Origin of the sequence: Amycolatopsis sp. MtRt-6 (genome assembly GCF_017308975.1) — a bacterium.
Taxonomy (GTDB): Bacteria; Actinomycetota; Actinomycetes; order Mycobacteriales; family Pseudonocardiaceae; genus Amycolatopsis.
Genome location: NZ_JADWPD010000048.1, coordinates 25,896 through 77,711, shown reverse-complemented (window position 1 = coordinate 77,711; position 51,816 = coordinate 25,896). Strand labels below are relative to the sequence as shown.

Below are 51,816 nucleotides of genomic sequence, written 5' to 3'. Positions count from 1 at the left end.
GCGACTGGATCACCACCACCGCAGACGTCCCACCGGCAATTTGCCGTGGACGGCAAATCCCTGCGCGGCACCTTCGCCCGCACCGGCGGAGCCGGAGTGCACCTGCTCTCGGCGCTGACCCACCAGGACGGGACCGTCCTGGCCCAGCAACAGGTCACCACCGGGACCAGCGAGACCGCCTGGATTCAGCCCCTGCTGGAGACCATCGACCTGGCCGGGACCGTGGTCACCGCCGACGCCCTGCACACCACCCGCAGCCTCGCCCGCTACCTGGATCAGCACGGCGCGGACTATGTGTTCACCGTCAAAGCAAATCAGCACCGGCTCCACACCCGGCTGCAGACACTGCCCTGGCCACAAGGGACCCACCACACCAGCACCGGCATCGGGCACGGACGACTCGAACAACGCACCACCTACCGCGAAGACGCCTCCCGCATCCGCACCGGCACCGCACCCCGCGCCATGGCCACCCTCCGCAACCTCGCCATCAGCGCCCTACGCACCACCGGCCACACCAACATCGCCGCAGGACTACGACACATGGCCCGAGACACCACCCGACCACTCACCCTCTACGGAATCACCCCATGACCAGCACAAACGACTTTGCCGGAACCCTGCCAGAGGAGGGCGGGGGAGTTCGCTCTCTCAGCCGCGGCGCCGCAGCTGCGCCAAGGCTTCGGTGTCCAGCGGTCCACCTCGCTCGGCCAGCCGGGCCCCGATCCGCTCCCGGTCCTCGGCACTCCGGTTCCCGCCGAACTTGAACTTCGCCCGCACCCCGGTGACCGTGAACTCGATCCCGCGAATTCCCGGCAGCAACCGCCGGTCCGGCGCGTCCTGAGCCGCGCTCACCGGTGCCCGGGCCCCGTCCCGCTCGAAGTGGCGCAGCTGCTTCTCCAGCAGCGCCGCCTTCGCCGCCGGGTCGTCCACCAGCCGCACGTCACCTTCGAGCTGCACCGTCGCGTAGTACGACGTCGGGACGCCGTACGCCGGGTCCGCCGTCGCGTTCCAGTCCGCGCGGATGTAGGTGTAGTCGCCGATCACCGTCAGCAGGGCTCGCGGGTGCTCCTCCAGCAGCGGCCAGATCGGGTTCGGGCGGGCCAGATGCGTGACGATCGTGCGGTCGCCGTCGAACGCGAAGTGCGCCGGCGTCACCACCGGCAGGTCGCGGCCGGCCCCGCCGGCGACGAGCTGGCCGAAGTCGTGGCCGGACAGCCACTCCCGCCACTCCGCGTCGGAAGCGGCCGAGTCCCAGGGGTGGATCAACATGGCCCGAGTATTCCCGAGGCAAGTGGCCTCGTCAGAGGGCCATTTCCGGCCTACTTCTGATGGCCACTTTCCGCGAGTTCGTCCTCGGCGAGGATCTCCGCGACGGACTTCCGGCGTGCCGGAGGAGTGGCGGAACCGTCCAGCGCGCCGCCCGGCTTCAGCTCGCGGACCGTGAAGTACAGCCAGCCGAGCAGCGCCATCGCCCCGAACGCGATCCACTGCAGCGCGTACGACAGGAACGGCCCCGAGTCCGTCTGCGGCAGCGGCAACGCGCCGAGCACGCCGGGCTGGCCGACGTCGAGCTGGAAGTACCCCGGCCGGATGTCGAGGTTCCCCGCCCGCGCCACCACCCGCGAGTCGACGACGTAACTCTGCAGCCGCCCGCCGGTCGAAGCGTCGGCGAACGCGTCACGGTTCTTCGGGTCGGTCTCGTCCGCGCGCACCCGGGCCGTCACCGACACGGTCCCGGCCGGCGGCGGCGCGAACGGCAGCACGCCGGACTTGCTGTCCAGCCGGACGTAGCCACGGTCGATCAGCACGATCGTGCCGTCGGTGGTCCGCATCGGCGTCAGGACTTCGAAGGCGCCTTCGCCCTGGACCGTCCGCAGCCGCGCGATGACCTCCTTGTCCGGCAGGTACTGGCCGGTGATCGAGACGAGGTGCCACTCGGTGCGCTGGTCGGGCACGCTCCCCGGCGGCAGCAGCTGCGGCAGCGGCACCGGCGCCGCGGTGAACGACGTCTCCAGCGCGGAGTTCTGCTGCTCGCGTTCGGTGTTGCGGCTGAACTGCCAGGGCGAGAGCAGGGTGAAGCAGCAGACGGCGAAGGTGAACACCACCGCCGTCAGAGCCAGCCACCCGGGCCGGAGCAGGAACCGCAACCGCACCCCACCACGGTAGCCCGTGCCGCCCGGCGGCCTGCGCGGGCTGTGACCACTACCGCGGCGAACGCACCCAATCCAGCAAACCGGGCACCGCGCGTTCGATCATGCCGAGGACGTCTTCGAAGCCGTCGTCACCGCCGTAGTACGGGTCCGGGACCTCGGCCCCCTCGGGCGCCGCCGGGTCGAACGACCGCAGCAGCCGCACCTTCGCCGGGTCGCCGACCCGCGACCGCAGGAACTCGAGGTGCCCTTCGTCGGCGGCCAGCAGCAGGTCGGCGTCGAGGTCCTCGTCCGACACCTCGGACGCGACGTGCGAGGTCGGGTAGCCGTGCGCTTTCAGCGTCGCCCGGGCGCGCTTGTCGGCATCGGGCACGGACGACTCGAACAACGCACCACCTACCGCGAAGACGCCTCCCGCATCCGCACCGGCACCGCACCCCGCGCCATGGCCACCCTCCGCAACCTCGCCATCAGCGCCCTACGCACCACCGGCCACACCAACATCGCCGCAGGACTACGACACATGGCCCGAGACACCACCCGACCACTCACCCTCTACGGAATCACCCCATGACCAGCACAAACGACTTTGCCGGAACCCTGCCAGAGGAGGGCGGGGGAGTTCGCTCTCTCAGCCGCGGCGCCGCAGCTGCGCCAAGGCTTCGGTGTCCAGCGGTCCACCTCGCTCGGCCAGCCGGGCCCCGATCCGCTCCCGGTCCTCGGCACTCCGGTTCCCGCCGAACTTGAACTTCGCCCGCACCCCGGTGACCGTGAACTCGATCCCGCGAATTCCCGGCAGCAACCGCCGGTCCGGCGCGTCCTGAGCCGCGCTCACCGGTGCCCGGGCCCCGTCCCGCTCGAAGTGGCGCAGCTGCTTCTCCAGCAGCGCCGCCTTCGCCGCCGGGTCGTCCACCAGCCGCACGTCACCTTCGAGCTGCACCGTCGCGTAGTACGACGTCGGGACGCCGTACGCCGGGTCCGCCGTCGCGTTCCAGTCCGCGCGGATGTAGGTGTAGTCGCCGATCACCGTCAGCAGGGCTCGCGGGTGCTCCTCCAGCAGCGGCCAGATCGGGTTCGGGCGGGCCAGATGCGTGACGATCGTGCGGTCGCCGTCGAACGCGAAGTGCGCCGGCGTCACCACCGGCAGGTCGCGGCCGGCCCCGCCGGCGACGAGCTGGCCGAAGTCGTGGCCGGACAGCCACTCCCGCCACTCCGCGTCGGAAGCGGCCGAGTCCCAGGGGTGGATCAACATGGCCCGAGTATTCCCGAGGCAAGTGGCCTCGTCAGAGGGCCATTTCCGGCCTACTTCTGATGGCCACTTTCCGCGAGTTCGTCCTCGGCGAGGATCTCCGCGACGGACTTCCGGCGTGCCGGAGGAGTGGCGGAACCGTCCAGCGCGCCGCCCGGCTTCAGCTCGCGGACCGTGAAGTACAGCCAGCCGAGCAGCGCCATCGCCCCGAACGCGATCCACTGCAGCGCGTACGACAGGAACGGCCCCGAGTCCGTCTGCGGCAGCGGCAACGCGCCGAGCACGCCGGGCTGGCCGACGTCGAGCTGGAAGTACCCCGGCCGGATGTCGAGGTTCCCCGCCCGCGCCACCACCCGCGAGTCGACGACGTAACTCTGCAGCCGCCCGCCGGTCGAAGCGTCGGCGAACGCGTCACGGTTCTTCGGGTCGGTCTCGTCCGCGCGCACCCGGGCCGTCACCGACACGGTCCCGGCCGGCGGCGGCGCGAACGGCAGCACGCCGGACTTGCTGTCCAGCCGGACGTAGCCACGGTCGATCAGCACGATCGTGCCGTCGGTGGTCCGCATCGGCGTCAGGACTTCGAAGGCGCCTTCGCCCTGGACCGTCCGCAGCCGCGCGATGACCTCCTTGTCCGGCAGGTACTGGCCGGTGATCGAGACGAGGTGCCACTCGGTGCGCTGGTCGGGCACGCTCCCCGGCGGCAGCAGCTGCGGCAGCGGCACCGGCGCCGCGGTGAACGACGTCTCCAGCGCGGAGTTCTGCTGCTCGCGTTCGGTGTTGCGGCTGAACTGCCAGGGCGAGAGCAGGGTGAAGCAGCAGACGGCGAAGGTGAACACCACCGCCGTCAGAGCCAGCCACCCGGGCCGGAGCAGGAACCGCAACCGCACCCCACCACGGTAGCCCGTGCCGCCCGGCGGCCTGCGCGGGCTGTGACCACTACCGCGGCGAACGCACCCAATCCAGCAAACCGGGCACCGCGCGTTCGATCATGCCGAGGACGTCTTCGAAGCCGTCGTCACCGCCGTAGTACGGGTCCGGGACCTCGGCCCCCTCGGGCGCCGCCGGGTCGAACGACCGCAGCAGCCGCACCTTCGCCGGGTCGCCGACCCGCGACCGCAGGAACTCGAGGTGCCCTTCGTCGGCGGCCAGCAGCAGGTCGGCGTCGAGGTCCTCGTCCGACACCTCGGACGCGACGTGCGAGGTCGGGTAGCCGTGCGCTTTCAGCGTCGCCCGGGCGCGCTTGTCGGCGGGCTCGCCGACGTGCCACGGCCCGGTGCCGGCGCTGGTGACGCGGACGGCGTGATCGAGACCGGCGTCGGCGAGCTTGGCCCGGAACACCAGCTCGGCCATCGGGGAGCGGCAGATGTTGCCGGAGCAGACGAAGACGATGTGCGGCACGCCCCGAGCGTAACGACCGGCCCGCCTCGGCCGGACGCGAGCACCGCGGCCACCGGTGATCGGAGAGGCATCACACGTGACTGAGCGGGCATCAAGCGTGATTCAGCGGGCATCACACGTGATTGGGCGGGCATTGGCGTGATGCCCCCGCAAACACGGGTGATGCCCCTCCAGCCACGGGTGATGCCCCTCCGGGCACGCGGCGGGCTCTGCGCGCGGCCCGAGCGTAACCAGCGGGTTCACCCGGTCACCCGCCCGCTCGGCGGTATCCGCGCCCCGCGGCCCGCGCTTAGCGTCGATCGGGCGAGGACGCGAACCGGAAGGAGAGCGATCATGCACGGGTGCTGCTCGAAGTGCACCGGCCAGGGCTGCGGCTGCTGCGGCAACTGCAACTGAACCCGGCCCATCCGGCGCCCGCGGCGGCCTGACGCCGCCGGGGCGCCCCTAGCCCGCCGTGCAGGTCGCCGACGTCGCTTCGCCCAACGCCCGCGCGTGCAGGGCGTCGAACCGGTGGCGGAGATCCACCACGTCCGCCGTCACCAGCTGCCGGACCGGGCACGACCGCGCCGCCCGCACCGACGTCGTCGCCGCCAGCTCCGTCAGCAGGCTCGTGTTGAGCCCGTCGATCACCGGGCGGATCTGCCCGAGGTCCGGGCGGGTCGTCGGCGCCTGGTCCGGGTGCGCGTCCCAGCGGGCGTAGAGGCCGCGCTGCACCAGCTTGTTCGCCTCGATCTGGGCGCGGAAGAACCGCACCGCGTCCGCCGGGTCCAGGCCGAGGCCCGGGGCGCGCGCCGCCACCGAGTCGTAGATCTGCTGCTCCCGCGCCGGGTCGTCGATCGGCGACGGCGTTCCGTACTTCGCCGCGGCCACCTGGTCGGCGATCGCGACGCGCTGGGCCGCCAGGTCGGTGAGCCGCCACAACGTGGGACTCGAAGCCGAAGCGGGAACCGAACCCACGAGAGACGCGGCGAGGACAGCTGTCACCGTGACGAGGAAGGACCGAAGGCGCATGGTCCCGGACCGTACATGCGAAAATCACCGCGTGCCCGCGCCTTCCGCCATTTCCGAAATCATCGCCGTGCTGGAACGGGCATATCCGCCCGAACTGGCCGAATCCTGGGACGCCGTCGGCCTCGTCTGCGGCGACCCCGCCGAACCGGTGAGCCGCGTGCTGTTCTGCGTCGACCCCGTCGCCGAGACCGTCGAGGAAGCCGTCGAGCTCGGCGCGCAGCTGATCGTCGCCCACCACCCGCTGCTGCTGCGCGGCGTGCACGGCGTGCCCGCCGACACCGCCAAGGGCTCGCTCGTCCACCGGATGATCCGCGAAGGCATCGCCCTCTACTGCGCGCACACCAACGCCGACTCCGCCGACCCCGGCGTGTCCGACGCGCTCGCCCACGCCATCGGCCTCCGGGTGACCGGGCCGCTCGCGGCCAACGCCGACGGCGTCACCGGCATCGGCCGCCTCGGCGAGCTGCCCGAGCCCGAGCCGTTCGCGGCGTTCGTCCAGCGCGTCGCCGACGCCCTGCCCGCGACCGTGCCCGGCGTGCTCGGCGCGGGCGACGCGGACCGCCCGATCCGCACCGTCGCCGTGTCCGGCGGCGCCGGGGACTCCTACCTCAAGCAGGCCACCGAAGCCGGCGTCGACGCCTTCGTCACCGCCGACCTGCGGCATCACCCGGCCGGCGAGCACCTCGCCGGCCGGGGTCCGGTGCCCGCGCTGGTCGGGCTGACCCACTGGGCCAGCGAGTGGCCCTGGTGCGGGCAAGCCTCGGCGCTCGTGACGCAGGCCTTTGCGGGTAACGTCGACGTTCACGTCTCCACGCGGTGCACCGACCCGTGGAACGTCCGCGCCGAGCGCACATCGATCTAAGAGGAGCACCGTGAAGGCCGAACCCGCCGTGCAGCGCCAGTTGCTCGAGCTCGCCAAGGTGGACGCCGAGCTCTCGCGCACCGCGCACCGCCGCCGCACCCTGCCCGAGCTGGCCGAGATCGAGGCGGGGGAGAAGACCGTCCGAGCGCGCCGCGACGCGCTCGTCTCGGTGGAGACCGCCGCCTCCGACCTCGACCGCGAGATCGCCCGGCAGGAGAAGGAGATCGAGTCGGTGCGCGCCCGCGAGGACCGCGACCGCAAGCTCCTGGCGTCCGGCACGGTCAACTCCAAGCAGATGACCGACATCGAGCACGAGCTGCAGTCGCTCGAACGCCGCCAGACGGCGTTGGAGGACGACCTGCTGGAGCTGATGGAGCAGCGCGAGGCCCTCGGCCTGGACGCGCAGCGCACCGGCGCCGAGGTCGACAAGGCCGAAGCCGAGGTCGCCGCCGCGGTCGCCCGCCGCGACGAGGCGTTCAAGGACCTCGACACCACCCGCGCGCGCCGCGCCGAAGACCGCGAGAAGCTGGTGCCGCGCTTCCCGGAGCCGCTGCTCAAGCTGTACGAGCGGGTCCGCGAGCACAAGGGCATCGGGGCCGCGCTGCTGCGGGCCCGCCGCTGCGGCGCCTGCCAGCTGGAGCTGGACCGCAACACGGTCAACGAGATCAAGGCCGCGCCGGAGGACGACGTCATCCAGTGCGAGAACTGCGGCGCGATCCTGGTCCGGACCCTGGAGTCGGGTCTGTGACGTCGCATGTGGTGGTCGAAGCCGACGGCGGCTCCCGGGGCAACCCGGGGCCGGCCGGCTACGGCGCGGTGGTTCGCGACAGCGACGGCCAGGTCCTCGCCGAGCGCAAGGAAAGCCTCGGCGTCGTCACCAACAACGTCGCCGAGTACCGCGGGCTGATCGCCGGCCTGGCCGCGGCCGCCGAGCTGGGCGCGTCCACTGTGGACGTCCGGATGGACTCGAAGCTCGTCGTGGAGCAGATGTCCGGGCGCTGGAAGATCAAGCACCCGGACATGCAGCCGCTGGCAGAGGAGGCCAAGGGGCTGGCCGCGGGGTTCTCCCGCGTCAAGTACGAGTGGATCCCGCGCGCGCAGAACTCCCACGCCGACCGGCTGGCCAACGAAGCCATGGACGCGGCGACCGGCAAGCCCGCGGCCGGCCGGCCCGGCAAGCCGAATCAATCCGGGGCTTCGCCCCGGGCCGGGGGCTCCGCCACCCGGACCCCCGAAGGGCGGCCCAGCCTGCCCACCCGCAAGCCCGACCGCGCGGCGGTGGCCTGGACCGGCGCCCAGGGCACCCCGACCCGGCTGCTCCTGCTGCGCCACGGCCAGACGGAGATGTCGGCGCTGCGCCGCTACTCCGGCCGCGGCGACGTCCCGCTGACCGAGCTGGGCCGGACGCAGGCCGCCGCGGCGGCGAAGCGGCTGGCCGCGACCGAAGGGCTGGTCGTCGACGGCGAGGCCGTCCCGATCATCTCCTCGCCGCTCACCCGCACCAAGCAGACCGCGCAGGCCGTCGCCGACGCGCTCGGCGGCCGCGTCGAGACCCACCCGGGCCTCATCGAGACCGACTTCGGCGAGTGGGAAGGCCTGACGTTCGCCGAAGCCGCCGACCGCGACCCCGAGCTGCACCGGTCCTGGCTGGGCGACAGCTCGGTGCCGCCGCCGGGCGGGGAGAGCTTCGACGTCGTGCACCGGCGCGTCCGCAAGGCCCGCGACGAGCTGCTCGCCGAGCACGGCGGCCGGACGTTGGTGCTGGTCAGCCACGTGACGCCGATCAAGACGCTGCTCCGGATGGGCCTCGACGCCGGCCCGCAGCTGCTGTTCCGGCTGCACCTGGACCTGGCGTCGCTGTCGATCGTCGAGTTCTACCCGGACGGGAACGCTTCGGTCCGGCTCGTCAACGACACCTCGCACCTGTCCTGACCAGTGAAAATGTGGGGTGGATCACGCTCAACCCCGACGCGTGGCGGACCTCGGATGGGGTATTGGCTACAGTGTCTCGACCGCGTCGCCGCGGTGTCGGGTCCGGCCTCCGGGTCCAGCAAGGGGGCGCCGGCTCGCGCGTATCCCACCGGCAGAAGCCTGCGGGCGGAACAGTGACGAGGACATGACGGCTAGCGCACTCACCGAGACTTCTCCGAGCGACGTCCCCGAGGACCCGGCTGTCGCCACGACCACCCGCGGCTGGGGTGCGCGGCTGGCGCCGGTCCTGGCGGTGCTCGCCGGCGTCGCGGCGGTCGCCGTCCACGCCGTCCGCTACGGGCACTGGATCGTCGACGACGCCGCCATCACCTTCTCCTACGCCCGCAGCTTCGCCGACGGCCTCGGCCCGGTGCTGCAGCCGGGCGCCCCGCCGGTCGAGGGCTTCTCCGACCCGACGTGGATGGTGCTGCTCGGCCTCGGCAAGCTCGTCGGCCTCTTCGACCACGGCGCGATCTTCGGCATCCCCGACTACGTGCTGTACCCGAAGGCGCTGGGCCTGCTGTTCACCGGCGGCGTCCTGACGGCCTGCTACATCGCCGCGAAGCAGGTCTTCACCCGCTTCGCGTGGCTGGTCACGCTGATCGCCGGCCTGACGCTGGCGACGATCCCGTCGTACGTCATCTGGGTCGTGTCCGGCCTGGAGAACTCGCTGTTCGCGTTCGCGGTCGTCACCCTCGGCGTGACGTTGTTCGTCGCGGTGAAGCGCGACGTGCTGCTGACGCCGAAGGTCGCGCTCTGGTCCGGGGTCATGGTCGCGTTCGCCGCGCTGACCCGCCCGGAAGGCCTGATCTACGCGGGCGCGTACCCGCTCGCGGCGCTGTTCCTGCTGCGGTCCGGGCTGTTCTGGAAGAGCTTCCGGCTGGCGCTGCTGTCGGTGGCGGCGTTCGCCGTGCCGTTCGGCGCGTACGTCGTCTGGCGGTACACGGAGTTCGGGCGGCTGCTGGCCAACCCGTCGGTGGCGAAGCAGCAGGGCCTGCCCGGCCTCGACGCGGTGAAGCGGCCGTTCGAGCTGGTCGGCTACGCGGGCTGGGCCGGCGTGGTCGTGCTGGCGCTGGTGATCGCGTTCGCGCTGGTCAAGGCGCCGTGGCGGCGTCCGCTGATCGCGCTGCTGGTGCCGCTGGGGCTCGGGATCGTCGCGTACGGCGTGATGGTCCCCGACTGGATGTACCAGCACCGGTTCGCCAGCCCGATCTGGGCGCTGGGGGTCATCGCGGGCACGCTGTCGGCCGGTGAGCTGCTGCGCCACCGGCGGGCGCTGCTGCGCGTCGGGATCGTCGTGGTGCTGGTGGGCGCGTTCGTCCCGACGGCCGTCGGGTTCGCGGCGGCGGCGGACAAGTTCGCGAAGAACCCGAACATCACGGCGTGCCTGGTGGCCGACCGCTTCGGCCGCGGCTTCAACACCTACGCCGACATCCTCGGCCTGCAGAAGGCGTCCCTGCTGCTGCCCGACCTCGGCGGCTCGTCGATGACGAGCCGGCTGGAGCTGGTCGACATGGCGGGCCTGGTCAACAAGCCGATCGCCGACCTGGTGCACGACAACGACCTGCAGGGCCTCCGCGACTACGTGTTCGACACGGTCAAGCCGACGTTCATCCACTCGTGGGGCCCCTGGGCGGCGGGCAACGGCATCGCGCTGGACCCGCGTCTCGACCGCGACTACGAGCTGATCTACAGCTCCCCGATCGAGGGCCTCCGCAACGGCGACTGGGTACGCCGCGACGCGGTCACGGACCCGGCGAAGCTGAAGGCGGCCCAGGAGTACGCGGCCCAGACGATCCCGGCGGTGGCGGCGAACCGCTTCGGCGGCCCGCTCGACGACTGCGGCCCGACGATGCACCCGGGCCAGACGATCAAGATGCCCGGCTGATCACGCGTGATGCCCCGCCAAGCACGCGTGATGCCTGCCTGATCACGCGTGCTGCCCGTTCAGGCGGCCCAGCTGAGGCCGAGCCAGAGCGCTACGGTCGCCGCGGCCAGGCTCAGCGGGGTCGTGAGCGCGCCCAGTGCGTGGAACGTCCTGGGGGAGGGCGGTTCCGGGAGCGTCCGGCGCCACAGCAGCGTCGCGAGTGAGCCGAGGTAGCTCGCGTTCGGGCCGATGTTGACGCCGAGCAGCACGGCCAGCAGCACGCCCGGCGCCGGGTGCGGGCCCAGCACCGACAGCAGGATGAGTGTCGCCGGCAGGTTGTTGACGAGGTTGGCCAGCAGCGCCGCCACCCCGGCCGCCACCAGGAGGTCGGCCAGTCCCGTCGACGTCGGCAGGACGTCGCGGAGCACGCCGCCGAGCAGGTGCTCCGACACGGCCTCGACGACGACCGCCAGGCCCAGCACGAACAGGCACAGTTGCGGCGCGGCTTCGGTGACCAGCTGCCACGGCCGGATCTTGCCCTGGGCCAGCGCCCGCACGCCGAGGATCAGCGCGGCCAGCGCGGCGATCCAGACCGGTTCGACGTGCCCGAGCTGCCCGACCGCGAACCCGGCGAGCGTGAGGCCGAGGATGACGAGGGCGAACGTCGGCGTCTCGAGGTGCTGCCGCGGTTCGGGCGTTTCGCGCGGCCGCAGGTCGGCCTTGAAGAACCACAGGAACACGAGCAGTTCGATGCCGATGGTGACGAGCCACGGCAAGGCCATCAGCGCGGTGAACCCGGCGAAGGTCAGCCCGGACGCGGCGAAGGCCAGCAGGTTCGTCAGGTTGGAGACGGGCAGCAGCGTCGACGCCGAGTTGGCCAGGTGCGCGCAGGCGTAGACGTGCGGCCGCGCGGGCAGCCGCAGGCTGGTCGCCGTCGCGAGGACGACGGGGGTGAGCAGCACGACGGTGGCGTCGAGGCTGAGGATCGCGGTGACGCCGCCGGCGGCGGCAAAGGTGAGCACGAGCAGCCGCCGCGGCCGCCCGTGACACGCCTCGGCGAGCCGGTTCCCGAGCCAGGCGAAGACACCGTCGACATTGGCCAAAAAGGACAGAAGCAGGATGGCGGCCAGAAAGCCCAGGGTGGGCAGGATCTCGACGGCCCGCTCCCCGGCAGCGGCGGGAGGCACGAGGCCGAGCAGCAGAGCGAGCCCCGCGGCCGGCACGGCGGCAACGGCTTCGGGCCACCCCCGCGGCCGCACGATCGCGAAGACGAGCACACCGGCGAGGAGCAGCAGGCTGCCTGCGCCCGCGAGGAGGTTCACGCGTTCACGCTAACCGCGGCCGGTTTTTGTCGGTGGTGGCGGGGGCATGGATGGAGCAACCAACGCCACATTGGGGCGCTCGCCGGGACCTGTCAGCGACCGTCCGCCCGCTGCGAAGACTTCGCCAGCGCCCCACCCAGCTCCGCCCGCCCCGGGATCCCCAGCTTCCGGTACGCGCCGGACAAGTGCAGCTCCACCGTCCGCCGCGTCAGGTGGAGTGCCGTCGCGATCTCGCGGTTGGTCAACCCCTGGGCCGCCATCACCGCGATGCGGTTCTCCTGCCGGGTCAGCCCGTGCTCGTTGTCCTTCGCCGGCGTCAACGCCCGGCGCGCCGACCTCAGCTCCTCCGCCGCGCGGCGCGCCAACGGCCGGGCTCCGCACTGCTCGCTCAGCTCCACCGCCTGCCGCAGCGTCTCGATCGCCTTCTCCGACTGACCGTGGCGGGCCTGCAGCGTGCCCAGCTCCGTCAGCGCCGTCGCCAGCTGCAACCGGGACGGTGACGACCGCAGCGTCGTGATCGCCTTCTGCAGCGCGCGCTCGGCTTCGTCGTCCTCGCGGACCAGGCCCAACGTCGTCAGCGCCGTGCCCAACGGCCGCGCCGCGCCCCAGCGGGCCGACGCGTTGATGTCCTCTTCCGCCAGGCGGGCCGCGTCGTCGGTCTGGCCGAGGGCCAGCGCCGCCCGCGCCGCGTGCGCGCGCCACGGCACGAACCCCGGAAAGCGCATTCCGTGGTGCGCCAGCCGCCGCCCGCAGCTCAGCAGGTCCTCGAACCCGAAGCGCGTGTACCCCGTCGCCACGCGCAGGCGCCCGCGCGCGTACAGCAGATACGTGTGCGTGAACAGGCCCTGGCTGGCGACGAAGTCCATCCGGTCCAGCAACGACGTCGCCGCCTCGAACCGGCCCAGGTCCACCCAGCACTCGACGAGCTTCGCCGCGCACAGCACGCCCACCGGGCACGTCGTCGTGCCGCCGCGCTCGTCGAAGCGGCGCAGCAGCGATTCGAAGTGGACGCTCGCGCGCTGCAGGTCGCCGCTGGCCTGCAGCGCGATCCCGCGGGCCAGGGTGGGGAGCGCGCCGTGCGGCACGTGGACGTCCCACGGCTCGCGCTCGACGTCGAGGACCCGGCACAGCCGGTCGACGTGGGCCGGCTCGTCCGACAGCACCGCCGTCGCCAGCGTGAAGAAGTAGTGCTGCTCGAACAACTCACCGTCGTCGCCGGTCAGCGCGTCCGCGAAGTGGCCGACCGCGTCCTGGGCCGAGTCGCCGCTGCGGACGGCGTCGAGCGCCAGCAGCGCCGAGCGGCTCCGCTGGGCCGCCGGGTCGGTCAGCGGCGCCCACTGCTCCTCGAAGTCGCGGAACTCCGGGGGCGGGCCGAGCCTGCTGCCGGCCTCGGCGAGGTACGTCATGCACAGCAGCGGCCACACCGCGTCCGGCCCGCCCGCGTCGAGCCGCGCCGCGATCTGGCCGGCCGCGCTGATCCCGAGCCGGGCGTCCTGGCCGCCGCAGAGCGACAGCAGCATCGCCGTGGCGATGTACGCGGCTGTCTCGCGGTTGCCGACCGTGTCGACGGCTTCCCGCACCCGCTTCGCCGCGCCGGGCGGGTCGAACTGGAACTCCGCGTGCGCGAGCTGCAGCAGCACGGCCATCCGGCGCCCGGACGTCAGCCGCTCCTCCAGCGCCCGCCGCAGGTGCCGGGCGGCCAGCTCGGCCTGCCCGGAGAACACGGCGTCGCGCGCGCTCAGCCGCAGCACGTCCACCGCCCACGGGATCCGGATCGACGTCGCTTCCAGCAGGTGCGCGGCCACGCGCTCGGGCGGCGCCCCCGCCTCGGTCAGCAGCTTCGCCGCCCGGGAGTGGTTGACCGCCCGCGTGGTCTGCGGCATGTCCTTCAGCAGGGAGTTGCGGACGAACGAGTAGGTCAGCGTCGGCTGGTCGCTGTTGTTCAGCACGTGCAACCGGACCAGGGTGTCGATCGCCTGCAGCGCGTCGAGTTCGTCGACGCCGGCCAGCCGGGCCAGCAGGTCGAAGCCGGCGTCCTCGCCGAGGATCGCCGCCGCGTGCAGGATGGCCGGCGCGTGCGGGAACTCCTGCACCCGCGTGGTGAGCACCTGCCCGATCAGCGACGAGCCGAGCTCGTGCGGGTCCGCGCCGGGCAGCAGCCGCGGCCGCAATGCCTGCAGCAGGACCGGGTTGCCGCCGGTCGCCTCGCGGCAGGCGGAGGCCAGCTCGCCGGGGGCGAGGCCGAGGATCTCCGCCGCGGCCGCGTCCCCGAGGCCGTTCAGCGTGATCGTGAGCGGCATGCTCCCCACCACGTCCAGCAGCGCGACCTCGCGGTGCGGCGGGTAGCCGACGACGGACGTCAGGACGATCAGCACCGGCAGGTCGAGCACGCGGTTGCGGATGTAGGCCAGGCACCGCATGGACCAGGCGTCGGCCAGGTGGATGTTGTCGATGCCGAGGAACAGCGGCCCGCGGTCGGTCGCGTCGCGGACGATCCGGAAGAAGAGGTCGAGCGCTTCGCTTTCGCCGGCCGGCCCGCACAGCTCGGCGACCGGGGGGCGCGGCGGCGCACCCGGCTCCTCGAGCGCGTCGGCCAGCTGGCGGACGAGCCCGCCGGCCAGGTGGCTCTCCAGCCGCGACCCGGTGGCCGTCGCGACGGTGAAGCCCGCGTCCGCGGCCAGCGCCGCGGCGGTCCGCAGGAGAGCGCTCTTGCCCATGCCGAACTCGCCGGCCAGCACCGCGCTGGCGGCCGTGCCGCCCAGCACCACCGGGAAGAGACCGGTCAGGCGGCCGAGCTCGGGCTCGCGGCCGGGGAGCCGCGGGGCGGGACGCTTCGGTACCGAAGCCCCGCTGCCGGGGTGCTCGGGATTTACTTCGGTATCCACCGTAAGGACTTTCATGTTGGGTTGGGGCAGACTACTGGAAACCGGCCGACCACGGGAGAGACCGAGGTCCGCGGCCGGTACCGGCCACGACCTGACCAGGGGAGACGATGGACGCAGCGGTTGCGAACCGGATCTTCCCCACCGCCGGCCGGTGTGCGCAGAGGGCCATCGCGGCCACGCCGAGCGCGAGCAGCAGGAGCGGGCCGGCCACCGGCCCCCGCAGGGCTGCCGGCCCCGCCGGTTTCCGGCGCCGGGCCGCACCGTCGTCCGGCGGCAGGTAGCCGAGCCGCACCGCCTCGGCCAGTGCGCCGGCCACCGGGGTGAACCCGGCGACCCGGGCCCGGCAGCGGGCGCAGCCGAGCAGGTGGGCTTCGAAGCTTTCCGGATCGTCGTGGACGCCGAGCCCGTAGGCCGCGGCGTCGCCCTTCCACTCCCTCATCGGACCGCCACTTCCCCGAGCGCCTTCCGCAATTGCCGCATCGCCGTGTACAACCGCGATTTGACGGTTCCCTCCGGAATTCCGAGAATTTCCGCCGCCTGCCGAACGGTGTTTCCGGCGAGATACGTCTCGTAGATGACGGACTGATATTTCGCGTCCAGTTCACGCAATGCTCTGGTAATCGTTAGCGCGGCTAACGAGCTGTCCGCCCGGTCCGCGGACTCGGCGTTTTCCGGGATCTCCAGAGCGACCTCCTGGGGGCGGACGCGGCGATTCCTCCAGCCGTCGATGACGATCCGCCGGGCCACTGTGAGCAGCCATCCGCGCAGCATTCCGGGCTCGCGTTCGAGCGTGGCGGAGTGCTGCCACGCCCGGATCATGGTCTCCTGCACCACGTCTTCGGTCCACTGCCGGTCGTGGTTGGTCAGGGCCAGTACCTGCGCAAACAGGGTGGCGCGGAAGTCCTTGTAGAGCAGGGGGACGAGGTCGTCGCCCGCGGCGGGGCCGGCGTCGACCGCCGTGGCGGACGAGGCGTAGCCGACGTGGCCGCGACTTTCTCTGCCCAGTGCTTCCATAAAGCTCGCAACCTCACCTGACTGGCGGACCGAGGGGTCATCGGAGCGTAGCGCAAAAACACTTAATAGGCCATATGTATCAGTTTCGCGGACCAATTCGACAGGGTGCCGACGGCTGCCGTCGCAACCCGGTTCACAATGTGTCTTGTGATACACGTCACAGGTCACTAAAAGGTGACGGTGAGAACCGGATCACACGTTCTCCCCGTAACAGGAGGTGAGGACTCCTTCGCGAAGGGACAACGGGGATGCCGCTCCGATTCGTGGCGCTGCTGGCCGCCGCGGCCGCGCTCGTGCTGGGCTGTGCCGTCCCGGCGTCGGCCGGGGAACTGCAGCAGTCCGACCGCGCGCTGCTGACCCGGCTCAAGCAGCACACGCTGTGGGCCGTGCCGGCGAGCAGGCTCGCCGTCGACCGGGCCACCAACCGGCGCGTGCGTGCCGTCGCCGTCCGCATCGCCGACGACCAGGCCCGGCTCGACGTCGCCCTGCGCGCGGTCGCCGACCGGCTCGCGGTCACCCTGCCGGGGGAGCCCACGGACCAGGAGCGCGCCTGGGCCGACGAGATAGCCGCCGGCTCCGGCGACGCGTTCGACCGCGCCTACGTCAACCGCCTCCGCGCCGAGTACGGCACCCTCTTCGGGCTCGCCTCCGACGTCCGCGCGGGCACCCGCGACGACGACGTCCGCGCGTTCGCCCAGACCGCCGTCGACACCGCGCTCGGCCACCTGACGCTCCTCGAGAGCACCGGGCTCGCCGAGACCACGTCCCTGCTCGTCTCCGCCACCGAGGACGACACCCTCGGCGGCGGTGCCATCGCCGCCGGCGCCGTCCTCGTGGCCCTCGCCGCCGTCGCCACGTTCGGCCTGCTCCGCCTGCTCGGAACCCCCGGCAGGACCTCGCCGCGCACCCGGAGGTAAGCCGCCCCATGTCCCTGTCCGCCGCGCTGGTCCCGGTGTCGCCGCACGACACCGGGATCGTCGAGGCCGCCGCGCTGTCCGGCCGCCTCACCTACGTCGCCATGTGCCTGACGCTGTGCTGGGGGGTCCTGGCCGCCACCGGCTGGGTCCGCCGGTTCAGCGGCCAGGACGCGATCCGCACCGGGCACGTCGTGCTCGCCGCGTTCACCCTCGCCCTCGGCACCCTGCACGGGCTGACCTTCCTCTTTTTGGAGGACGACCCGTTCGGCGTCGCCGACCTGCTGGTGCCCTTCTACGACGGCACCCCACGGCACGCGCTGGGGATCGCCGGCCTCGAACTCGTCATCGCCGTCTCGGTGACGGCGGGCCTGCGCCGTGGCACCCGGGAAGGCCGCTGGCTGCGCTTCCACCAGGTCGGGTACCTCGCCATCGGCCTGCTCGCCGCGCACGCCTGGCTCGGCGCCATCTCGAGCGGGCACCTCGCCGTCGTCTGGCTCGCCGGCATCACGTTGCTCGTCCCGCCGGTGCTGCTGTCGGTCCTGCGGGTGCTGCCCGCGAACGTGCTGGCCCGCGCCGGGCTGGTCACCGCGCCGCCCGAGACCCTGGAGCCGGCCACCGTGCGCGTCGACGTCGACAGCCAGCGCTGCCACGCCTACGGCGTCTGCCAGGCCGAGGCGCCCCAGGTCTTCCAGCTCGGCCAGGACGGGCAGCTCGCCTACGAGAAGCGCCCGGAACCCCAGCTGGTCCCGCACGTCCAGGCCGCCGCGCGCGCCTGCCCGATGAGAGCCATCCACCTGTTGGGAGCCACCCGATGAGCGAACGCATCGTCATCGCCGGAGCCGGCCTGGCCGGCCTGCGCGCGGCCGAACGGCTGCGCGAACTCGGGTTCGACGGCGAAGTCGTCGTCCTCGGCGCCGAGCCCGGCATCGCCTACCACCGCCCGGCGCTGTCCAAGCAGTTGCTGACCGGCGCGGTCAGCCGCGCGGACACGCAGCTCGCCGACCCGCTCGCGGTCGACGCCGAGTGGCGGTTCGACACGCCGGTGACCGCGCTCTCGCCGCACCGGCAGGTCGTCCACCTCCGCGACGAGGAACTGCCCTACGACGGCCTGATCATCGCCACCGGCGTCGAACCGCGCCGGATGCCGGGCGCGCCGCACGGCCACCCGCGCGTGGTCGTCGTCCGCACCCTGGCCGACACGGTCGCCCTCCAGCGCGCCCTCGCTTCGAACCCCGGCCCGGTCGCCGTCATCGGCGACGGCTTCATCGGCTGCGAAGTCGCCTCCAGCCTGCGCGAGATGAATCGCGAGGTCGTCCTCTTCGGCCGCGCGAGATCGCTGCTGGCCGACGTCCTCGGGCCCGACATCGGCGACTGGCTCACGGCACTGCACACCGCCCGCGGCGTCCGCCTCGAGCTCGGCACCACGATCCGCCGCTGGCGGCCCGCGCCCACCCGCGTCGGCCTCGAGTTCGCCGACGGCCGCGCCCTCGACGTCGCCTGCGTCGTCGTCGCCGTGGGCAGCGTGCCGGCGGTGTCCTGGCTGCGCGGCGCCAAGCTGCCGCTGGACGACGGCGTCGTCTGCGCGCCGACGTGCCACGTGGTCGGGTCGTCGACGATCGTCGCGGCCGGCGACGTTGCCCGCTGGCCCAACCTCCGCTTCGACCCCACGCCACACCGGGAGGAGCACTGGCTCAACGCCGTCGAGATGAGCCGCGCGGCCGCCGAGAACCTCCTCGCCGGGCCGCAGGGGTCCCCGGCCTACACGCCGGTGCCGCGGTACTGGTCCGAGCAGCACGGCGTCCGTATCCAGGTCGCCGGCCGGCCGTCCCTGGCGACCGACACGGTGCTGCTGGAGTCGCCGGTCCCGGGCACCCGGCCCATCACCGGGTTCGTCCGCCACGGCCGGCTCGTCGGCCTGATCGGCCTCGACAGCCCCGCCGCGGTGCTCCACTGGACGACCGAGCTGGCCCGCCAGCACCCGGCGCCCGCCGCGCCGGCGCCGGAGTTCCGGCCCCGCCACCACACCGAGGCGGTGGCCGGTTACTGAGCTACGATCCAGCCTGCGGACGAGCTGGCAGGGCGGTCGCGAGCCGGGTGACCGGCTCGAGGAAAGTCCGGACTCCGCAGGGCAGGGTGGTTGCTAACGGCAACCCGGGGCGACCCGCGGGAAAGTGCCACAGAAAACAGACCGCCCCCGTCCCGGACGGGGGTAAGGGTGAAACGGTGGTGTAAGAGACCACCAGCGTCCCGGGCGACCGGGACGGCTAGGTAAACCCCACCCGGAGCAAGGCCAAGAGGGAGCCCCCGGGCTCCTGCGCAGGCGTTCGAGGACGGCCCGTCCGAGCCTGCGGGTAGGCCGCTGGAGCCTGCCGGCGACGGCAGGCCGAGATGGATGGCCGCCGCCCCGCGAGCCGCAAGGCGACCGGGGAACAGGATCCGGCTTACATGCCAGCTCGTCCGCCCACTCACGACGTGCCCGAAGGGGCATCACGTGTGATTGGAGGGGCATCACCCGTGACTGCGGGGGCATCTCGCGTGATGGGAGAGGCATCGGCGTGATGCCCGTCCAGACACGCGTGATGCCCGCCGGATCACGAGTGATGCCCCTTGGCGATCGGTCAAGAAGTGGTTCCGCCGGGTGGTTACCCGGTAGTAGGGTGCGGGTATGGCGGGTGACGAGCAGCGGTTCAAGTCGGCTTTCGACTCCTTGCACGCCTTCGTGTACTTCGTGCCCGAAGTCGACGCCGCGCTCACCGGTCTCGGGCTGCGGCCGGGCCGGATGCCGTACTTCGCCGGGCGGTCCGCGGCCATGGGGGCCGTCGGGGCCGAGGTCGTCGCGGCCACCTTCTACAACTTCAACCCCGAGGTCGTCGCCCGGGTGATCCCGCGTGCCTGGACCCTGGCGACGCCGGAGCAGGTCCTGGCCGCGCGGCTCGACGGCACCGACCGGGCGCTGACCCGCCTGCTCGGCGACCACGTCAAGAGCGACGAAGTCGCCGAAGCCGCCGAACTCGCGCGCGAGGCGAGCGAGGGGTGCGCCGGCGAAGGGCGTCCCCTCTACGCCGCGCACGCGGGGCTCGCCTGGCCGGCCGAGCCGCACCTCGTGCTCTGGCACGCCGTCACGCTGCTGCGCGAGCACCGCGGTGACGGGCACATCGCGGCGCTCGTCCTCGAAGGGCTCGGCGGGCTCGAAGCCCTCGTCACCCACGGCGCCACCGGACGCGGGTTCGTCACCGCCGCCGCCAAGCTGACCCGTGGCTGGAGCGACGAGCAGTGGGCCGCCGCCGAAAGCCGGCTGAAGGACCGCGGGATCCTCGACGCCGAAGGCGGGCTCACCGAAGCGGGCACCGCGCTGCGCGACCGCCTCGAGGCGGCGACCGAGGCGGCCGCGCGGGGGCCGTGGGACCACCTCGGTGCCGAGAAGGCCGCGCGGCTCGAGGAGCTGTGCCGTGGTTTGAGCCGGCGCCTCGTCGAGGCCGGCGCCTTCCCGGACGGCGTCTTCGCGCTCGGCAGACCCTGAACTCTTTCCAAGATCACGCTATGTAGTGAAAACGTTGTGAGGTGCCGAGCGCCCTGTGACGGACAGCGAGCGCTCCCAAGATCGACATGCGTGCCGACCGGCCGACGGTCATCACAGAGCGGACTCGGAGGACGCGGCCGTTCGTGTCATGCAACACTGTTCCGGGCCGCACAACGGCTCGAGTGCAAGTACCCACAGTGAGCAAATCCCGGGCAATGGGGTGAGTTCGTCAGCACACTGAGAAGTATGGGTGGCCGGGGTTCAACCCGAGGGCCCTTGCCGCGATGATGGTGGGCGTGGAGTTTTCGCGTGCCATCCGCACCACGTCGGTTGACAAGCCAGCCGGCCTCCACGCTGCGCACTTTGACCACTACCCCTCGTAGCCCCCATGATGTTGTTCGAAGCACCGCCTGAGCCAGAACCGCGCGGCCCCCACCGCGCACCGGGAGTATCGCGATGATGACCTTGACCACCCTCGACACGCTGGCCGCCGGCGAACTGGGCACGGGAAACGTGCGCCAGTGGCTGCTCGACAACGTCATCCCCCTGGTGCTGCTGGCCGTCGCGCTCCTGCTCCTGTGGCTGGGCGGCGGCAAGGGCGACAACGCCGGTGTCATGCGCCGGCTCGCCGGCGTGGTCATCGCGCTCGCCATCATCGGTCTCGCGGTCAGCGGCGCGGGCGTGAACGTGGGCCAGTGGATCGCCGGCCTGTTCACCGGCTGAGGCGGGGCCCGCGTGCGCATCAGGACCGATGACGAGGTTTACCGGGTCGACGCCGTGTGGCTCGGCCCGCCGAAAGCGACTTTTCCCTGGAGAGCCCGGTACGTCGCCTGGCTCATCGGCATCCCGACGTTCTTCCTCGTGCTCGGCGTCGAACGCTGGGCGGGGTGGGGCTTCGGGTTCTTCTCGACGGCGTGGGCGTTCGTCGCCACCATCGTGATCACCCGGCTGCTCACGGCCAAGATCAGCCACGAGCGCCCGCTCGGCGCCGTGGTCGCGATGGCCGGGCGCGAGCTGAACACGCCCCGGGTACGGACCACGGGCACGGGCGGCGCGGTCAGCGCCAGCCGCGTCCGGGTGCGGGCCGAGCGCCCGCTGCCGAAGCACCGCCGAAGGCGGCAGTACCAGCACCACGGCGGCCCGCCGGGTGCGGCTTTCACCCAGGGAGCACCACGAGCGCGCCGGAGCCGCAGCAGTGCGGCTCGGGCCGGGAGGTAGTCGTTGTTCGGTCGCGGCGGTAGCCGAGGAAAACGGGGTCGGGACACGCACTCGGGCGCATGGCAACCGCCCGAGCAGGTCCGCGCGTCGCGGAACGGTTCGGGGAACAAGTCGCGCCTGACCGGTGAGCAGGCGATCCCGGCGTATACCCCGTCGATCGCGGTGCGAAGCATCGACGGGCACCTGGTCCGCACCGGCGTCGAGGTCTACGCCTGGTACCGGCTGGCGCCGCAGCGCTGGTCGTTCCGCTCGGACTCGCAGCGGCGCGACCTGATCGCGGCCATCGCCGGCCAGTACGCCGAGCTGCAGGGCCGCTGGCTGCACCTGCGCGTTACGAACCGGCCGTACCCGATCCGGATGTGGGCCGAGGCGCACGTCTACAACGCCCACGGCCGCCCGGCGGACGTCCCGGGCGCGCTGTCGTTCGACGACTACCTGATCGGCGAGCAGCAGCAGCTGATGGGCCGTTCGATGGCCGAAAAAGAGGTCTACCTGGGCGTCCAGGTGCAGACCCGGCGCATGGTCGACCGCGCGGTCGAGCGCGCCGCGCCGGTGCTGCGCAAGATCCTGCCCGAGGCCGTCGACGCCGAGCTGACCGCGCTCGACTCCGAGGTCGAGCACCTCGACCAGGTCATCGGCAGCGCCGGGCTGGAAGGCCGCCCGGTGCACGCCGAGGAGATGTCCTGGCTGATGCACCGGTCCTGTTCGCTGGGCCTGCCCGCGCCGCGGAACATGCCCGCCGTGCCGGGCGCGGCCTGGGAGCCGGAGGACCTGGCCAGCTTCACCGACGCCGCCGACTTCTACGCCGAGCCGTACGCGCCGACGGTGACCGTCCGCGGCCGCACCGGTTCCAACGCCGGCGTCTCGCGGCACCTGGCGGTCCTGACCGTCGGGCAGATGCACGGCCTGCAGATCCCCGAGGTCGACGACCCGTGGATCCAGCACGCCGACCGCCTGCCCGCCGCGGTCGAGGTGTCCGCGCGCATCTACGTCCGGCGCCCCGAAGAGGTGGCCGGCGAGCTGCAGCGGCAGATGAACAAGGTGCGCTCGCAGGTCAAGCACTACACCGACGAGCACGAGCTCGAGCCGCCGCAGTCGCTGTCCCGGCAGGCCGGGCGCGTGCTGGAGATCGACGACGAGATGACGTCGGGCTTCACCGCGCTGGCCACCCGCGTCCGGTCCTGGTGGCGGCTGGCGGTGTCCGGCCCGACCGAGCGCGACGCGCTGCGCCTGGCCCAGCAGCTGCTCGACCTGTACAAGCCGAAGATCGCCATCGAGCACCCCGAGGCCCAGTACGCGATGGCCAGGGAGTTCATCCCGGGCGAGCCCCTGGCCTCGGCGGCGTACATGCGCCGCGGCTCGGTGGTGTGGGCGTCCTCGGCGGTCCCGACGGCGACCGCGGAGGTCGGCGACCGCCGCGGCATCCTGCTCGGCGAGACGTGCACGGCGACCCGCCGCCCGGTGGCCTGGGACCCGTGGATGGCCCAGGAGATCCGCGACGGCTCCGGCCTGACCGCGATGGTGGCCGGCCTGGGTGGTGGTAAGTCGTTCCTCGGCGGCGGCATCGTCTACAAGACGCTGCGCGCGGGGGCGAACTGGACGATCCTCGACCCGTCCGGCCCGCTGTCGCGGCTGTGCGACCTGCCGGAGCTGCGGCCGTACGCGCGGCCGATCAACCTGCTCAACGCCCAGCCGGGGATCCTGAACCCGTACCGCGTGGTCGCCGAGCCGCTGATCGAGCACTTCATGGACGAGGACGACCCCGAGCGCTCCTGGCGCCGCGAGAAGGCCCTAGCGGGCGCGACGCGGCGACGTCTCGTGCTCGACGTGCTGACGGGTGTCCTGCCGTACGAGGTCTCGCGCATGGCGCAGACGCGGATCGTGCTGCTGCGCGCGGTGCGCGCCGTCGGCGGCCGGTTCGACGCCGACCCGGGCCAGGTGATCGACGCCCTGCGCCGGGATTCTTCGGAACACCACGAGCACGCGGTCGTCGTCGCGGACTTCCTCGACGAGATGCGCGAGCGGATGGCCCTGCTCATCCCGGAGTCCGACGCGGACCCGTACTCGGAGACCCGCGACGACCGGCTGACGGTCCTGACGATGGCCGGGCTGACCCTGCCGAAGGACGGCGTCCCCCGCGAGTACTGGACGGACGCGGAGTCCCTCGGCGTCGAGATGCTCAACCTGGCGGCGTGGCTGACCCAGCGGTCGGTGTACGAGAAGCCGAAGGAGCTGCGCAAGGGCGTCTGGATCGACGAGGCGTTCTTCCTGTCCGAGGTCCCGACCGGCCGCGTGCTGATGAACCGCTTCGCGCGCGACTCGCGCAAGTGGAACGTCCGTGTCCTGCTGTCGTCCCAGATCCCGGCGGACTTCCTGAAGATCCAGGGTTTCGTGGCGCTGCTGGACTCGGTGTTCGTCGGTCGCCTGGACGACGACGACGCCCAGGCCGACGCCCTGCGGCTGTTGAAGGTCCCGGTCGGGGTGGGCTACGAGCAGGTCGTGGCGGCGCTCGGCCGTCGTCCCGGAGCGCAGCGGGGCCTGGAGCGGGACGTGGAGCCCCGCCAGTTCATCTTCGGCGACGGCGCGGGCGGCGTGGAGCGCATCCGCGTCGACTTCTCCGGCCCGCACCTGGACCACCTGCGGGCGGTCATGGACACGACACCGGGCTCGAAGGACGCGTCGCCGGCATCCCGGCGTCCGGGCAACGAGCTGGCGCTGCCGTCGGAGGAGAAGAAGCCGTACGTTCCCGTGCCCCCGGAGGACGACATCGAGCTGGAGCAGGACTTCGAGCTGGCGGCGGAACTGGAGGTCGGCCTGGCCGACGAGAACCTCCTGGGCGCCCCGGACCCGTTGGCGTCCGAGACGGGCGAGGTGGAGGGCGGCGTCCAGCCGTCCAACGGGCAACAGCAACACGCCCGGTCAGGTGGAAAGGGCGGCACCGGCCGGGACGCCGCATGAACGCGGCCCGGCAGCGAGGCGTGCGCGCGGATCGGGGCGCGGGCCCCGGTCACCGGCCCGAGCCGCATCCCGTGGCGGCCGCGGGGGGTGCGGCATGAACACCCTGCTCACGGTGGCGGTGTTGCTGGCGCTGGCGGCCGGGTGGCACGCCCTGAAGCGCCGCATCAAGGAGGGCCCGCGGGCCCGGCGCGTGCCGAGCCGCAAGGCGACCATGTTCGCCGTCATGCTGGTCCTCGGCCTGCAGGCCATCGCCACGGCTCCCGCGGCCAGCGCGGCGGCGTGCGGCGAGGCGCCGAACCCGGAACGCCCGGGCGCCGGGATGGTCGGCGCGATCGACCCGCCGGAGGGCCACGGCGAGCCGAACAGCGCCTACATCGACTACGGCTACGCGGGCATGGTCTGGAACACCTTCGAGACCAACTGCTCGGCCGTGAGCCTCACCCCGCCGGGGTCCACATTGGACACCTGGGGTGGCAACCAGCTGTTCAACCTGGGCAAGAACATCGTCGGCGCGACCAACTCGCTGCACTACACGGTGCTCGAGGGCGGCCTGCTGAACCCGATCTACAACGCGGTGAAGTCCGGCGCCGAGAAGGTCTACAACAATATCTACGCCCAGTTGTTCGGCCTGGTCGCCCTGATCCTGTCGATCATGATGTTCCGCAACATCTGGCGGGGAGACCTGGCCTCGGTCAGCAAACGGGCGCTCTACGCGCTGGCCGGCGTGTGGCTGGCGGCGTCGTCACTGGCGATGCTGCGGTACTTCGACCCGATCGACAAGGCGATCGTCCAGACGACCACCAACATCCAGGCGGGGTTCGTCGACGAGAGCGGTGACCGGATCGTCCGCGACATCCTGCCTACCCAGCTCCACACGCAGATCGTCTACAACAACTGGCTGCGCGGGGAGTTCGGCACGCCGTCGGCGCCGCAGGCCGAGCAGTTCGGCAAGCCGCTGCTCGACGCGCAGGCCTTCACCCGCAACCAGCTGGTCAACGGCGACGACGGCAACCAGGCCGTCATCGACGCCAAGAAGAACGCCTACAAGGACATCTCCACCAAGCTCGGCCCGGCCACCGGCTACTTCACCGGCGAAGCGGGCGGCCGCACCGGCGCCGGCTTCCTCTCCCTCGGCCAGGCCCTCGTCTACTCGCTCTTCCAGCTCCTGGCCAAGGCAAGCGTGCTCCTCGCCCAGGTCCTCATCCGCCTCTTCGCCCTGACCGCCCCGCTCATCGGGCTCGTCGCCCTGCTGCACCCGGAGATCCTGCGCCGCGTGCTCAAGGTCGCCGGCGGCGTCGCCTTCAACCTCGTCGTGCTCTCCGTGCTCGCCGGGGTGCACGCCCTGCTGCTGCAGGCCATCTTCGACGCCGGCAACTCGCTGAACATGCTCACGCAGATGGTCCTCGCCGGGCTCATCACCGTGCTGCTGTTCATGGTCGGGCGGCCGGTGCGGCGGCTGTGGCAGATGGTCGAGATGTCGGTCAGCATGGTCGGCGCCGCCGTGCCGTCGCCCGGGGGCGGGATCTTCTCCCGCTTCAAGCGCCACCGCACCGGCCCGACCCCGCAGGACGAGTTCTGGCAGAACGTCCGCGACACCGACGACGTCGTCGACGGCGAACAGCGCGGCCCGCTCGGCGCCACCGCCGGCGGGGGCCGCTTCCGGCCGGAAGCCACGATCTTCGCCAGCGCCCAGCGTCTCGACAACGGCGCCTCCCGGCCGGCCGCCGCGTGGTCCGGCGCGTGGCCGGGCGCCATCGCCGGCGGGTCCGCGGGCGCGCTGCCCGCCGGCGGCCGTCCCGGTGCTCCCGTGTTCGGCCAGTACAACCCGGCCGGCGGCGACGGCGGCGAATACGTCGTCGTCGGGGCCGGTGGGCGTCCGACGATGCGGGAGGAGAGCCGGCGCGTCGACACCTCGCCGGTGGCCGACCGGCGCTGGAGCGACGAGCCCGAGCCCGTCGTCGTGCCGTCCGACCTGCGCCCGCCCGAGTCCACCTTCAGCGACAACGCGCCGCGCACCCCCGGCGTGCGCGCCCAGCCGCGTCGCGTCGACCCGGAGGTCGTCGCCGGCAAGCCGGTCTTCGTGCTGTACCGGCCGTCGCGCGGCATCGAGGTCCGCGAGGAACCGCGTGACACCGACCAAGTGATGGGGCGGTGACCGATGCCGATCCGCACCAACCGCGGCCGCGCCGCGGTCTACCGGCGCCTGTGGGGCTGGCCGCTGCGCTCGCCCCGCCACCTCGTCGGCGCGCTCGTGTTCCTGGCGATCCTCATCACCGCGCTCGGCATCGTCCTGCCCAAGGTGCTCGGCAAGCCGCAGGCCAAGGCGGCCCCGGGCGCCCCGGGGACGACCACCTCGATGACGTCGACCGCGCCCGGCATCGCGGCGCCGGTCCCGACGTCGAACCTGCCGACGCGGCTGTCCACGCCGCTGGCCACCCCGACGCCGACCACGCCGAACGCCGACGCGATCCGCGTCGCCAAGGAGTGGGCCGCGGCCTGGGTGCGCCATCCCGCCGGCATCACCTCCGAGCAGTGGCTCGCGCAGCTCAAGCCGTTCACCACCGAGGAGTACCTGCCGGTGATGAGCTCCGTCGACCCGGCGAACATCCCGGCGACGAAGGTCACCGGTGAGCCGGTCGTCGGCACGGCGTACCCGAGCTCGGTGCAGCTGACCATCCCGACCGACGGGCCGAAGCTCGCCATCACGGTGGTGAGCACCAACGCCGGCTGGCGGGTCGCCGACTACGACCAGGCGAGCTGACCGTGCGGCGCCTGGGGCTCTGGCTGGGGCTGGTCGTGTTCCTCGCGATCGGCGCGCTGGTCGTGACCGCGGTCGCCGCGAAGGTCGTCATCGACAGCCAGCAGGCGCAGGCCCGGGGCGTCAACCTGATGAGCTGCGACGCCTCGGTCGGGCCGACCCAGCCCGGCCAGGGCGACCGCGGCACGGTCGACGCGTCCAAGCTCGACGACGAGCAGCGCGGCATCGTCGCGCTGATCATCTCGATCGGCAAGCAGCGGTCACTGGCGCCGCGCGCGTGGCAGGTCGCGATCCAGGCCGGGATGACGGAGTCCGGGCTGCGCAACCTGACCTACGGCGACCGCGACTCCCAGGGCATCTTCCAGATGCGGCCGTCGATGGGCTGGGGTTCGGTGGCCGAGGTCACCAACCCGCCGTACGCGGTCAACAAGTTCTACGACGTGCTGCTCGCGGTGCCGGACTGGGAGAACAAGCGGCCGGGCGACGCGGCCCAGGCCGTGGAGCGCTCCGGCTTCCCGGACCGCTACCACAAGTGGGAGCCGATGGCGGCGACGCTGGTGGAGACGGTCGGCCAGGTCGTCGACGTCGTCTCCTGCGGCACCGGGCTGGGGGCGCTGCTGCCGCCCAGCCAGGCCGCCGGCCAGGCGATCAGTTTCGCGCTCGGCGAGCAGGGGAAGCCGTATGTGTGGGGCGCCACGGGACCGAATTCGTACGACTGTTCGGGGCTGATGCTCCGGGCGTACGAGTCGGCGGGCATCATCCTGCCGCGAGTCTCGCGCGACCAGTACCGCGCCGGCGCGTACCTGCCGGTGCGCGACGCGCAGCCCGGTGACCTGCTGTTCCTCGCCACGGATCCCTCGGACCCGAGGACGATCCACCACGTGATGATGTACCTCGGCGACAACAAGATCGTCGAAGCGCAGCAGACGGGCGTCCCGGTGCACACCCGGGACTTCTCGTTCGACGAGGCCGAAGTCGTGCCGCAGGCGGTCCGCCCCGGCGTTTAGCATGGGTCGCGAGGGCCTGGACAGAATCGCACCGATTCACCCGACGTCGCGGCGCTTCCACGGGCAGGCGGCCGCGTACTGGCAGAGGATGAGCACGTGGGACGCAAATTCGGCAGGAGGGGCAAGTCCGGAGCGGGCGAGCCCCGTGACCCGGCGGCGCTGTTCGGCGCGCCTCAGCCGCCCCGGCAGAGCGCGCGTCCGGTGTCCAGCACCCCGTTGGCCGACCAGCTCGGCCAGGGGTACCCGGGGGTGGACGCGGGGTACGTGGTGCTGCCGCGGTCGCTGGCCGAGGGGATGTCGCTGCCGTGGCAGCACCAGATGGCGGCGCTGCTGGCCCAGTTCCACGCGGAGCACGCGGGACTGGCGTGGCCGATCTATCGCGTGGTCCCCTCCCGGTACGAGAAGCTGGCGGACCTCGACGAGGAGCAGCTCGCGGAGGCGGGCTACCTGGTGGAGATGGACGCGGACGGCGAGATGGTCTACCGCGAGCGAAGCGGCCGGAAGGTGACGGACCCGGAGCACACATCGGTGCTGGTGTCGTGCCTGGACCCGATCCCGAAGCCGGCCGCCCGCCCAGCCCCGCCGACGGCGGCTTCACCAGCCGGCCCCGCGGCGGCTCCGGCGCCCATGAACATCGGCCCGGCCCCGGTGTGGCGAACGGTGCCACAACCGCCACCGGCGGCGCAGCCGGTCCCTGGAACGCCGGAGCAGCCGGTGTGGGCCCGTCCGGGTGCTCCGGCGGCTCCTGCTCCGGAGGCGCGTAGGGACCCGCCGCCTGCACCGGTGACGTCTGCGTCGTCTGCGGCGCCGGTGGAGCCGGAGTGGTCGGTGACGGCCGAGTCGGACCTGCCAGGCCCGGTGAAGGCCCCCCGCCATGCGGCTCCGGAGGTGCCGGTCGAGGTTTCTCCGGCGGCACCGCCCGGGTCCGAAGGAATGCCGGCAGTTGGTTCGGCGCGGGCCTCGGTGTCTCGTCCGGAGGTGGGTGAGTTCGCGGATCGGCTGCAGACACCGGCGCCGGCAACGCCATCGGAGCAGGTCGCGGATCGCCTGGAGACGTCGGAGCCGGGTGCGCCGGTGTCGCGGGAGGCGGATCGGCCGGAGGTCGCCGAGGTGGGTCCGGCGTCGCGGAGTGTGGCTGAGCCGGAGGCCGCTGGGGCGGTTCCGGCCGAATCGGCGCCGCGGGAAGCGGATCAGCCGGAGATTGCTACGTCGGCTGCGGTCGGTTCGGCGGATCGATCGGAGGCTGCCACCTCGCCTGCGGCCGGATCGGCGCCGCGGGAAGCGGCCGAGCCGGCGGCCCCGGCATCGGCTCCCGCATCGGCTCCGGCTGAGCCGGCGACAGCGGCATCGGCTCCGGCTGAGCCGGCGACAGCGGCATCGGCTCCGGCATCGGCTCCGGCTGAGCCGGCGACAGCGGCATCGGATTCGGTTGATTCGCCGCCGAGCGCGGTGGACCGGCCAGAGGCTGCCGCGTCCCCTGCGGCCGAGCCGGTGCGGGACACGAGCCGGCCAGCGGCGGCGTCGGCCGAATCGGCGGAGCGGGCTCCCGATCGTCCGGACGTTGCTGCACTGCCAACGGAGGAAGCGGCCGTGCCGGCATCCGGTGGGCCGGAACCGCGGGATGCCGCTCGTCCGGAGACGGGTGAAACCGCGGTGGCCGAAACGGTGCCGTCGGAGGAGCCCCGGGCTGAGGAGGCCGTGCCGCCTTCTGGTGAGCGCGAAGCGGCCGGGGCGGAAACGGCTGTGCCGGCTTCGCCGGAGCAGAAGCCGGCTCTTCCGGTGGTGCCGGATTCGCCTGCCGGGCCGCCCACCGCGCCGCAGGAAGTGGCAGCTGTCGATCCGCAGCCGCAGCCGCAGCCGCAGCCGCAGCCGCAGCCGCAGCCGCAGCCGCAGCCGCAGCCGCCGGCAGCGGCGGCCGAGGCGCGGCCGGCGGCCGACGTGCGGCCGGCCGCCGAACCGCAGGCGGAGACCGGTGCCGGTTCGCAGCCTGCAGGTGCCTCGGCCGGGCTTCAGCCAGGTGCCGAACCGCGCGGCGCTGGGTCGCAGCCCGCAGCTGCCGCAGCCGACGTGTCCTCCCCGCCACCGGCAGCGGCGGCCGAACCGCAGGCAGCGCCCGGTGCCGGTTCGCAGCCCGTAGCCGCTTCGGCCGGCGCTCAGCCGCCCGTCGGATCGCAATCAGCGCCTGAGGAGCCTTCAGAAGCCTTGGCTGCCTCGGGTGGTGCCTCGCCGCCTGCGCAACCTCCGGTGGTCGGCTCCCACCTGCCCAGGCCGCCCTGGGGGCCCGCCACCCCGCCGCCCGGCACTCCGCAGGGCCCCAGCCACGGAACCGGGCCTCAGCCGGGCTCCCCGGCGACATCCGGCCCGGCCTCGGCAACCGGCCAAACCACCAACCCCCAGCCGCAGCGTTCCAAGCCGGTCTTCCCCGGCCCGGAATCGACCCCGCAACCCTTCCCCGCCCGCCACGCCGCTCCGGCGCGCCCCGTCTTCCCCGGGCCCGGGACCATGCCGCCCGTCCCGCCGCCTACCCCGAACGCGCGGCCCGTCTTTCCCGGCCGTGACACGCCCCTTCCGCAACCCACGAGGCAAGAGCCCGAAACCCCGCCCCGCGGCACTCCGCGCGGCTGGTTCGACGAGTTCACCGAAAACACCGAACCCGAAGCACCGCAGGACTTCGGGCCCACCGGGCAACCGACCGAGATCCCCTACCGGTACAAGCGCTGAGAGTGGAAACCTGAGACCATGGCCAAAGACCCGAACCCGGACCAGGGGTGGTACTACAACACCCGCACCCACCAGGTCGAGCACCTCGAACGCAGCCGCGGGATCGACCTGCTCGGCCCGTACCCCGACGAGGCCACCGCCCGGCGCGCCCTCGACATCGCCCGGGAGCGCACCCGGCGGGCCGATGCCGAAGACGACGACTAGACCGTCAACCGCGGGCTGAGCACGAACTCCGGGTCGACCTGCGTGGCGAGGTCGGCGCCGGCCCAGGCCGCTGCGTTGCGCAGGTGGAACTCGACCGCCTGGCGCTGGTAGCGCGCCCAATCGCGCTGTTCCGCGTCGACCGCCGACCGCATCGAAGCCAGCGTCGAAAGGTTGGCCGGCTCGAGCTCGCCGATCGGGCGGGCCGTGCCGCGCTCGGCCGCCCGGACGTGCCCCGACGCCGACAGCCAGCCCAGCAGCGCGCTGCCCACCTGCTCCTGCAGGAACTCGACGTCCTCGGCGTCCGTCACCTTGTTGCCCACCACCACGAGCCGGACGCCGAAGTCGCGTGCGTAGTCCGCGTACTGGCGGTACACGCCCACACTGCGGACCGTCGGCTCGCACACCAGGAACGTCACGTCGAACCGCGTGAACAGCCCCGAAGCGAACGCGTCCGCCCCCGCCGTCATGTCCATCACGACGTATTCGCCGTCGACGTCGACCATGTGGTTGAGCAGCAGCTCCGCGGCCCCCACCTTCGAGTGGTAGCACTTGACGCCGAGGTCGTCCTCGTCGAACTGCCCGGTGACGCCGAGCCGCACGCCGCCCAGCTGCCGGAAGCACGCCGCGAAGACCGGGTTGTCCTCGAACGGCCGGACCAGCCGCGACCCGCGGCCGGGCGGGGTCGTCTTGATCATCGACGCCGCGTCCGGGATCCGCGGGTTGTCGCCGCGCAGGTAGTCCTTGATCAGCGCCATGTTGTCGCCCAGCGTCGGCCAGGCGAGCGCTTCCTCCTCGGTCGCGCCGAGCGCCACCGCGAGGTGCTGGTTGATGTCGGCGTCGATGGCGAGCACCGGCAGGCCGGCGTCGGCGAGGTACGCCACGAACAGCGACGACAGCGTGGTCTTGCCGCTGCCGCCCTTGCCGACGAACGCGATCTTCACGGTCGGAGTCCCCTTCTGGCAATGGTGACGGTTTTCATTATGCCCCGGCAACGTACACCCGACCGGCCCGCGCCCGATCAGGCGATCTCCGGGCCGGAACCGGGTTAGGGTTGGGGGGTGCCTCCCCTCGTGATCAGGACACACTCGGCGGGCGGGGACTTCGGCCCCCTGCGTGCCGAGTTTTCGCTGCCGGAGTCGTTCGGGCCCGAGGTGCTGGCCGAGGCGGAGGCGGCCGTCCTCGACCCGCTGGCCAGCGCCGGTCCCCGGGAGGACGCGACCGACCTGCCGCTGGTCACCATCGACCCGCCCGGCGCCAAGGACCTCGACCAGGCGATGGTCGTCGAGCGGACCGCGCACGGCTTCCGCGTCCACTACGCCATCGCCGACCTCGCCGCGTTCGTCCCGCCCGGCGGCGCGCTCGACCGCGAGTCGCGGCTGCGCGGGCAGACGCTCTACCTGCCCGACGGCAACGTCCCGCTGCACCCGCCGGTGCTGTCCGAAGGCGCCGCGAGCCTGCTGCCGGGCGAGGTCCGGCCCGCGGTGCTCTGGACCATCGAGACCGACGAAGCCGGCGAGCCGACGTCCACCCGGGTGCGCCGCGCGCTGGTCCGGTCCACCGAGCAGTTCGACTACGAGACGGTGCAGGCCGCACTCGACGCCGGGAACCCGCACCCGTCGGTGGCCGCGCTGCCCGAGGTGGGCCGGCGCCGGCGCGAGCTGGCCGTCCGGCGCGGCGCCGTCGAGCTGCAACTGCCGGAGCAGGAGATCACCGGCGACCCGGACGGCGGCTGGGTGCTCGCCCGCCGCCCGCGCACCGCCGTCGACGCCTGGAACGCCGAGATCTCGCTGCTCACCGGGATGGCCGCGGCGCGGATCATGCTCGACGCGCGGATCGGCGTCCTGCGCACGCTGCCCGACCCGGAGCCCGAGGCCGTCGACTGGCTGCGCCGCTCGGCCGAAGCGCTCGGTATCGCGTGGGCGCCCGAAACGACCGTCTCGGAGTTCCTGTCCAAACTGGACCCGGGGCAGCCGGCGTCGATGGCGCTCTACGCGGACACCACACGGCTGCTGCGCGGCGCGGGCTACACGGCGTTCGACGGCGAGCTGCCCGCGCTGACGACGCACGCGGGCATCGGCGGCTCGTACGCGCACGTCACGGCGCCGATCCGGCGGCTGGTCGACCGGTTCGCGACGGAGATCTGCCTCGCCGTCTCGGCCGGCCGCGAGGTGCCGGAGTGGGTGCGCGCGGCGCTGGCCGACGTCCCGGAGCGGATGAGCGCGTCGGACACCCTCGCCGCGAAGGTCGAGCGCGCGTGCATCGATCAGGTCGAGGCGTGGGTGCTGGCCGAGCACGTCGGCGGCGAGTTCAGCGCGGTGGTGCTGCGCGCGGACGAGAACAAGGCCGAGATCGTCGTCGAGGACCCGACGGTGATGGCGAAGTGCGCGGGGGAACGGCTGACGGCGGGGGAGCGGATCGCGGTCCGGCTGACCGCGGTCGACGTCGAGAAGCGGAAGGTGTCGTTCGAACGCGCATGACGTACCTGGTCGACGATCTCGGGGAACCGGTGCCGCTGTCCGGACCGGCGGCGCGGGTGGTGTCGCTCGTGCCGTCGCTGACCGAAGCGGTCGAGGTGAGCGCGCCGGGACGGCTGGCCGGCGCGACGGACTACTGCACGCATCCGTCCGATTTGGACGTTCCGCGGGTGGGCGGGTCGAAGTACCCGAAGCTGGACCGGGTCCTCGACCTGGCACCGGACCTGGTGCTGGCCAACGCGGAGGAGAACCGCCAGGAGGACGTGGAACGCCTGCGCGCCAACGGGATCCCGGTGTGGGTGATGGCCGCGGCGACGTCCGTGCCGGCCGCGCTGGGCTCGCTGCGGCGCATCCTGACCCAGGCGTACGAGCTGGACGAGCCGGACTGGCTGGTGGCGGCCGAGGAAGCGTGGCGCGACGTCCGGCCGGTGCGCTTCCACGCGGTGGTCCCGGTGTGGCGCAAGCCGTGGGTGGTCCTGGGCCGCGACACGTTCGCCGGCGACGTCCTGCGCCGCGTCGGCGTGGCGAACGTGTATGCGACGGCGGAGGAGCGCTACCCGCGGCCGGACGTGGAGGAGCTGCGGGCGCACCTGAGCGCGGACGCGGACCTGCTGGTGCTGCCGGACGAGCCGTACCTGTTCACGGCGGACGACGGCCCGGACCACTTCCCGGACGCGCGGTACGTCCTGGTCTCGGGCCGCCACCTCACCTGGTACGGACCGTCACTCGTCGAGGCGCACGAGGCCCTTACAGCGTCAATCCCGTCAGAACCGTGACCCGCTCCTCCGTGAAGTCCGCCATCGCCGACGCCGGGCCTTCGCGCCCCACGCCCGAATCCTTCACCCCGCCGTAGGGCATCTGGTCCGCCCGGAAGCTCGGCACGTCGCCGACGATCACGCCACCCACGCGAAGCGCCGCCGACACCTCGAACGCCGTCGGCAGGTCCCGCGTGAACACCCCGGCCTGCAACCCGAAGCGAGACGCGTTGATCCGCGCGACACCCTCGGCCACCGAGCGCACCCGGACCAGGGAAACCACCGGCCCGAACACCTCCTCGGCCATGACCGGCGCGTCCTCCGGGACGTCCGCCAGCACCGTCGGCTCCACCGTCGCGCCCGACCGCGAGCCACCCGTCAGCAGGCGGCCACCCGCGGACACCGCCGACGAAATCCACGACGACACCCGCGAGGCCGTGTCATCGTTGATCAGCGGCCCGACATCGACGCCGTCGGCGCGCGGGTCGCCGGTCCGCAACGCGCGCACCTGCGAAAGCACCTTCTCTGCCAAGGCGTCGTAAACCGAAGTGTGCGCGTACACCCGCTGCACCGAAATGCACGACTGACCCGCCTGGTACATCGCGAACGTCGCGATCCGCTGCGCCGCGAAGTCCAGATCCGTCCAATCGGGACAGACGAGCACCGCGCCGTTGCCGCCGAGCTCCAGTGCCACGTGCTTGCGCGGCACGCGGTCGCGGATCGTCCAGCCCACGGGGACCGAGCCGGTGAACGACACCACCGGCAACCGAGGGTCCGCCACCAGGCGGGACGACGTCTCGTTGTCCACCGGCAGGATCGACCACGAGCCCGCCGGCAGCCCGGCGGAAGCCAGGATTTCGCCGAGCAGCAACGCCGTCAGCGGCGTCGCCGGCGCGGGCTTGAGCACGATCGGCGCGCCCACCGCGATCGCCGGGGCCACCTTGTGCGCCACCAGGTTCAGCGGGAAGTTGAACGGCGTGATGCCCAGCACCGGGCCGCGCGGCACGCGCCGGACCAGCGCCAGCCGGCCCGTGCCGCCCGGGTCCGTGTCGAGCCGCTGCAGCTCGCCCGAGAACCGGCGGGCCTCCTCCGCCGCCCAGCGGAACGTCGACACCGCGCGCCCCACCTCGCCGCGCGCCCACTTCAGCGGCTTGCCCGACTCGGCCGTGATGAGCGAAGCGATCTCTTCGGACCGCTCACCCAGCGATCGGGACACGTGGTCCAACGCCCCGGCGCGGACGTGCGCGGGCAGCGTCGCGAACTCGTCCGCGACGTCGGCGGCGGCCTGCACCGCGGCCTCGACGTCGGACGGCGAAGGCACGAAGTGCGACCCGGCCGGAGAACCGTCGTAAGGGTGCCGGACAGCGGCGGTCGCACCGCCGGTCACCGGCTTCCCGGCGACCCAGAACGGGAACGTCATGCGCCGGCCTCCGTCCGGACCGCGTGTTCGAGCACCGACAGGCCCTCGTCGAGCAGGTCGTCGGCCAGCGACAGCGGCGGCAGCAGCCGGACGACGTTGCCGTACGTGCCGCAGGTCAGCACCACCACGCCGGCGCGGTGGCAGGCGGCCGCGACGCGCTTGGTCAGGTCGGCGCCGGGCTCCGAAGTCCCGGGGCGCACGAACTCCGCGGCCAGCATCGCGCCGCGCCCGCGGACGTCGCCGATCACTCCGGTTTCGGCCGCCAGCGCCCGCAGCCGCGGCAGCACGGCGTTCTCGATGCGCTTCGCCGACGCGGCGAGGTCCTCGGTCTTCATCGTCTCGATCGAGCCGAGCGCCGCGGCGCACGCGATCGGGTTGCCGCCGTACGTGCCGCCGAGGCCGCCCGGCGGGACCGCGTCGAGCAGCTCGGCGCGGCCGGTGACGGCGGACAGCGGCAGGCCGCCCGCGATGCCCTTGGCCGTCGCGATCAGGTCCGGCACCACGTCCTCGTCGGTGGACGCGAACCAGGAACCGGTGCGGCAGAAGCCTGTCTGGACCTCGTCGGCGACGTACACCACGCCGTTTTCGCGGCACCACGCGGCAATCGCGGGCAGGAAGCCGCGTGCGGGTTCGATGAAGCCACCCTCGCCCTGGATCGGCTCCAGGACCACGGCGGCCACCTGGTCGCCGCCGATCTGCTTCTCGATCCGGTCGATGGCCAGCGCCGCCGCTTCGGGGCCGGACAGGCCGTCGCGGAACGGGTACGAGCCCGGCACGCGGTAGACCTCGGGCGCGAACGGGCCGAAGCCGTGCTTGTAGGGCACGGACTTCGCGGTCATGCCCATCGTGAGGTTGGTGCGGCCGTGGTAGGCGTGGTCGAACACGACGACGGCCTGGCGCCCCGTCGCCACGCGCGCGATCTTCACGGCGTTCTCGACCGCTTCGGCGCCGGAGTTGAACAGCACCGACTTCTTCGCGTGGCCGCCCGGCGTCAGCTCGGCCAGCGCCTCGCAGACCTCGACGTACCCCTCGTACGGCGTGACCATGAAACAGGTGTGGGTGAACCAGCAGGCCTGCTTGCGGACGCGGTCGACGACGGCCGGCGCGGAGTGGCCGACGTTCGTCACCGCGATGCCGGAGCCGAAGTCGATGAGCACGTTGCCGTCGGCGTCGGTGAGCAGGCCGCCGCTGGCCGAGGTGACGTAGACGGGCAGCACCGAGCTGACCCCGGCGGCGACGGCGTTCGCGCGGCGCTGCTGCAGCTCGCGCGAGAGCGGGCCGGGGATTTCGGTCTGCAGCCTGCGCTGGCGCGGGGCCGGGGCCTGCGGCGCGGCGGTGGTGCTTGCGGTCACGGCGTCTCCTGGGAAGTCGGTGGACGTCCTCAGGATGAGCGGGACGCGGCCGCCCGTCAGCTGGCCGTTTTGCACAACTTGGCGCGTACAATTGGCCGTTATGGCACTCACGCTGGCCGGACTCGCCGCCGAGCGCCCGCTCGGGCTGCGGGTGCTGACCGGCGACGCCGGCCTGGACCGGCCGATCGGCTGGGTCCACCCGACCGAGCTGACCGACCCGCAGGCCTTCCTCGAAGGCGGCGAGCTGCTGCTCACCACCGGCCTGGCCCTGGACGAGGAGACGTCACCGGCGTACGTGCGCCGTCTCGTGGACGCCGGCGTCGCCGGGCTCGGCTTCGGTGTCGGGCTGAGCCACGAGTCCGTTCCGCGCTCGCTGGTGGCGACGGCGGCGGAGGTGGGCCTGCCGGTGCTGGAGGTGCCGCGGAAGACGCCGTTCATCGCGATCACCCGCGCGGTTTCGCGCGCGGTGGCGGCCGACGAGTACGCGACGACGGTCCGCATCGGCCGGGCCCAGCAGGAACTGACCCGCACGGCAGTCGGCCAGGGCGGCCCGGCGGGCGTGCTGCGCAAGCTGGCGAAGCTCGTCGACGGCTGGGTGCTGCTCTTCGAACGCGCAACCGTCACCGAAGCGGCTCCGGCGAGCGCGCGAGCGTACGGCGAGCCGCTGCGCGAAGAGCTGGAGCGGCTCCGGACCGGCACGCGGGTGGTGTCGCTCGACGGGCAGGAGGTCGTGCTGCAGACCCTCGACACCGGCACGCGGCGGGTGCTCGCGGTGGGCGCGCCGCTCGACACCGCGGGGCGGCACATCGTGAACACCGCCGTCTCGGTGCTTTCGCTGGCGCTGGAACAGGATCGCGCCCAGGCGGCGGCGCGCGAGGCGCTGCGGACCGGGCTGGTCGAGCTGCTCGTGGGCGGCCAGGCCGAGCTGGCGCTGCGCGTACTGGCCGCGACGGGCGGGGAGCCACCGGCGTCGCCGTGGTCGGTACTGGTGTTCCTCGGCCCGCCCGCGGCCCGCCGCAAGCTGCTCGGAGCACTCGACGGAGAGTTGTTCGCGGCGAAGTCCGGGGGTTCGGTGGTCGTCTTCGGGCCGGAGAGCGTGGTCGAGCCGGCCGCCGAGGCGGCGCTGCGGATCGGCGGCCTGCACGGCGGAGTGGCGGGACCGGTCGCCCCACGTGAGTTCGCGGCCGGGCTCGAGCAGGCCGAACTGGCGGCCCAAGCGGCGGAGGCCGAGGACAAGATCCTGGTCTCCGCGGCCGAGCACACCGGCCGCGGCCTGCTGTCGCTGATCGATCCGGTGGTGGCGCAAGCGTTTGCGAACGGTCTGCTGACGCCGTTGCGCCGCCACGACGAAACGGGCCGCGGCGACCTGGTCGAGTCACTGCGCTGCTGGCTGGAGCACCACGGCCACTGGGACGTGGCGGCGGCGAGGCTGGGTGTCCACCGGCACACGCTGCGGAACCGGATCACCAAGGCGCAGGAGCTGCTGGGCCGCGACCTGGACGCACCGGGCGTCCGGGCGGAGCTGTGGGTCGCGCTGCAGACACCCGCTTAGCCCGGTCCCTTGCTAGTCACCGGTCACGAGCACGATCGGCGCATCACCGCACCGCCGCAGCCCCGGCCCCGGTGCCGCGCCCGCCGACCACCACGCCGGGACGCCGGCGTCGCGCACCAGTGACCCCGTCGGCTGCCGGACGCTGTTCGACACGATCACCCGCCCCTGGGCGTTCAGCAACGCCGCCCCGCGCCCGAGCGAACGCAACCGCGGCCGCACCGCGCGTTCGAACTCGCGCACGAAGACGTCCGCGCCCACCACGCCCGCGAAGGAGCCGGACAGCATGACCGGGATCGTGAACGTCAGCGTGTATTCGTCGGTGCACAGGTAATCCACGTACGGGCCGTTGATGTGCCGCCGCCCGGTGTCGCGGGGGACCGTGAACCACGACTGGCGCGTGTAGTCCAGGAAGTTCTCGGCGGCCGGGTCGAGGCTGATGAACAACGGGGCCGGGGGAGACCCGGCCGTCCACCACTCGAAGCCGAACTCCGAATCGGCCAGCACGCGCGGTGCGCTGACGAACCCCGCGCCGGCGACCAGCCCGCCGAGGGCCTCGGTGACCTGCGGGCGGATCCGGTGCAGCGCGGCCGCGGCGGGCGCGTCCGCCAACACCGACCCGGCGGCCGCCAGCAGGGGCTCGAGCCGCTCGAAAACCCCTTCCACCAACGCGGAAACCTGCTCGACGACCTCGTCGCCGTTCAGCGTGCGGGTGTCGTTCACGGTGCTCACCTCGATGCGCGCGAGTGTGCGGAAGTTTACGGGGCGAGCAGCACGTCTGCGAGCCGGTCGAGCGCGCCCAGAACGTGTTCCTCGGTGAGCTTGCGGGCGAGTTCGCCGTCCGCGGCGTCGATGGCGGCGGCGATCGCCGCGTGCTCCTCGTAGGCGCGCGCCGCGGGCCCGAGCGGCAGCCACAGCAGCCCGCCCAGCTCGCTCTGCAGGTGGACCTCGACGCGGGTCAGCCGCGGCGACTGCGCCGCCGCCGCGACCTCCAGGTGGAACTGCCGCTCCGCCCGCGTGAAGCCGATGCCGTGGGCCGTGCGGAGGTCGTCGGTCGCCAGCCGCAGCCGGGCGACGTCCTCGGGTGAGCTGCGCTCGGCGGCGAGCTTGGCGGCGGCGCCGGCGATCGCGAGGTAGTGGTCGCCGACGTCGCGCAGGTCCGACAGCGACACCTCGCGCAGCCGCGCGCGCCAGGCGTCCGACGGCGGGTCGGCCGGCGCGCGGACGAAGCTGCCGCCGCTGCGGCCGCGCCGCGTCTCGACCAGCCCCTGCTGCCGCAACGCCACGAGCGCTTCCCGGACCGTCACGGTCGAGACGCCGAACTGCGCGGCGAGGTCGGCCTCGCTGGGCAGCTGCTCGGAGTCGGTGAGCAGGCCGAGCGTGATGGCGTCGACCAGCCGCGCCGCCACCGCTTCCGCCCGGCCGACCTGGCCGAGCGGCGCGAACATGGCGGATCGCGCGCTGTGCGACATGCCCTGGCGCATCGTGTCCCTCCGGGCCCTTGTCCCATTACATATGGAACTATATGTTTTAGCTCCCGTCAGCACCGAGGAGTCATCGTGCAGGAGCTGAAGCACTACGTCGGCGGAGCCTACGTCGAGTCGAAGTCGGGCCGGACGGCGGAGATCGCCGACCCCGTCACCGGACGCCCCTACTGCACCGCCCCGATCGCCGGGCCCGAAGACGTCGACAACGCGCTGCAGGTCGCCGCGACCGCGTTCGGGACCTGGCGCGCGACCACGCCCGCGCAGCGCCAGCTCGCGCTGCTCAAGCTCGCCGACGCCCTCGAAGCCCGCGCCGAAGAGATCGTCAGAACGGAGTCCGCCAACACCGGGAAGCCGATCGCGCTGACCATGGCCGAAGAAATCCCGATGGTCCTCGACCAGGTCCGCTTCTTCGCCGGAGCCGCGCGCGTGCTCGAAGGCCGCGCCGCGGGGGAGTACCTGGCGGGCCACACCTCCTTCGTGCGCCGCGAGCCGGTCGGCGTCTGCGCGCAGGTCACGCCGTGGAACTACCCGCTGCTGATGGCCATCTGGAAGATCGCGCCCGCGCTCGCCGCCGGCAACACCGTCGTGCTCAAGCCGTCCGACACCACCCCGGCGTCGACGCTGCTGCTCGCCGAGATCGCCGGCGAGTTCTTCCCACCCGGCGTGTTCAACGTGATCTGCGGCGACCGCGACACCGGTCGCGCGCTGGTCGAGCACGACATCCCGGCCATGGTGTCGATCACCGGCTCGGTCCGGGCCGGCATCGAGGTCGCCAGGTCCGCCGCGAACGACGTCAAGCGCGTGCACCTGGAATTGGGCGGCAAGGCGCCGGTCATCGTCTTCGGCGACGCCGACATCGAAGCCGCCGCCGAGGCCATCGCCGTCGCCGGATACTTCAACGCGGGCCAGGACTGCACCGCCGCCACCCGCGTCCTGGTCGCCGACGACGTGCACGACACCTTCGTCGCCGCCCTCACCCGGCAGGCCGAGCACACCCAGACGGGCAAGCCGGACGACGAAGACGTCGCCTACGGCCCGCTCAACAACGCGGCCCAGCTCGAAAAGGTGGCCGGGTTCATCGACCGGCTGCCGGAGCACGCGACCGTCCACTGTGGAGGACACCGGGCCGGCGACGAGGGCTACTTCTACGAAGCCACCGTCGTCTCCGGCCTGAAGCAGGACGACGAGGCGATCCAGAACGAGATCTTCGGCCCGGTCATCACCGTCCAGCGGTTCTCCGGCGAAGCCGAAGCCCTGAAGCTCGCGAACGGCGTCCAGTACGCCCTCGCGTCGTCGGTCTGGACCCGTGACCACCAGCGCGCGATGCGCGCCGCGGCGAAGCTCGACTTCGGCTGCGTCTGGATCAACACGCACATCCCGCTGGTCGCCGAGATGCCGCACGGCGGGTTCAAGAAGTCCGGCTACGGCAAGGACCTCTCGCTCTACGGCCTCGAGGACTACACGCGCGTCAAGCACGTGATGAGCGCGCTGTGAGGGTCGCCGTGCGCGGCCGTCTCCAGTGGACGGACCGGATCGTGCCGCCGTCGACGCGGATCGTCGCGCCGCTCACGTAGGCAGCCGCCGGGCTCACGAGGTAGCCGACCGCGGCGGCTTCGACGGCCGGCCACTCCGTGCCCCAGCCGTGGGCCGGGGCGATTTCCGTGAGCAGCTCGCGCACGGAGTCCACCAGGATCGCGCCGGAGGAAACCACGTTCGACGTCACGCCGGTGCCGGCGAGGTCCCGGGCCGGTGACACCGCGAGGTCGTGCCGCGCGGCCAGTGTCGCTGTGTAGTGCGGCTGCGTGGCCAGAGGCTGGATCGCCAGCCCGCCGAGACGACGTTGGCCTCGTACATCGCGGACCAGTCCTTCGGTGTCGCGTCGGCCCCACCCCAGGTGGTCGTACGCGCCGGCGTTGGTGACCAGGATGTCGACGTCCCCGGCCGCTTCCGCGACCGCGTCGGCTCCCGCGTCGGTCGACAAATCGCCCAGGGCGACCCCGGCCGCGCCGATCGACGCGGCGACCTTCTCCGTCCGGGCCGCATCCCGGCCGTGGACGACGACGGCGGCACCTTCGGCGGCCGGCAGCCGGGCGATCGCCTCGCCGAGGCCCGCGCTGGAGCCGGTGACGAGGGCGCGTTTACCTGCGAGTCCGAGATCCATGAAGCCATATGAGTACCCGCAACGCCGCCGCCACGCGCGACGCGATCCTGGCTTCCGCCGTCGAAGCCTTCACCCGCGCCGGGTACGACGGTGCCGGCGTCCGCGAGATCGCCCAGTCGGCCGGGGTGACCGCGATGCTCGTCAACCGCTACTTCGGTTCGAAGGAAGGACTCTTCGCGGAGGTGGTCGAGCTGTCGCTGGCCGAGCGGACCGTCCTCACCGACGACCCGGCCACGCTCGCCGCGGACCTCGCCGCCTCGCTCGTGCGCCGGACCGCCCCGGACGCCGGGCGGCTCGACCCGTTCCTGCTGGTTCTCCGCTCGGCGGCCACCCCGCGGGCGGCGGAGATCCTGCGCGCGGGAATCGAGCAGCACGTCGAGAAGCACCTGTCGGACCTGGTCCCGGGCCGGGAGAAGACGGGGCCGGCGCTGGTGTTGTCGGTGATCGCCGGGTTCTGGCTGATGCGCGCTCATCGGGAGCACGGAGCTGACCCGCACGGACGAAGATGCCGTGCGGCGCAAGCTGGCGCAGGTGTTCGCCGTCCTACTCGCGGAATGAGTCCGTCGCCGCCCGCAGTGCCGCCAGGACGCCCGGGTCCGTCACCGCGTGCCCGGCGCCCTCGAGCAGCTTCAGCTCCGACCCCGGCCACGCCCGGTGCAGCTCGTACGCCGTCACCGGCGGGCACACCGTGTCGTACCGGCCCTGGACGATCACGCCCGGGATGCCCGCGAGCTTGGCCGCGTCCCGGATCAGCTGGCCCTCGTCGAGCCAGGCGCCGTGGCGGAAGTAGTGGACCGCGAGCCGGGCGAACGGCAGCGCGAACGCCGGGTCGGCGTACTGGCGGACGAACGACTCCTGGGGCAGCACCGAAACCGTCGCGCCTTCCCAGGTGCTCCACGCGACCGCCGCGCGGTGGCGGACCTCCTCCGCCGGGTCGTCGAGCAGCACGGCGTACCCGGCGAGGGGGTCGTCCCGCAGCGACGCCGGGAGCGGTACGAGGAAGGCCTCCCACTCGCGCGGGAACAGGTGGGCCGCCCCGCCGCGGTAGATCCAGTCCAGCTCGCTCCGCCGCACGGTGAACACGCCCCGCAGGATGATCTCGCTGACGCGCGCGGGGTGCGTCTCGGCGTAGGCGAGGGCGAGGGTCGCGCCCCACGAACCGCCGAACAGCTGCCAGCGCTCGATGCCGAGCCGTTCGCGCAGCAGTTCCATGTCGGCGACCAGGTGCCACAGCGTGTTCGCCGTGAGGTCGCCCGCGTCCGGCGTCGACTGCCCCGCTCCGCGCTGGTCGAACAGGACGATCCGGTAGGCCGCCGGGTCGAAGTGCCGCCGGGCCATCGGCGCGATCCCGCTGCCCGGGCCGCCGTGCAGCACCACGACCGGCTTCCCGGCCGGGTTGCCCGCCTCCTGGCACCGGATGCGGTGCCCGTCGCCGGTCTCCAGGAACCCTTCGGCGCGCGGGGCGATCGGCGGGTAGAGCTCATCCATGCCGGTCACTGTCCCCTAAGGCGATCTGTCTCATGGATGTGACATTTTGCCGTAGGGTCTCGGCGGTCGCCCCGACGCCCCGCCGCCGAGCGCCGGGACGACGGCCGAGAAAGGTGGGGACCCGCCCCCGCCGCCGGGCTGAGCGGGTCCCCGGTCCGAGGGCGTCAGCCGCGGCAGGCAGTCCGCTCACGCATTTCGATCCTCCTCGTCGAGGGTTCGATGCTTGGTCGTGGCGGCGACGGGCCAAACGCTAAGCCATAAGCCGAACATCGGTCAAGGACATGACTGATGTTCATGGATGTGAACGCCAGCTGTGGGGACGCTGAGCCCCTTGCCCGCGGCTTGCGAAAGGGCCGGTACTTTCGGTCTCGGAATTTCGACGGGTCTTCGAAAAAGAGGTACGGAATGTCCGCGGTGACCTATGTCGAGGCGATTGTCGTCGGTGCGCTGCAAGGTGTGTCGGAATTGTTTCCGGTGTCCAGTCTCGGTCACAGCGTCCTGCTGCCCGCCTGGCTCGGCGGTTCGTGGCAGCGCGACCTGACCATCGGGAAGGACTCGCCGTACCTCGCGGTGCTGGTGGCGATGCACGTCGCCACCGCGCTCGCGCTGGTCCTGTTCTTCCGCAAGGACTGGGTGCGGATCATCGGCGGCCTCTGGACGTCGCTCCGCCACCGCGAGGTCCGCACGCCCGACCAGCGGCTCGCCTGGCTGCTGGTGCTCGCCACCATCCCGGTCGGGCTGGCCGGCCTGCTCCTGGAAAGCCTGCTGCGCGACTTCCTCGGCAAGCCGGTGCCGTCGGCGATCTTCCTCGCGCTCAACGGCGGTGTCCTCTACGCCGCCGAGAAGTTCTCGCGCCGCAAGCCCGTCGGGGAGGAAGCGGACACTGTGGACTTCTCCACCGAGGACACCCTGGTCATGCGGGCGATCTCGGTCGAGGAGGCGACCGACGTCCGGCTGGCGAAGCTGCGCGTCGGCGAGGCGGTGCTGATCGGTGCCGCGCAGATCCTCGCGCTGCTGCCGGGCATCAGCCGCTCGGGCATCACGATGGTCGCCGGCCTGCGTCGCGGGCTGGGTCACGAGGACGCGGCCCGCTTCGCCTTCCTGCTCGCCACGCCGGTGATCCTCGCCGCGGGCGTGCTCAAGATGCCGACGCTGTTCGCCCCGGAAAACCAGGCGTCCCTCGGTCCCGCGCTCGTCGGCAGCGTCATCGCCGGGGTCGCTTCGTACATTTCTGTCCGTTTTCTCACAGGATACTTCGAAACGCGCACTCTGACCCCGTTCGCCATTTACTGCGTGGTCGCCGGAATCGGCAGCCTGATCTACTTCGCGGTGTGACATGCCGCTGACGTTGGATGTTCCGGCCGTTCTCGGCGTGCTCGTCTCGGGCACGCTCTACGTCCGCGCGGCCCGCCGCCGCGACTGGCCGCCGGGCCGCACGACGGCGTTCCTCGCCGGGCTCGCGACGATCCTGGCCGTCACCTGCTCCCCGCTGGCCGGCTACGACACGACGTTCTTCTGGGTCCGCGCGGTCCAGACGGTCACCCTGCTGATGATCACGCCGCTGCTGCTCGCCCTGGGTGCCCCCATCCGGCTGCTCCTGGACACCTTCCCGGGCACGACGTGGCTGCGGCGGCACGGCCGCGGCCCGCTCGCCCGCGCGCTGACGTTCCCGCCGGTCGTCACGGTCGTCCTGATCGCCCCGGTCCTGGTGCTGTACCTGACGCCGCTCTACGACCTCACGCTGCGCTCGCCGCTCGTCGACGGCCTGGTCCGGCTCGTTCTCGTGCTGGCCGGCTTCACGTACTTCTGGACGCGCCTGGGCCTCGACCCGACGCCGCGCGAGGACCCGCACCTGGTGTCGGTGTGGATCGCCTTCGCCGAGGTCGTCTTCGACGGCGCGCTCGGCCTGGTGCTGTGGCTCGGCCCGCTGCTCGCCCCGGCGCACTACGCGGCCGCGCACCCGGGCTGGGGCCCGGACCCGCGCACCGACCAGATCATCGGCGCGGGCGTGCTGTGGATCGGCGGCGACGTCGCCGGCCTGCCGTTCGTCGTCGCGTTGTTCGTGCGGTGGGCCCGCGACGACGAACGGCGTGCGAAGCAGATCGACACCCAGCTGGACGAGACGCCGTCGACCGGCCTGTGGTGGGAGCAGGACCCGGCCCTGGCGGAACGGTTCCGCCGCCGATGACCCCGGCTCGCAAGCGCCCCAATGTGGCCTTCGGTGCGTTGAACGCACCGAAGGCCGCCTTGGGTGCGTTCAACGCAACCAAGGCCACCTTGGGACGCTCGGGTTCAGGGTCAGTCGTGGAACGCGTGCTCCGGTGCCGGGAACTCCCCGCGCCGGACGTCCTCGGCGAACGCCGTGGCCGCGTCCTGCAGCACCGTCGCGACGTCGGCGTAGCGCTTGACGAACCGCGGTGCCTTGCCCCGCCGCAGCCCGGCCATGTCCTGCCAGACGAGCACCTGCGCGTCGCAGTCCGGGCCGGCGCCGATGCCGACCGTCGGGATCTTCAGCTCCGCCGTGACGCGCTTGGCGGCTTCGGCGGGCACCATCTCCATCACGACCGCGAACGCCCCGGCCTCCTGCAGCGCCAGCGCGTCGGCGAGCAGCACGTCCGCTGCTTCGCCGCGCCCCTGCACCCGGTAGCCGCCGAGGTTGTGTTCACTCTGCGGGGTGAATCCGATGTGGCCCATGACCGGCACGCCCGCCGACGTCAGCGCCTCGACGTGCGCGGCGAACCGCCGGCCGCCCTCGAGCTTCACGGCGTGCGCGCGGCCCTCCTTCATGAACCGCACCGACGTCTCCAGCGCCTGCTGCGGCGAGAGCTGGTAGGAACCGAACGGCAGGTCCGCCACCACCAGGGCGCGCTTGACCGACCGGGTGACCGCCCGGACCAGCGGCAGCAGCTCGTCGACCGTCACCGGCAGCGAGGTGTCGTAGCCGAAGACGTTGTTGGCCGCGGAGTCGCCGACGAGCAGCACGGGGATCCCGGCCTCGTCGAACAGGGCGGCGGTGTACATGTCGTACGCGGTGAGCATGGGCCACGGTTCGCCGCGTTCCTTGAGCTCGCGCAGGTGGTGGACGCGGACCTTCCGGCCCGGTGGGCGGGCCGCGGGAGCGGCGGATCCGGTGCCGTAGGGAGCGGGTTCTTCGGCGCTGGCAGTCATCGTCGACCGTCCTTCCCTCGAGGCCTCGCTGAGGTCCCCGGGTCGTGGAGCAGAGGCGTCTCAAAGCGTGACACGCCCCCGGACCGGCGCAGGCGACGTGCGACAAGCTTCACACCGCCGGGGACCACCGGCCGTCAGCCTTCAGGTTGATGCCGGGGGACAACCGATGCGGGTTCACTTACGTCAAGAAGAGGCATGACCACCGACCGGCCGCGAAAGGCGACGAAAACACCCATGGGAAACCCCGCGAGCCCGCGCCGTCGCCTGCCCGTCTGGAAGGCGAAGGCGGGCGGCGTCGTCGCGACCGTGGTCCAGCTGGCCGCGGTGTTCTCGGTGATCCTGCTCTTCGCCGGCGGCGCACACGGCCGCCTGCTCAACGGCATCGACATGGCCTTCTCCGGCCTGAGCGTGCCGACCAGCGAGAGCCTGGTCATGGTGCTGCTGCTGGTGGTGCTCGGCAGCGCCCTGCGCCGCCGCAAGAAGGCCGCGCTGTACACGCTGGTGCTGTTCCAGATCGGCGGGCTGCTGCTCACCCTGGCCCTGCAGGCCACCCTCCTGTGGTCACCCGAACTGCTGACGCTCGGCCCGAAGCAGGTCCGGCACATCCCCGCCCAGCTGTGGGTGCTGACCATCGCCGACATCGTCTCGATCGGGCTGATCGTGTTCCTGCTCGCGCTGCGCCCGGCCTTCCCGGCCCGGCTCGCGCCGAGCGCCTGGCGCGACGGCCTGAGCATGCTGTTCGGCGGGTTCGCCGCGGTCATCCTGGTCGGCTGGGCGCTGGCGTCGGCGTTCCCGGGCCACCTCGGCGACGCGTGGGAGAGCTTCGCCTGGGTCGTCAACCACGCCACCGGTGAGAACCTGCAGCTGCGCCGGATCGGGGTCGGCGAAGGCCCCGCCTGGCTCGACGTGTTCCTCGACCTCAGCGCGACCGCGGTCGCCACCGCGGCGCTGTACCTGCTCTTCCGCGGCGTGCGCAGCCGCGCCCTGCGGACCGACGAAGACGAGCTCCGCCTGCGGCAGCTGCTCGCCGAACACGGCGAGGACGACTCCCTCGGCTACTTCGCCACCCGGCGCGACAAGAGCGTCGTCTTCGCGCCGAACGGCCGCGCGGCGGTCACCTACCGCGTCCTCGGCGGCACCAGCGTCGCCAGCGCCGACCCGGTCGGCGACCCGGAGGCGTGGCCCGACGCGGTCCGCGCGTGGCTCGACGAGACACGCACGTACGGCTGGACACCAGGCGTGCTCGGGGCGAGCGAGCGCGGCGCGAAGGTGTACACCGAGGCGGGCCTGCGGGCCCTCGAAATCGGCGACGAAGCGGTGCTCGACGTCCGCGAGTTCAGTCTCGCCGGACCGGAGCGGCGCTCGGTGCGCCAGGCCGTCAAGCGCATCGAGCGCGCCGGCTACACCTCGCGCGTCCGCCGCCACGGGGAGATCCCCGAGGCCGAGATGACCGAGCTGCTCGCGCGGGCGCAGGCCTGGCGCGGCGCCGAGACCGAACGCGGCTTCTCGATGGCGCTCGGCAGGCTCGGCGACCCCAGCGACGGCCGCAGCGTGATGGTCGAGGCCTACGACGCCCACGGCGAGCTGCGCGGGCTGCTGTCGTTCGTCCCGTGGGGCCGCCGCGGGCTTTCGCTCGACCTCATGCGCCGCGACCGCGACGCCGAGAACGGCCTCAACGAGTACATGATCGCCGAGACCGTCGCGGCCGCGCAGCACCTCGGCGCGCAGCGGATCTCGCTCAACTTCGCGATGTTCCGCGCGGTGTTCTCCGAGGGCGAGCGGATCGGCGCGGGCCCGGTGCTGCGGGCCTGGCGCGGGGTGCTGAGCGTGTTCTCGCGGTTCTTCCAGCTGGAGTCGCTGTATCGGTCCAACGCCAAGTACGGGCCGGACTGGGAGCCGCGGTTCCTCTGCTACTCCTCGGCCCGGCGGCTGCCGCGTGTCGGGATCGTCGCCGGCGCGCTCGAAGGCTTCGTCCCGACCGGCCGGGCGCGGTCGCTGCGGCTGGAGACGGTCAGTGACGGCTTCGTCGCCCGTGTCAAGGAGATCGAGGAGTCGGCGGCGACGCCGGTGCCGAAGACCGTGCGGCGGCCCGAGCAGGTCCGCGTCCGGATCGCCAAGCTCGACAAGCTGCGCGAGGCCGGGATCGACCCGTACCCGGTCGGCTTCCGCCGCGACGACCACATCGGGGACGTCGTCGCGAAGTACGGCGGCCTGGCCCCGGACACCGCCACCGGGCACCGCGTCCGGATTGCCGGGCGCGTGCTGAACCTGCGCGTCCTCGGCGGCCTGTGCTTCGCCCGCGTCAAGGACTTCAGCGGCGAGATCCAGCTGATGCTGGAGGCCGGCGAGCTCGACCTCACCCGCTGGCGGACCGGCGTCGACCTCGGCGACCACGTCGGCGTCAGCGGCCAGGTCGTGACGTCGAAGCGGGGCGAGCTCTCGGTGCTCGTCGACGAGTGGACGGTCACCGCGAAGTGCCTGCACCCGCTGCCCGACAAGCGGAAGGGCCTCACCGACCCGGAGACGCGGGTCCGGCAGCGCTACCTCGACCTGGCGGTCAATCCGGACTCGACAAGCATGCTGCGGCTGCGGTCCACAGTGGTCCGCGCGGTGCGCGACCGCCTGCACCACGCCGACTACCTCGAGGTCGAGACGCCGATGCTGCAGACGGTGCACGGCGGCGCCAACGCCCGGCCGTTCGTCACCCACATCAACGCCTACGACATGCGGATGTACCTGCGGATCGCGCCCGAGCTGTACCTCAAGCGGCTGTGCGTGGCCGGCGTCGAGCGCGTCTTCGAGCTCAACCGCAACTTCCGCAACGAAGGCGTCGACGCGACCCACAACCCCGAGTTCACGATGCTCGAGGCGTACCAGGCGTACGCGGACTACGACACGATGCGGACGCTGACCCGCGAGCTGGTCCAGCACGCGGCCGAAGCCGCGTACGGCGCCCAGATCGTCCGGCGGCCCGACGCGGCCGGCAAGCTCGTCGAGTACGACATCTCCGGCGACTGGCCGGTGGTCCCCGTCCACGAAGCCGTCTCGGCGGTGTTCGGCGAGCAGATCGACTCGGGGACGTCCGTGGCCGACCTGCGCCGCCTGTGCGTGGCCGCCGGCGTGCCGGTGGGGGAGGACCCGGGCCACGGCGACCTCGTGCTCAAGGCGTTCGAGCACCTCGTCGAGGGCGCGACGGTGCTGCCGACGTTCTACACCGACTACCCGACCGACGTCTCGCCGCTGACCCGCCAGCACCGCGTGGACCCGCGCCTGGCCGAGCGCTGGGACCTGATCGCGTTCGGCTCCGAGGTCGGCACGGCCTACACCGAGCTGACCGACCCGATCGAGCAGCGCCGGCGGCTCGAGAGCCAGTCGCTGCGCGCGGCCAGCGGCGACGTCGAGGCGATGGAGCTGGACGAGGACTTCCTGCTCGCCCTGGAGCACGGGATGCCGCCGACCGGCGGGCTCGGTCTGGGCGTCGACCGGCTGCTGATGATGCTCACCGGGGCGTCGATCCGCCAGACGGTCCTGTTCCCCTTCGTCCGACCGCAGGCATAACGAGTAGGTGGACCTGGTCACGGCGACGGGCCGGGACGCGGCCGGTCGCTTACGCTCTGCCTCGTGCGCACGGCTCGGATCGCCTCGGCCCTCCTGATGGGGGTGGCCGTCCTCGCGTATTCGGGGTGGCTGCTGGAGTTCTTCCTGCCCACCGGCGTCTCGCCGGTGCGGGACCCGGTGGAGGCCCTGTTGACCGGGCCGCCGGTGTTCCGGGTGCTGCTCGCCGTGTCGGGCGTCGCCTTCCTGCTCGCCGGGCCCCCGCTGCACCGGCTCGGGCCGGTCCAGTGGTCGGCGCGGCTCAGCTCGATCTCGGTCAGCGCGTTCGGCGCGCTCGTGCTGCTGCAGGCCGCCTACCCCGAGCGCAGCCTCCTGCTGTCGTCGCTGCTCAGCGTGGTTCTGGTGGCCGGGGTGATCAGCCTGATCCTGTGGTGGCCGCCGGGCTGGCGCGCGCTCGCGGTCGCCGGCCTGGTCGTGGTGCTGGTGACCTGGCTGGCCGTCGTCCTCGCCCGGCAGCTGGACGCCTACGAGGGCGTGCTGACGCGCTTCCAGCTCCTGGTCCGCGCGGTGCTGTACGGCGTCGGCGGGGCGTACGCCTTCGTCAAGCCGGCGCCGCGGCACGCACACCGATAGCGGGATTCCCGCCCGGAATGCCGGTGGTGGGTGGCACGATCGCCGCAGGTAACCCCGACGGAAGGATCGACATGGCGGGAAACGTGCGCCCGGTGGCCGACGAGCGTGACGGGCTGCTGAGCTTCCTGGAGCAGCAGCGGTACGTGCTCAGGTTGGCGGCACTCGGGCTGACGGACGAACAGGCGAGAGCGACGTCGACGAAGAGCTCGCTCTCGGTGGGCGGGCTGATCAAGCACGTCGCGGCCACCGAGGACAGCTGGCTGGACACGATCCTGCAGGTGCCGCAGAAGCCGTTCGGCGAGGCGATGGCGGAGTACCAGGACGCGCACCGCCTGCGCCCCGACGAGACCCTGGCGGGCGCGCTGGCCCGCTACGACGAGGTGGCGGCCCGCACGGCGGAGGTCATCGCGGGCATCGACGACCTCGGCCAGCCGGTCCCGGTGCCGAAGGGCGTCCCGTGGTTCCCGCAGGACGTCGAGGCCTGGTCGGTCCGCTGGGTCCTGCTCCACCTGATCCAGGAGACGGCCCGCCACGCGGGCCACGCGGACATCATCCGCGAGCACCTCGACGGCGCCACGGCGATGCCCCTGATGGCAGCGGCCGAGGGCTGGCCGGAGTCCCCGTTCATCAAGCCCTGGACCCCGGAGTCCCAACCCGCCTGACCGGGCCCCGGGGGGCGGGCCCCGCCGCGCGCCCCCCCGGGGGTGCAAACAACCCGGGTGGCAACCCCCACACCCCC

44 protein-coding genes, 1 other RNA gene and 2 pseudogenes are annotated in these 51,816 nt (G+C 72.6%); 28 read left to right on the top strand and 19 right to left on the bottom strand.

Annotated elements, in window-relative coordinates:
* On the top strand, positions 1–594 hold a 594-nt coding region (locus tag I4Q55_RS46545), incomplete at its 5' end, for an ISAs1 family transposase (RefSeq protein ID WP_206797274.1).
* Positions 595–651: 57 nt separating this feature from the next.
* On the opposite strand, the gene I4Q55_RS46540 is transcribed toward I4Q55_RS46545, so the two are convergent.
* From I4Q55_RS46540 to I4Q55_RS46510, 7 genes and pseudogenes are all read right to left on the bottom strand, one after another.
* Positions 652–1,272: an FMN-binding negative transcriptional regulator gene (locus I4Q55_RS46540; RefSeq protein ID WP_206797273.1), complete on the bottom strand. Its 621-nt coding sequence runs from the start codon at positions 1,270–1,272 to the stop codon at positions 652–654.
* 50 nt (positions 1,273–1,322) lie between these two features.
* The gene (locus I4Q55_RS46535; RefSeq protein WP_206797271.1) at positions 1,323–2,156 is read right to left on the bottom strand and encodes an SURF1 family protein; all 834 of its coding nucleotides are present in this window, start codon (positions 2,154–2,156) and stop codon (positions 1,323–1,325) included.
* Positions 2,157–2,205: 49 nt separating this feature from the next.
* Positions 2,206–2,517, bottom strand: a pseudogene (locus tag I4Q55_RS46530) (protein tyrosine phosphatase); the annotation flags it as partial.
* A gap of 267 nt (positions 2,518–2,784) precedes the next feature.
* On the bottom strand, positions 2,785–3,405 hold the full coding sequence (locus I4Q55_RS46525) for an FMN-binding negative transcriptional regulator (protein ID WP_206797273.1): 621 nt from the start codon (positions 3,403–3,405) through the stop codon (positions 2,785–2,787).
* Between the two features lie 50 nt (positions 3,406–3,455).
* Positions 3,456–4,289: an SURF1 family protein gene (locus tag I4Q55_RS46520; protein WP_206797271.1), complete on the bottom strand. Its 834-nt coding sequence runs from the start codon at positions 4,287–4,289 to the stop codon at positions 3,456–3,458.
* 49 nt (positions 4,290–4,338) lie between these two features.
* On the bottom strand, positions 4,339–4,800 hold the full coding sequence (locus tag I4Q55_RS46515; RefSeq protein ID WP_206797269.1) for a low molecular weight protein-tyrosine-phosphatase: 462 nt from the start codon (positions 4,798–4,800) through the stop codon (positions 4,339–4,341).
* A 444-nt stretch (positions 4,801–5,244) separates the two neighbouring features.
* On the bottom strand, positions 5,245–5,811 hold the full coding sequence (locus tag I4Q55_RS46510; protein WP_206797268.1) for a chorismate mutase: 567 nt from the start codon (positions 5,809–5,811) through the stop codon (positions 5,245–5,247).
* A 31-nt stretch (positions 5,812–5,842) separates the two neighbouring features.
* Between I4Q55_RS46510 and I4Q55_RS46505 the strand changes: the two genes are divergently transcribed.
* The 4 genes from I4Q55_RS46505 (at position 5,843) to I4Q55_RS46490 (ending at position 10,532) form a co-directional block, all read left to right on the top strand.
* On the top strand, positions 5,843–6,673 hold the full coding sequence (locus tag I4Q55_RS46505; RefSeq protein ID WP_307793488.1) for a Nif3-like dinuclear metal center hexameric protein: 831 nt from the start codon (positions 5,843–5,845) through the stop codon (positions 6,671–6,673).
* A 10-nt stretch (positions 6,674–6,683) separates the two neighbouring features.
* Positions 6,684–7,421, top strand: coding sequence for a zinc ribbon domain-containing protein (locus I4Q55_RS46500; protein WP_206797263.1), 738 nt, complete (start codon positions 6,684–6,686; stop codon positions 7,419–7,421).
* A complete protein-coding gene (locus I4Q55_RS46495; RefSeq protein ID WP_206797262.1) occupies positions 7,418–8,605 on the top strand; it encodes a bifunctional RNase H/acid phosphatase in 1,188 nt (395 codons plus the stop codon). Before I4Q55_RS46500 ends, I4Q55_RS46495 begins: the two co-directional genes overlap by 4 nt.
* 184 nt (positions 8,606–8,789) lie before the next feature.
* The gene (locus I4Q55_RS46490) at positions 8,790–10,532 is read left to right on the top strand and encodes a hypothetical protein (RefSeq protein ID WP_206797261.1); all 1,743 of its coding nucleotides are present in this window, start codon (positions 8,790–8,792) and stop codon (positions 10,530–10,532) included.
* A 59-nt stretch (positions 10,533–10,591) separates the two neighbouring features.
* On the opposite strand, the gene I4Q55_RS46485 is transcribed toward I4Q55_RS46490, so the two are convergent.
* The 4 genes from I4Q55_RS46485 to I4Q55_RS46470 form a co-directional block, all read right to left on the bottom strand.
* Positions 10,592–11,833, bottom strand: a complete 1,242-nt coding sequence (locus I4Q55_RS46485) for an SLC13 family permease (protein ID WP_206797260.1) — start codon at positions 11,831–11,833, stop codon at positions 10,592–10,594.
* Positions 11,834–11,925: 92 nt separating this feature from the next.
* A complete protein-coding gene (locus I4Q55_RS46480) occupies positions 11,926–14,718 on the bottom strand; it encodes an AAA family ATPase (RefSeq protein ID WP_206797258.1) in 2,793 nt (930 codons plus the stop codon).
* Between the two features lie 31 nt (positions 14,719–14,749).
* Positions 14,750–15,157, bottom strand: coding sequence for a hypothetical protein (locus I4Q55_RS46475; RefSeq protein WP_206797256.1), 408 nt, complete (start codon positions 15,155–15,157; stop codon positions 14,750–14,752).
* A complete protein-coding gene (locus I4Q55_RS46470) occupies positions 15,154–15,732 on the bottom strand; it encodes a sigma-70 family RNA polymerase sigma factor (RefSeq protein WP_206797255.1) in 579 nt (192 codons plus the stop codon). The genes I4Q55_RS46475 and I4Q55_RS46470 overlap by 4 nt, the downstream gene beginning before the upstream one ends.
* Positions 15,733–15,980: 248 nt before the next feature.
* On the opposite strand from I4Q55_RS46470, the gene I4Q55_RS46465 reads away from it, so the two are divergent.
* The 13 genes from I4Q55_RS46465 to I4Q55_RS46405 all read left to right on the top strand — a co-directional run bounded on the left by I4Q55_RS46465 (position 15,981) and on the right by I4Q55_RS46405 (position 31,035).
* The gene (locus I4Q55_RS46465; RefSeq protein ID WP_206797254.1) at positions 15,981–16,649 is read left to right on the top strand and encodes a DUF4142 domain-containing protein; all 669 of its coding nucleotides are present in this window, start codon (positions 15,981–15,983) and stop codon (positions 16,647–16,649) included.
* Between the two features lie 8 nt (positions 16,650–16,657).
* Positions 16,658–17,464 (top strand): ferredoxin, encoded by an 807-nt coding sequence (locus tag I4Q55_RS46460; RefSeq protein ID WP_206797253.1) that lies wholly within the window; start codon positions 16,658–16,660, stop codon positions 17,462–17,464.
* A complete protein-coding gene (locus I4Q55_RS46455) occupies positions 17,461–18,696 on the top strand; it encodes an NAD(P)/FAD-dependent oxidoreductase (RefSeq protein ID WP_206797252.1) in 1,236 nt (411 codons plus the stop codon). Before I4Q55_RS46460 ends, I4Q55_RS46455 begins: the two co-directional genes overlap by 4 nt.
* Before the next feature lie 20 nt (positions 18,697–18,716).
* Positions 18,717–19,109: RNase P RNA component class A (rnpB, locus tag I4Q55_RS46450), an RNA gene on the top strand.
* 205 nt (positions 19,110–19,314) lie between these two features.
* Positions 19,315–20,169, top strand: coding sequence for a hypothetical protein (locus I4Q55_RS46445; protein ID WP_206797251.1), 855 nt, complete (start codon positions 19,315–19,317; stop codon positions 20,167–20,169).
* A gap of 456 nt (positions 20,170–20,625) precedes the next feature.
* Positions 20,626–20,892 carry a hypothetical protein gene (locus I4Q55_RS46440; RefSeq protein WP_004562703.1) on the top strand — a complete coding sequence of 89 codons (267 nt, stop codon included), beginning with the start codon at positions 20,626–20,628 and terminating at the stop codon, positions 20,890–20,892.
* A gap of 12 nt (positions 20,893–20,904) precedes the next feature.
* On the top strand, positions 20,905–21,387 hold the full coding sequence (locus tag I4Q55_RS46435; RefSeq protein ID WP_206797250.1) for a hypothetical protein: 483 nt from the start codon (positions 20,905–20,907) through the stop codon (positions 21,385–21,387).
* A 3-nt stretch (positions 21,388–21,390) separates the two neighbouring features.
* The gene (locus I4Q55_RS46430) at positions 21,391–24,345 is read left to right on the top strand and encodes an ATP-binding protein (protein ID WP_206797249.1); all 2,955 of its coding nucleotides are present in this window, start codon (positions 21,391–21,393) and stop codon (positions 24,343–24,345) included.
* A gap of 94 nt (positions 24,346–24,439) precedes the next feature.
* Positions 24,440–26,500, top strand: a complete 2,061-nt coding sequence (locus tag I4Q55_RS46425; protein ID WP_206797248.1) for a magnesium transporter — start codon at positions 24,440–24,442, stop codon at positions 26,498–26,500.
* A 3-nt stretch (positions 26,501–26,503) separates the two neighbouring features.
* The gene (locus I4Q55_RS46420) at positions 26,504–27,106 is read left to right on the top strand and encodes a hypothetical protein (RefSeq protein ID WP_206797247.1); all 603 of its coding nucleotides are present in this window, start codon (positions 26,504–26,506) and stop codon (positions 27,104–27,106) included.
* A gap of 2 nt (positions 27,107–27,108) precedes the next feature.
* Positions 27,109–28,110, top strand: coding sequence for a C40 family peptidase (locus tag I4Q55_RS46415; protein ID WP_206797245.1), 1,002 nt, complete (start codon positions 27,109–27,111; stop codon positions 28,108–28,110).
* A 96-nt stretch (positions 28,111–28,206) separates the two neighbouring features.
* Positions 28,207–30,831, top strand: a complete 2,625-nt coding sequence (locus I4Q55_RS46410) for a hypothetical protein (protein WP_242547956.1) — start codon at positions 28,207–28,209, stop codon at positions 30,829–30,831.
* Positions 30,832–30,849: 18 nt separating this feature from the next.
* The gene (locus I4Q55_RS46405; RefSeq protein WP_206797244.1) at positions 30,850–31,035 is read left to right on the top strand and encodes a hypothetical protein; all 186 of its coding nucleotides are present in this window, start codon (positions 30,850–30,852) and stop codon (positions 31,033–31,035) included.
* Here I4Q55_RS46405 and I4Q55_RS46400 read toward each other — a convergent pair.
* Complete coding sequence (locus I4Q55_RS46400; protein WP_206797243.1) at positions 31,032–31,976, bottom strand: AAA family ATPase; 945 nt, start codon at positions 31,974–31,976, stop codon at positions 31,032–31,034. The two genes, I4Q55_RS46405 and I4Q55_RS46400, sit on opposite strands and share 4 nt — an antisense overlap.
* Before the next feature lie 129 nt (positions 31,977–32,105).
* On the opposite strand from I4Q55_RS46400, the gene I4Q55_RS46395 reads away from it, so the two are divergent.
* Complete coding sequence (locus tag I4Q55_RS46395; protein WP_206797242.1) at positions 32,106–33,512, top strand: RNB domain-containing ribonuclease; 1,407 nt, start codon at positions 32,106–32,108, stop codon at positions 33,510–33,512.
* The gene (locus I4Q55_RS46390; protein ID WP_206797241.1) at positions 33,509–34,285 is read left to right on the top strand and encodes a helical backbone metal receptor; all 777 of its coding nucleotides are present in this window, start codon (positions 33,509–33,511) and stop codon (positions 34,283–34,285) included. Before I4Q55_RS46395 ends, I4Q55_RS46390 begins: the two co-directional genes overlap by 4 nt.
* Here the strand turns inward: I4Q55_RS46390 and I4Q55_RS46385 are convergent.
* Both I4Q55_RS46385 and gabT read right to left on the bottom strand, forming a co-directional pair.
* Positions 34,257–35,684, bottom strand: a complete 1,428-nt coding sequence (locus I4Q55_RS46385) for an aldehyde dehydrogenase family protein (RefSeq protein WP_206797240.1) — start codon at positions 35,682–35,684, stop codon at positions 34,257–34,259. The two genes, I4Q55_RS46390 and I4Q55_RS46385, sit on opposite strands and share 29 nt — an antisense overlap.
* On the bottom strand, positions 35,681–37,036 hold the full coding sequence (gene gabT, locus I4Q55_RS46380) for a 4-aminobutyrate--2-oxoglutarate transaminase (RefSeq protein ID WP_206797239.1): 1,356 nt from the start codon (positions 37,034–37,036) through the stop codon (positions 35,681–35,683). The genes I4Q55_RS46385 and gabT overlap by 4 nt, the downstream gene beginning before the upstream one ends.
* Before the next feature lie 100 nt (positions 37,037–37,136).
* Here gabT and I4Q55_RS46375 point away from each other — a divergent pair, with 100 nt between their 5' ends.
* Entirely contained in the window at positions 37,137–38,588 is a 1,452-nt protein-coding gene (locus I4Q55_RS46375; RefSeq protein WP_206797238.1) for a PucR family transcriptional regulator, read from the top strand.
* Between the two features lie 12 nt (positions 38,589–38,600).
* Here I4Q55_RS46375 and I4Q55_RS46370 read toward each other — a convergent pair whose 3' ends face one another.
* On the bottom strand, positions 38,601–39,308 hold the full coding sequence (locus I4Q55_RS46370) for a cache domain-containing protein (RefSeq protein ID WP_206797236.1): 708 nt from the start codon (positions 39,306–39,308) through the stop codon (positions 38,601–38,603).
* A 35-nt stretch (positions 39,309–39,343) separates the two neighbouring features.
* The gene (locus I4Q55_RS46365; protein ID WP_206797234.1) at positions 39,344–40,069 is read right to left on the bottom strand and encodes a FadR/GntR family transcriptional regulator; all 726 of its coding nucleotides are present in this window, start codon (positions 40,067–40,069) and stop codon (positions 39,344–39,346) included.
* 75 nt (positions 40,070–40,144) lie between these two features.
* Here I4Q55_RS46365 and I4Q55_RS46360 point away from each other — a divergent pair, with 75 nt between their 5' ends.
* On the top strand, positions 40,145–41,566 hold the full coding sequence (locus I4Q55_RS46360; RefSeq protein WP_206797232.1) for a gamma-aminobutyraldehyde dehydrogenase: 1,422 nt from the start codon (positions 40,145–40,147) through the stop codon (positions 41,564–41,566).
* Here the strand turns inward: I4Q55_RS46360 and I4Q55_RS46355 are convergent.
* On the bottom strand, positions 41,541–42,233 hold the full coding sequence (locus tag I4Q55_RS46355; protein ID WP_206797229.1) for an SDR family NAD(P)-dependent oxidoreductase: 693 nt from the start codon (positions 42,231–42,233) through the stop codon (positions 41,541–41,543). The two genes, I4Q55_RS46360 and I4Q55_RS46355, sit on opposite strands and share 26 nt — an antisense overlap.
* 8 nt (positions 42,234–42,241) lie before the next feature.
* Between I4Q55_RS46355 and I4Q55_RS49940 the strand changes: the two are divergent.
* Positions 42,242–42,358, top strand: a pseudogene (locus I4Q55_RS49940) (TetR family transcriptional regulator); the annotation flags it as partial.
* A gap of 418 nt (positions 42,359–42,776) precedes the next feature.
* Here I4Q55_RS49940 and pip read toward each other — a convergent pair.
* Positions 42,777–43,721, bottom strand: coding sequence for a prolyl aminopeptidase (pip, locus tag I4Q55_RS46345; protein WP_206797228.1), 945 nt, complete (start codon positions 43,719–43,721; stop codon positions 42,777–42,779).
* Positions 43,722–44,126: 405 nt separating this feature from the next.
* Between pip and I4Q55_RS46340 the strand changes: the two genes are divergently transcribed.
* Entirely contained in the window at positions 44,127–45,056 is a 930-nt protein-coding gene (locus I4Q55_RS46340; protein ID WP_206797226.1) for an undecaprenyl-diphosphate phosphatase, read from the top strand.
* A 1-nt stretch (position 45,057) separates the two neighbouring features.
* Positions 45,058–45,909, top strand: coding sequence for a cytochrome c oxidase assembly protein (locus I4Q55_RS46335; protein WP_206797225.1), 852 nt, complete (start codon positions 45,058–45,060; stop codon positions 45,907–45,909).
* A gap of 110 nt (positions 45,910–46,019) precedes the next feature.
* Here I4Q55_RS46335 and panB read toward each other — a convergent pair whose 3' ends face one another.
* Positions 46,020–46,889 carry a 3-methyl-2-oxobutanoate hydroxymethyltransferase gene (gene panB, locus I4Q55_RS46330; protein ID WP_206797223.1) on the bottom strand — a complete coding sequence of 290 codons (870 nt, stop codon included), beginning with the start codon at positions 46,887–46,889 and terminating at the stop codon, positions 46,020–46,022.
* A 234-nt stretch (positions 46,890–47,123) separates the two neighbouring features.
* On the opposite strand from panB, the gene lysX reads away from it, so the two are divergent.
* The 3 genes from lysX (at position 47,124) to I4Q55_RS46315 (ending at position 51,739) form a co-directional block, all read left to right on the top strand.
* Positions 47,124–50,447 (top strand): bifunctional lysylphosphatidylglycerol synthetase/lysine--tRNA ligase LysX, encoded by a 3,324-nt coding sequence (gene lysX / locus I4Q55_RS46325; RefSeq protein WP_206797221.1) that lies wholly within the window; start codon positions 47,124–47,126, stop codon positions 50,445–50,447.
* A gap of 63 nt (positions 50,448–50,510) precedes the next feature.
* Positions 50,511–51,077, top strand: coding sequence for a hypothetical protein (locus I4Q55_RS46320; RefSeq protein ID WP_307793487.1), 567 nt, complete (start codon positions 50,511–50,513; stop codon positions 51,075–51,077).
* 71 nt (positions 51,078–51,148) lie between these two features.
* Complete coding sequence (locus I4Q55_RS46315) at positions 51,149–51,739, top strand: DinB family protein (RefSeq protein WP_206797219.1); 591 nt, start codon at positions 51,149–51,151, stop codon at positions 51,737–51,739.
* The last annotated feature ends 77 nt before the right edge of the window (positions 51,740–51,816 follow it).

Excerpts from the sequence above, each read along its gene's own strand:
- I4Q55_RS46540 (WP_206797273.1), bottom strand. The coding sequence starts at position 1,272 with ATGTTGATCCACCCCTGGGACTCGGCCGCTTCCGACGCGGAGTGGCGG.
- I4Q55_RS46525 (WP_206797273.1), bottom strand. The coding sequence starts at position 3,405 with ATGTTGATCCACCCCTGGGACTCGGCCGCTTCCGACGCGGAGTGGCGG.
- I4Q55_RS46510 (WP_206797268.1), bottom strand. The coding sequence starts at position 5,811 with ATGCGCCTTCGGTCCTTCCTCGTCACGGTGACAGCTGTCCTCGCCGCG.
- I4Q55_RS46490 (WP_206797261.1), top strand. The coding sequence starts at position 8,790 with ATGACGGCTAGCGCACTCACCGAGACTTCTCCGAGCGACGTCCCCGAG.
- I4Q55_RS46475 (WP_206797256.1), bottom strand. The coding sequence starts at position 15,157 with ATGAGGGAGTGGAAGGGCGACGCCGCGGCCTACGGGCTCGGCGTCCAC.
- I4Q55_RS46470 (WP_206797255.1), bottom strand. The coding sequence starts at position 15,732 with ATGGAAGCACTGGGCAGAGAAAGTCGCGGCCACGTCGGCTACGCCTCG.
- I4Q55_RS46465 (WP_206797254.1), top strand. The coding sequence starts at position 15,981 with ATGCCGCTCCGATTCGTGGCGCTGCTGGCCGCCGCGGCCGCGCTCGTG.
- I4Q55_RS46460 (WP_206797253.1), top strand. The coding sequence starts at position 16,658 with ATGTCCCTGTCCGCCGCGCTGGTCCCGGTGTCGCCGCACGACACCGGG.
- I4Q55_RS46455 (WP_206797252.1), top strand. The coding sequence starts at position 17,461 with ATGAGCGAACGCATCGTCATCGCCGGAGCCGGCCTGGCCGGCCTGCGC.
- I4Q55_RS46445 (WP_206797251.1), top strand. The coding sequence starts at position 19,315 with ATGGCGGGTGACGAGCAGCGGTTCAAGTCGGCTTTCGACTCCTTGCAC.
- I4Q55_RS46440 (WP_004562703.1), top strand. The coding sequence starts at position 20,626 with ATGATGACCTTGACCACCCTCGACACGCTGGCCGCCGGCGAACTGGGC.
- I4Q55_RS46425 (WP_206797248.1), top strand. The coding sequence starts at position 24,440 with ATGAACACCCTGCTCACGGTGGCGGTGTTGCTGGCGCTGGCGGCCGGG.
- I4Q55_RS46420 (WP_206797247.1), top strand. The coding sequence starts at position 26,504 with ATGCCGATCCGCACCAACCGCGGCCGCGCCGCGGTCTACCGGCGCCTG.
- I4Q55_RS46405 (WP_206797244.1), top strand. The coding sequence starts at position 30,850 with ATGGCCAAAGACCCGAACCCGGACCAGGGGTGGTACTACAACACCCGC.
- I4Q55_RS46390 (WP_206797241.1), top strand. The coding sequence starts at position 33,509 with ATGACGTACCTGGTCGACGATCTCGGGGAACCGGTGCCGCTGTCCGGA.
- I4Q55_RS46385 (WP_206797240.1), bottom strand. The coding sequence starts at position 35,684 with ATGACGTTCCCGTTCTGGGTCGCCGGGAAGCCGGTGACCGGCGGTGCG.
- I4Q55_RS46375 (WP_206797238.1), top strand. The coding sequence starts at position 37,137 with ATGGCACTCACGCTGGCCGGACTCGCCGCCGAGCGCCCGCTCGGGCTG.
- I4Q55_RS46365 (WP_206797234.1), bottom strand. The coding sequence starts at position 40,069 with ATGCGCCAGGGCATGTCGCACAGCGCGCGATCCGCCATGTTCGCGCCG.
- I4Q55_RS46355 (WP_206797229.1), bottom strand. The coding sequence starts at position 42,233 with ATGGATCTCGGACTCGCAGGTAAACGCGCCCTCGTCACCGGCTCCAGC.
- pip (WP_206797228.1), bottom strand. The coding sequence starts at position 43,721 with ATGGATGAGCTCTACCCGCCGATCGCCCCGCGCGCCGAAGGGTTCCTG.
- I4Q55_RS46340 (WP_206797226.1), top strand. The coding sequence starts at position 44,127 with ATGTCCGCGGTGACCTATGTCGAGGCGATTGTCGTCGGTGCGCTGCAA.
- I4Q55_RS46335 (WP_206797225.1), top strand. The coding sequence starts at position 45,058 with ATGCCGCTGACGTTGGATGTTCCGGCCGTTCTCGGCGTGCTCGTCTCG.
- panB (WP_206797223.1), bottom strand. The coding sequence starts at position 46,889 with ATGACTGCCAGCGCCGAAGAACCCGCTCCCTACGGCACCGGATCCGCC.
- lysX (WP_206797221.1), top strand. The coding sequence starts at position 47,124 with ATGGGAAACCCCGCGAGCCCGCGCCGTCGCCTGCCCGTCTGGAAGGCG.
- I4Q55_RS46315 (WP_206797219.1), top strand. The coding sequence starts at position 51,149 with ATGGCGGGAAACGTGCGCCCGGTGGCCGACGAGCGTGACGGGCTGCTG.